The organism is Nonomuraea rosea, assembly GCF_039539705.1.
Classification (GTDB): Bacteria; Actinomycetota; Actinomycetes; order Streptosporangiales; family Streptosporangiaceae; genus Nonomuraea; species Nonomuraea rosea.
In genome coordinates, this window is sequence record NZ_BAABDQ010000022.1 from 57,672 (window position 1) to 115,342 (window position 57,671).

The 57,671-nt window shown below is 73.1% G+C and carries 46 protein-coding genes (2 of these 46 cut by a window edge); 27 read left to right on the plus strand and 19 right to left on the minus strand.

All coding sequences use genetic code 11. The annotated features are described in order from the left end of the window. The 4 genes in view from ABEA43_RS39150 to ABEA43_RS39165 are tightly spaced (at most 16 nt apart) and all read right to left on the minus strand, a layout consistent with a single transcriptional unit that may run on beyond the window. A protein-coding gene (locus ABEA43_RS39150; protein WP_345570077.1) for a condensation domain-containing protein crosses the window boundary here: on the minus strand, window positions 1-180 show its beginning. It extends 3,027 nt beyond the left edge of the window; the window shows 180 of its 3,207 coding nt (coding positions 1-180); its start codon is at window positions 178-180; the stop codon falls past the left edge of the window. Window positions 181-196: 16 nt separating this feature from the next. Beyond that, window positions 197-799 carry an LOG family protein gene (locus ABEA43_RS39155; RefSeq protein ID WP_345570079.1) on the minus strand — a complete coding sequence of 201 codons (603 nt, stop codon included), beginning with the start codon at window positions 797-799 and terminating at the stop codon, window positions 197-199. After that, window positions 796-2,148, minus strand: a complete 1,353-nt coding sequence (ccrA, locus tag ABEA43_RS39160; protein ID WP_425570446.1) for a crotonyl-CoA carboxylase/reductase — start codon at window positions 2,146-2,148, stop codon at window positions 796-798. The genes ABEA43_RS39155 and ccrA overlap by 4 nt, the downstream gene beginning before the upstream one ends. Further along, window positions 2,148-3,644 carry an amino acid adenylation domain-containing protein gene (locus ABEA43_RS39165; RefSeq protein ID WP_345570083.1) on the minus strand — a complete coding sequence of 499 codons (1,497 nt, stop codon included), beginning with the start codon at window positions 3,642-3,644 and terminating at the stop codon, window positions 2,148-2,150. Before ABEA43_RS39165 ends, ccrA begins: the two co-directional genes overlap by 1 nt. Before the next feature lie 143 nt (window positions 3,645-3,787). Here ABEA43_RS39165 and ABEA43_RS39170 point away from each other — a divergent pair, with 143 nt between their 5' ends. Genes ABEA43_RS39170 through ABEA43_RS39205 form a run of 8 tightly spaced genes read left to right on the plus strand, consistent with a single transcriptional unit; the run spans window position 3,788 to window position 21,811 of the window. After that, on the plus strand, window positions 3,788-7,969 hold the full coding sequence (locus tag ABEA43_RS39170; protein ID WP_345570085.1) for an SDR family NAD(P)-dependent oxidoreductase: 4,182 nt from the start codon (window positions 3,788-3,790) through the stop codon (window positions 7,967-7,969). Beyond that, window positions 7,966-9,657 carry a fatty acyl-AMP ligase gene (locus ABEA43_RS39175; RefSeq protein ID WP_345570086.1) on the plus strand — a complete coding sequence of 564 codons (1,692 nt, stop codon included), beginning with the start codon at window positions 7,966-7,968 and terminating at the stop codon, window positions 9,655-9,657. Before ABEA43_RS39170 ends, ABEA43_RS39175 begins: the two co-directional genes overlap by 4 nt. Next, a complete protein-coding gene (locus ABEA43_RS39180; RefSeq protein WP_345570088.1) occupies window positions 9,654-12,698 on the plus strand; it encodes a type I polyketide synthase in 3,045 nt (1,014 codons plus the stop codon). Before ABEA43_RS39175 ends, ABEA43_RS39180 begins: the two co-directional genes overlap by 4 nt. Further along, window positions 12,695-14,095, plus strand: a complete 1,401-nt coding sequence (locus ABEA43_RS39185; protein ID WP_345570090.1) for an amino acid adenylation domain-containing protein — start codon at window positions 12,695-12,697, stop codon at window positions 14,093-14,095. Before ABEA43_RS39180 ends, ABEA43_RS39185 begins: the two co-directional genes overlap by 4 nt. 8 nt (window positions 14,096-14,103) lie before the next feature. Continuing rightward, window positions 14,104-17,229: an amino acid adenylation domain-containing protein gene (locus tag ABEA43_RS39190; protein WP_345570092.1), complete on the plus strand. Its 3,126-nt coding sequence runs from the start codon at window positions 14,104-14,106 to the stop codon at window positions 17,227-17,229. 13 nt (window positions 17,230-17,242) lie between these two features. After that, window positions 17,243-17,671 carry an aspartate 1-decarboxylase gene (gene panD, locus ABEA43_RS39195; protein ID WP_345570094.1) on the plus strand — a complete coding sequence of 143 codons (429 nt, stop codon included), beginning with the start codon at window positions 17,243-17,245 and terminating at the stop codon, window positions 17,669-17,671. Then, window positions 17,668-17,919, plus strand: coding sequence for a phosphopantetheine-binding protein (locus tag ABEA43_RS39200; protein WP_345570096.1), 252 nt, complete (start codon window positions 17,668-17,670; stop codon window positions 17,917-17,919). Before panD ends, ABEA43_RS39200 begins: the two co-directional genes overlap by 4 nt. Then, the gene (locus tag ABEA43_RS39205) at window positions 17,900-21,811 is read left to right on the plus strand and encodes a non-ribosomal peptide synthetase (RefSeq protein ID WP_345570098.1); all 3,912 of its coding nucleotides are present in this window, start codon (window positions 17,900-17,902) and stop codon (window positions 21,809-21,811) included. The genes ABEA43_RS39200 and ABEA43_RS39205 overlap by 20 nt, the downstream gene beginning before the upstream one ends. 180 nt (window positions 21,812-21,991) lie before the next feature. Here ABEA43_RS39205 and ABEA43_RS39210 read toward each other — a convergent pair whose 3' ends face one another. Further along, window positions 21,992-22,639: a LuxR C-terminal-related transcriptional regulator gene (locus tag ABEA43_RS39210; RefSeq protein WP_345570099.1), complete on the minus strand. Its 648-nt coding sequence runs from the start codon at window positions 22,637-22,639 to the stop codon at window positions 21,992-21,994. Beyond that, window positions 22,636-23,349: a helix-turn-helix domain-containing protein gene (locus ABEA43_RS39215; RefSeq protein WP_345570101.1), complete on the minus strand. Its 714-nt coding sequence runs from the start codon at window positions 23,347-23,349 to the stop codon at window positions 22,636-22,638. Before ABEA43_RS39215 ends, ABEA43_RS39210 begins: the two co-directional genes overlap by 4 nt. Window positions 23,350-23,496: 147 nt before the next feature. On the opposite strand from ABEA43_RS39215, the gene ABEA43_RS39220 reads away from it, so the two are divergent. Genes ABEA43_RS39220 through cpt form a run of 9 tightly spaced genes read left to right on the plus strand, consistent with a single transcriptional unit; the run spans window position 23,497 to window position 32,395 of the window. Next, on the plus strand, window positions 23,497-25,101 hold the full coding sequence (locus tag ABEA43_RS39220; protein WP_345570102.1) for an argininosuccinate lyase: 1,605 nt from the start codon (window positions 23,497-23,499) through the stop codon (window positions 25,099-25,101). Next, on the plus strand, window positions 25,098-26,009 hold the full coding sequence (locus tag ABEA43_RS39225) for a GHMP family kinase ATP-binding protein (RefSeq protein WP_345570104.1): 912 nt from the start codon (window positions 25,098-25,100) through the stop codon (window positions 26,007-26,009). Before ABEA43_RS39220 ends, ABEA43_RS39225 begins: the two co-directional genes overlap by 4 nt. Before the next feature lie 50 nt (window positions 26,010-26,059). Further along, window positions 26,060-27,103 (plus strand): PLP-dependent cysteine synthase family protein, encoded by a 1,044-nt coding sequence (locus ABEA43_RS39230; RefSeq protein ID WP_345570106.1) that lies wholly within the window; start codon window positions 26,060-26,062, stop codon window positions 27,101-27,103. Continuing rightward, window positions 27,100-28,359: an ATP-grasp domain-containing protein gene (locus tag ABEA43_RS39235; protein WP_345570109.1), complete on the plus strand. Its 1,260-nt coding sequence runs from the start codon at window positions 27,100-27,102 to the stop codon at window positions 28,357-28,359. The genes ABEA43_RS39230 and ABEA43_RS39235 overlap by 4 nt, the downstream gene beginning before the upstream one ends. Beyond that, complete coding sequence (locus tag ABEA43_RS39240; RefSeq protein WP_345570111.1) at window positions 28,356-29,582, plus strand: GntG family PLP-dependent aldolase; 1,227 nt, start codon at window positions 28,356-28,358, stop codon at window positions 29,580-29,582. Before ABEA43_RS39235 ends, ABEA43_RS39240 begins: the two co-directional genes overlap by 4 nt. Beyond that, window positions 29,579-30,826 (plus strand): MFS transporter, encoded by a 1,248-nt coding sequence (locus tag ABEA43_RS39245; RefSeq protein WP_345570113.1) that lies wholly within the window; start codon window positions 29,579-29,581, stop codon window positions 30,824-30,826. The genes ABEA43_RS39240 and ABEA43_RS39245 overlap by 4 nt, the downstream gene beginning before the upstream one ends. 59 nt (window positions 30,827-30,885) lie before the next feature. Beyond that, complete coding sequence (locus ABEA43_RS39250) at window positions 30,886-31,008, plus strand: hypothetical protein (protein WP_345570114.1); 123 nt, start codon at window positions 30,886-30,888, stop codon at window positions 31,006-31,008. Then, on the plus strand, window positions 31,005-31,808 hold the full coding sequence (locus ABEA43_RS39255) for a phosphotransferase family protein (protein ID WP_345570115.1): 804 nt from the start codon (window positions 31,005-31,007) through the stop codon (window positions 31,806-31,808). The genes ABEA43_RS39250 and ABEA43_RS39255 overlap by 4 nt, the downstream gene beginning before the upstream one ends. Window positions 31,809-31,861: 53 nt before the next feature. Then, entirely contained in the window at window positions 31,862-32,395 is a 534-nt protein-coding gene (cpt, locus tag ABEA43_RS39260; RefSeq protein WP_345570117.1) for a chloramphenicol phosphotransferase CPT, read from the plus strand. 17 nt (window positions 32,396-32,412) lie between these two features. Here the strand turns inward: cpt and ABEA43_RS39265 are convergent, their stop codons facing one another. Further along, window positions 32,413-33,162, minus strand: a complete 750-nt coding sequence (locus tag ABEA43_RS39265) for an SDR family NAD(P)-dependent oxidoreductase (RefSeq protein ID WP_345570119.1) — start codon at window positions 33,160-33,162, stop codon at window positions 32,413-32,415. 90 nt (window positions 33,163-33,252) lie between these two features. Here ABEA43_RS39265 and ABEA43_RS39270 point away from each other — a divergent pair, with 90 nt between their 5' ends. After that, window positions 33,253-33,996 carry a TetR/AcrR family transcriptional regulator C-terminal domain-containing protein gene (locus ABEA43_RS39270; protein WP_345570120.1) on the plus strand — a complete coding sequence of 248 codons (744 nt, stop codon included), beginning with the start codon at window positions 33,253-33,255 and terminating at the stop codon, window positions 33,994-33,996. A 43-nt stretch (window positions 33,997-34,039) separates the two neighbouring features. On the opposite strand, the gene ABEA43_RS39275 is transcribed toward ABEA43_RS39270, so the two are convergent. The 3 genes from ABEA43_RS39275 to ABEA43_RS39285 all read right to left on the minus strand — a co-directional run bounded on the left by ABEA43_RS39275 (window position 34,040) and on the right by ABEA43_RS39285 (window position 38,167). After that, on the minus strand, window positions 34,040-35,050 hold the full coding sequence (locus tag ABEA43_RS39275) for a cytochrome d ubiquinol oxidase subunit II (RefSeq protein ID WP_345570122.1): 1,011 nt from the start codon (window positions 35,048-35,050) through the stop codon (window positions 34,040-34,042). Window positions 35,051-35,052: 2 nt separating this feature from the next. Continuing rightward, window positions 35,053-36,417, minus strand: coding sequence for a cytochrome ubiquinol oxidase subunit I (locus tag ABEA43_RS39280; protein WP_345570124.1), 1,365 nt, complete (start codon window positions 36,415-36,417; stop codon window positions 35,053-35,055). A gap of 139 nt (window positions 36,418-36,556) precedes the next feature. Further along, window positions 36,557-38,167, minus strand: coding sequence for a hypothetical protein (locus ABEA43_RS39285; protein WP_345570126.1), 1,611 nt, complete (start codon window positions 38,165-38,167; stop codon window positions 36,557-36,559). A 223-nt stretch (window positions 38,168-38,390) separates the two neighbouring features. On the opposite strand from ABEA43_RS39285, the gene ABEA43_RS39290 reads away from it, so the two are divergent. Together ABEA43_RS39290 and ABEA43_RS39295 are read left to right on the plus strand one after the other, a co-directional pair. Continuing rightward, on the plus strand, window positions 38,391-38,618 hold the full coding sequence (locus tag ABEA43_RS39290) for a three-helix bundle dimerization domain-containing protein (protein WP_345570128.1): 228 nt from the start codon (window positions 38,391-38,393) through the stop codon (window positions 38,616-38,618). Window positions 38,619-38,680: 62 nt separating this feature from the next. Continuing rightward, window positions 38,681-39,706, plus strand: a complete 1,026-nt coding sequence (locus tag ABEA43_RS39295; protein WP_345570130.1) for a hypothetical protein — start codon at window positions 38,681-38,683, stop codon at window positions 39,704-39,706. Window positions 39,707-39,765: 59 nt separating this feature from the next. Here the strand turns inward: ABEA43_RS39295 and ABEA43_RS39300 are convergent, their stop codons facing one another. After that, window positions 39,766-40,386: an L-threonylcarbamoyladenylate synthase gene (locus ABEA43_RS39300; protein ID WP_345570131.1), complete on the minus strand. Its 621-nt coding sequence runs from the start codon at window positions 40,384-40,386 to the stop codon at window positions 39,766-39,768. Window positions 40,387-40,513: 127 nt separating this feature from the next. Between ABEA43_RS39300 and ABEA43_RS39305 the strand changes: the two genes are divergently transcribed. After that, entirely contained in the window at window positions 40,514-41,173 is a 660-nt protein-coding gene (locus ABEA43_RS39305) for an SDR family NAD(P)-dependent oxidoreductase (protein WP_345570132.1), read from the plus strand. Between the two features lie 194 nt (window positions 41,174-41,367). Continuing rightward, window positions 41,368-42,507, plus strand: a complete 1,140-nt coding sequence (locus ABEA43_RS39310) for a DUF8189 domain-containing protein (protein WP_345570133.1) — start codon at window positions 41,368-41,370, stop codon at window positions 42,505-42,507. A 21-nt stretch (window positions 42,508-42,528) separates the two neighbouring features. On the opposite strand, the gene ABEA43_RS39315 is transcribed toward ABEA43_RS39310, so the two are convergent. After that, window positions 42,529-43,296: an SDR family oxidoreductase gene (locus ABEA43_RS39315; RefSeq protein ID WP_345570134.1), complete on the minus strand. Its 768-nt coding sequence runs from the start codon at window positions 43,294-43,296 to the stop codon at window positions 42,529-42,531. Between the two features lie 122 nt (window positions 43,297-43,418). Further along, window positions 43,419-46,190, minus strand: coding sequence for a helix-turn-helix transcriptional regulator (locus tag ABEA43_RS39320; protein WP_345570136.1), 2,772 nt, complete (start codon window positions 46,188-46,190; stop codon window positions 43,419-43,421). Window positions 46,191-46,312: 122 nt separating this feature from the next. Here ABEA43_RS39320 and ABEA43_RS39325 point away from each other — a divergent pair, with 122 nt between their 5' ends. Further along, the gene (locus tag ABEA43_RS39325) at window positions 46,313-47,947 is read left to right on the plus strand and encodes a tannase/feruloyl esterase family alpha/beta hydrolase (protein ID WP_345570138.1); all 1,635 of its coding nucleotides are present in this window, start codon (window positions 46,313-46,315) and stop codon (window positions 47,945-47,947) included. A 99-nt stretch (window positions 47,948-48,046) separates the two neighbouring features. Further along, entirely contained in the window at window positions 48,047-48,793 is a 747-nt protein-coding gene (locus tag ABEA43_RS39330; RefSeq protein ID WP_345570139.1) for an SDR family NAD(P)-dependent oxidoreductase, read from the plus strand. Here ABEA43_RS39330 and ABEA43_RS39335 read toward each other — a convergent pair. Continuing rightward, a complete protein-coding gene (locus tag ABEA43_RS39335; protein ID WP_345570300.1) occupies window positions 48,765-49,466 on the minus strand; it encodes a sigma-70 family RNA polymerase sigma factor in 702 nt (233 codons plus the stop codon). The two genes, ABEA43_RS39330 and ABEA43_RS39335, sit on opposite strands and share 29 nt — an antisense overlap. 255 nt (window positions 49,467-49,721) lie before the next feature. Here ABEA43_RS39335 and ABEA43_RS39340 point away from each other — a divergent pair, with 255 nt between their 5' ends. From ABEA43_RS39340 to ABEA43_RS39350, 3 genes are read left to right on the plus strand one after another with little or no spacing between them, the layout of a single operon-like run. Next, window positions 49,722-50,684, plus strand: a complete 963-nt coding sequence (locus ABEA43_RS39340) for an alpha/beta hydrolase (RefSeq protein WP_345570140.1) — start codon at window positions 49,722-49,724, stop codon at window positions 50,682-50,684. Next, window positions 50,681-51,400, plus strand: coding sequence for an alpha/beta fold hydrolase (locus tag ABEA43_RS39345; protein ID WP_345570141.1), 720 nt, complete (start codon window positions 50,681-50,683; stop codon window positions 51,398-51,400). Before ABEA43_RS39340 ends, ABEA43_RS39345 begins: the two co-directional genes overlap by 4 nt. Window positions 51,401-51,448: 48 nt before the next feature. After that, window positions 51,449-52,504: a ferritin-like domain-containing protein gene (locus ABEA43_RS39350; RefSeq protein ID WP_345570143.1), complete on the plus strand. Its 1,056-nt coding sequence runs from the start codon at window positions 51,449-51,451 to the stop codon at window positions 52,502-52,504. Window positions 52,505-52,512: 8 nt separating this feature from the next. On the opposite strand, the gene ABEA43_RS39355 is transcribed toward ABEA43_RS39350, so the two are convergent. From ABEA43_RS39355 to ABEA43_RS39375, 5 genes are all read right to left on the minus strand, one after another. Further along, window positions 52,513-55,275, minus strand: a complete 2,763-nt coding sequence (locus tag ABEA43_RS39355) for an AAA family ATPase (RefSeq protein WP_345570145.1) — start codon at window positions 55,273-55,275, stop codon at window positions 52,513-52,515. 143 nt (window positions 55,276-55,418) lie between these two features. Further along, the gene (locus tag ABEA43_RS39360) at window positions 55,419-55,859 is read right to left on the minus strand and encodes a cupin domain-containing protein (RefSeq protein WP_345570147.1); all 441 of its coding nucleotides are present in this window, start codon (window positions 55,857-55,859) and stop codon (window positions 55,419-55,421) included. Between the two features lie 103 nt (window positions 55,860-55,962). Continuing rightward, on the minus strand, window positions 55,963-56,088 hold the full coding sequence (locus tag ABEA43_RS39365) for a hypothetical protein (protein ID WP_345570148.1): 126 nt from the start codon (window positions 56,086-56,088) through the stop codon (window positions 55,963-55,965). A 143-nt stretch (window positions 56,089-56,231) separates the two neighbouring features. Beyond that, window positions 56,232-57,467, minus strand: a complete 1,236-nt coding sequence (locus tag ABEA43_RS39370) for an MFS transporter (protein ID WP_345570150.1) — start codon at window positions 57,465-57,467, stop codon at window positions 56,232-56,234. A 47-nt stretch (window positions 57,468-57,514) separates the two neighbouring features. Beyond that, a protein-coding gene (locus ABEA43_RS39375; RefSeq protein ID WP_345570301.1) for an aldo/keto reductase crosses the window boundary here: on the minus strand, window positions 57,515-57,671 show its end. Its footprint extends 770 nt past the window's final position; 157 of the gene's 927 nt are visible here — the last part of the coding sequence; the start codon falls outside the window, past its right edge; the stop codon is at window positions 57,515-57,517.

Here is a 57,671-nt window from a genome sequence, read left to right on the forward strand (position 1 = left end):
GCCGTGGACCGTCCACGCGAACGGCATGTTGTAGGCGACGCCCGCCTCCGGCCTGACCTGGTCCATGAACCAGAGTGACCGCTGCCCGTACGAGAGGGGAAAGGGCGCTGCGCCCGCCCGCATCAGGTCGGCGAGCAGCGCCCGCTTGTCCGCCGCCGACCTCGGCGCTCTTGTGTCCATGACCGTGCTCCCGGGGTCAGGCCACCGGGACGACCAGGCGCTCGACGAGCTCCATGGCCTCCTCGGGGGAGTCTGCGGTGTGGAAGGCGGGAGCGGCGCCGGAGATCAGGTTGAGGCCGCGCAGCGTGTCCACGAGGTCGATGAAGGCGTCCCAGACGCCCTCGGGGTTGATGATGATCATCGGCTTGGCGTGCACGCCCAGGTACGTCGCCGAGATCACCTCCAGGATCTCGTCCAGCGTGCCGAACCCGCCCGGCAGCGCCAGGAAGGCGTCCGCGCTGCGCAGCATGTGCTCCTTGCGCTTGTAGAGCGTGTCGGTGACGTGCATCTCCTGCGCGGGAGCGGCGACGGCGCGCTCACGTTCGTAGATGAAGTGCGGGATCACGCCGCGGATGGCCGCGCCCTGCTCGGCGGCGGCCCAGGCGACCTCGCCCATGAGCCCCGAGCCGCCCCCGCCGTAGAGCAGGCGGTAGCCGCGCCGGCCGATGAGGCTGCCGGTCCGCCTGGCGGTCTCCACGATGGCCGGGGAGTTGCACTGCCCGGCGCCGCAGAAGACGCAGATCTCCAGGGGGTGGTTCCCGCGCAGCGGCACCCCGGCTTCCATGGTCGTGGAGCTCATGTCAGGTCTCCTAGCCGCGGACGGTACGGGCTGACGGACGGCATCAGCCGCTGCCTGAGCTCGGCGTCGCGTACTCCGAGGCCCTCTTCAGGAGCCAGGCAGAGCACGCCGACCTTGCCCTGGTGCGCGTTGCGCCGGACGTCGTGGACGGCGTCCGCCGTCTGGTCGAGGTGATAGGTGCGCGACAACGTGGGCTGGATCCGGCCCTTGGCGACCAGCCGGTTGGCCTGCCACGCCTCGTGATAGTTGGCGAAATGCGTGCCGATGATGCGCTTGAGGTGCATCCACAGGTACCTGTTGTCGAAGGAGTGCAGGAACCCGGTGGTGGAGGCGCAGGTCACGATCGTGCCGCCGCGGCGGGCGACGTACACGCTGGCGCCGAACGTCTCCCTGCCCGGGTGCTCGAACACGATGTCCGGGTCGTCGCCGCCGGTCAGGTCGCGGATGCACTGGCCGAGGCGGCGCCACTCGCCGACGTTCGGCGTGTGCTCGTCGTGCCAGAAGGAGAAGCCCTCGGCGACCCGGTCGATCACCAGCTCGGCGCCCGCGCGCCTGGCCAGCTCCGCCTTCTCCGGGGAGGAGACGACGCAGACGGGGGTGGCGCCGCCGCGCAGGGCGTACTGGGTGGCGTACGAGCCGAGCCCGCCGGAGGCGCCCCAGATGAGCACGGTGTCGCCCTGCTTCATGTTCGCGCCGTTGCGTGAGACGAGCTGGCGGTAGGCGGTGGAGTTCACCAGGCCGGAGCAGGCCGCTTCCTCCCAGGTGAGGTGGGCGGGCATCGGCATGAGCTGGTTCGCCTTGACCAGGGCGAGCTCGGCCAGGCCGCCGAAGTTGGTCTCATAGCCCCAGATGCGCTGGTCGGGGTCGAGCATGGTGTCGTCGTGGCCCTCCGGGCGCTCCAGCTCCACCGACAGGCAGTGCGCGACGACCCGGTCGCCCGGCCGCCACGCGCTGACCCCGGCGCCGACGCGCAGCACCACGCCCGACAGGTCGGAGCCGAGCACGTGGTACGGCAGGTCGTGCCGGCGCGCCAGCTCGCTGCGCCTGCCGTACCTGCGCAGGAAGGAGAACGTCGGCACCGGCTCGAAGATGGCCGACCAGACGGTGTTGTAGTTGACCGAGGAGGCCATGACGGCCACCAGCGCCTCGCCCGGCCCCACCTGGGGGGTGGCCACCTCGTCCAGGTGCAGCGACTTGCGCGGATCCTTGTCGTCGCCGGGCAGACCTTCGAACATGTCGCTCTCGTCGGCGTGGACGGTGACGGCCGCGTACGACTCCGGCACGGCCAGCGCCGCGAACGCGGCGGGATCGCTCTCGCCGCCGAGCACGGCGTCGCGGATCGAGGTGATCATCGGGTTCCCTCCAGGGCGAGTCTGTCGAGCTTGCCGTTCGGGTTGAGCGGCAGCTCGGCGACGGTGCGGAAGCGCGCGGGGATCATGTGCGCGGGCAGGCTGCGGCCGCACAGCGCGCGCAGCTCGCGCGCCGCCGGCGGATCACCGACCAGGTACGCGGCCAGCAGCGGCTCGCCGCCCGGCGGGGTGTGGACGGCCACGGCCGCGTCGGTCACGCCGGGCACGCCGCGCAGCACGGACTCGATCTCGCCCAGCTCGATGCGGAACCCGCGGATCTTGACCTGCGAGTCGATCCTGCCCAGGTACGCGAACGACCCGTCGGCCAGCTGCCTGACCAGGTCGCCCGTCCGGTACCAGCGGCGTTCGCCGTCCCCCAGGTCCAAGACGGGGAAGCGTTCTGCGTTCAGCTCGGGACGGCCGACGTACCCGGCGGCCAGGGCCGTGCCGCCGACCCACAGCTCGCCCTCCGCGCCGGTCGCGGCGACCCGGCCGTCCCCGGCCACGACCGCCGTCCTGACGTGGCGCAGCGCGCGCCCGATGTTGGTCGGGGAGGAGGTGTCGAGCACCGTGCGCCGGTCGACCACCGTGCAGGTGGCGAACACCGTCGTCTCGGTGGGGCCGTAGATGTTGACGATCTCCTCGTGGCCGCCGGCGACGTCCATCCAGCGGCGGATGGTGTCACGGTCGATGGCCTCGCCGCCGAAGACGAGATAGCGCAGCGCCAGCGGCGCCGGCTGCTGTTCCATCGCCCACGCGAGGTACTTGAACATGCTCGGCACCTGGCAGAGCACGGTGACCTGCGTGCCGGCAAGGGTCTGGAGCAGCCGCCGCGGGTCGCGGGCGACGTCGGGCGGGATGACGACGAGGCGCCCGCCGTACAGGAGGGGGCCCCAGATCTCCCAGACGGAGAAGTCGAAGCAGTGGCTGTGGAACCAGCTCCACACGTCGCCCGAGCTGAAGGAGAAACGCTCGCGCGCCGAGCGGAACAGCTCCAGCACCGCCCCTTCCGGGGTGGCCACGCCCTTCGGCCGGCCGGTGGAGCCCGAGGTGTAGATGATGTGGGTCGGGATCTCGGGGGAGCGCGCGACCGGGGGCACGAGCGGCGCGCCCGCCCCGGTCACCTCGACCCGGGGAAGATCGTCGAACGGCCAGGAGGCGCCGGGATCGGCGCAGACGGCGCGCAGCTCGCTGTCGCCCGCCATGAAACGCACCCGCTCGGCCGGATAGTCGGGATCGAGCGGCACGTACGTACAGCCGTGGCCGACCACCGCGACGATGGCGGCGACGACCTTCCAGGAGCGCCGCATGAAGATCCCCACCCGCTCGCCGGGTGCCAGCCCCAGCGCGGAGAAGGAGGCGCGGATCCCGGAGACGCAGGCGGCCAGGTCCGCGTAGGTCACGGAGTCGGGCCCGTCGGTGACGGCGACCGCGTGCGGCCGCCGCCGGACCTGCTCGTGAAAGGCGGAGCTGAGAGAGCCGAATTCTTCGTCCACAGTCGAGGACGATCCCGGGTACGGCCGCCCGCCGGTATTCGTCCCCCGGCTAGGATCGCCGCCGCGACCCCGCCTTCCGGCCAGGTGCCTGTCACCCCTTGAGACGGGCGACGTGGCGGCGGCCGGTGACGACGCTTTGCGGTATGAATCGTGTCGTTTTCCTCTTCCCGGGCCAGGGCTCCCAGTGGCCGGGCATGGGACGGGCCCTGCTGGACCGCGAGCCGGCCTTCGCCGCCGCCGTCCGCGACTGCGAGCAGGCCCTGTCGCCGCATCTCGGCTGGTCGGTGACCGAGGCGCTGGCGGGGGACGCCGGCGCCGATCGGATCGACGTGATCCAGCCCGCGCTGTTCGCCCTGCACGTGGGGCTGGCCAGGCTGTGGGAGTCGCGGGGCGTCGTGCCGTCGGCCGTGGCCGGGCACAGCCTGGGCGAGGTCGCCGCCGCGCACGTCGCCGGCGCGCTGACGCTCGCGGAGGCCGCGGCGGTCGTGTCCGCCCGGAGCGCGCTCTACCGGCGGCTCAGCGGGTCGGGCGCGATGGCGGTCGTGGGCCTGCCGTGGGGCGAGGCCGCCGCGGTCGCCGCCGAGCAGGGCGGCCGGGTGTGCGTCGCCGCGGCCAACGCGCCGTCCACCACGGTGGTGTCGGGCGACCACGACGCGGTGCACGCGCTGGTGGCGCAGCTGCGCTGGGAGGACGTCTTCTGCCGGTTGATCGACGCCGACGTGGCCGGGCACAGCCACCACGTCGAGCCGTTGCTGCCCGAGCTGCGGGCGGCGCTGGAGGGGCTGCGTCCTGGCGAGCCGCGGGTCCCGCTGTGGTCCACGGTGACCGGGCGGGAGCACGCGGCCTTCGACGCCGCGTACTGGTGCCGCAACCTGCGCGAGCCGGTGCTGTTCTGGCCGGTCGTGCGGGAGCTGCTGGCCGCGGGACACGACACCTTCGTGGAGCTGAGCCCGCATCCGACGCTGCTGTCCGGGCTGCGTGACACACCCGCGCGGCTGCTGCCGTCCCTGCACAAGGAGGATCCCGGCACCTTCGCCGCGTCCCTCGCCGAGCTGCGGGCCGCCCGGCTCTCGGGCGACGGCGTGCTGGGGGATCACCGGGTCGAGGGCACGGCCGTCTTTCCGGCGGCGGGGCAGCTCGCGGCGGCGCTGGCGTACGGCGACGGGCTGGCGGACGTGGTCTTCGAGGCCCCGCTGGTGCTGGACGAGGTCAAGCTCCTGCGCGCCGACGTCCGGGAGGACCTGATCACGCTCGCGGCCGGCGGCGAGCGGATCACGACCGCCCGCCGCGCCGACCCCGTACCGTCCGCCGCCGCCGGGCTGGCGGCGCTGCGGGCCCGGTGCACCGAGCCCGTGGACGTGACGGCGCTCTACGAGGGGTTCGCGGCCCGGGGCATGGAGTACGGGCCCGCCTTCCGCGGCATCGAGGAGGCGTACGCGGGGGAGTCCGAGTGCCTGGCGCGGTTGCGGCCGGCGGCCGGGCCGCCCGCGGAGCCGTATCGGATGGATGTGACCGTGCTCGACGCCTGCCTGCAGGCCGTCGCGCCCGCGCTGGCCAGCCGTTCCACCGGGGACGGCCAGGAGGACCTGCTGCTGCCGCAGGGCGTCGGCCGGGTCTCCGTGCTGGGGAACCTCGGCGCGGCCCGGTGGGCGCATGCGCGGGCGGACGGCGAGCTCATGGACGGCGAGCTCATGGACATCGACGTCCTGGACGACGGCGGCCGGGTGCTGCTGGCCCTCCAGCACGTACGGCTGCGCCGCATCGCCAGGGCCGCCCCCTCCGACGCCTGGATGTACGTGCCCCGCTGGACCCCCGTCCAGCCGGGCGCCGGCACGCCCTTCGACGGCGTCGTGCACCACGTGGACCGGGACCACGAGGCGGAAGAGGCGATCGAGGCGCTGCTGCTCCTGGCCAAGGACCTCATCTCCCGCGAGGACCCGCCCCGGCTGTGGGTGGTGACCACGCACGCCCAGCCGGTCGAGGCCGGCGACCCCGTGGAGCCGGCCCAGGCCGCCGTATGGGGACTCGCCCGCACGATCAGGCACGAACACCCCGAGCTGCGGTGCACCCTCGTCGACCTGGACGCGGCCGGCCTCCCGGACCTGTGGGAGCTGCCCGACGAGAACGAGGCCGCCTACCGCGACGGCCGGCCGTACGCGCTGCGCCTGGCCCGCCGCCCCGCCCGCCCGGCGGGACCGTACCGGATCGAGCAGCCGGCCCAGGGCGACCTGGGCGCCCTGCGCCTGCGCGAGCCCGGCGGCCCGATCGCGCACGCACCGGGACCCGGCGAGGTGCGGATCCGGGTGCGCGCCACCGGCCTGAACTTCAACGACGTGCTGCGCGGCCTCGGCATGCTGGACCAGCAGGACGGGCCGCTGGTGTTCGGCCTGGAGTGCGCGGGCGAGATCGACGCCGCGGGCGCGGACGTGACCGGGCTGCCCGAGGGCACTCGCGTGGTCGCGCTGGCCGCCGGGATCGGCACGATGGCGTCGTACGTCACCGTGGACGCCCGCCTGGTCGCCCCCGTCCCGGACACCCTCGACCTCACCACGGCGGCCACGCTCCCCGCGGCCTACGTCACCGTCCTGTACGGCCTCGGCCGCCTGGCCCGGCTGGAACGCGGCGAGCGCGTGCTGATCCACGCCGCCGCCGGCGGGGTGGGACAGGCCGCGATGGAGCTGTGCCGGCGCGCGGGAGCCGAGGTCCTGGCCACCGCCGGGTCCGAGCGCAAACGCGCCTGGCTCAGAGCGCAGGGCGTCACCCACGTGTTCGACTCGCGCAGCACGGACTTCGCCGGACAGGTGCTCGACGTCACGGGCGGCGCCGGCGTGGACGTCGTCGTCAACTGCCTGACCGGGGAGTCGGTGGACGAGGGGCTGCGGATCCTGGCGCCGTTCGGGCGGTTCGTGGAGCTCGGCAAGCGCGACATCGCGGACAACCGGCCGCTGCCGCTGGCTCCGTTCGCCAAGAGCCTGTCGTTCCACGCGGTGGAGGCCTTCTCCCTGGGCCGGCTGCGCCCGGACCTGGCCGGCGAGCTGCTGCGCGAGGCGGTGGCCGGCGTGGCGAGCGGCACGCTGCGCCCGCTCCCCGTCACCGCGTACCCCGCGGCGGAGGCGGCGGCCGCGTTCCGCCACATGGCCTCGGCCCGGCACCTCGGCAAGATCGTGCTCACCTTCGACGAGGACCGGCTGCGCCCCGACGGCGTCCACGTCGTGACCGGCGGCCTCAGCGGGCTCGGCCTGGCCGCGGCGGAGCGCCTGGTGGATCGCGGCGCCCGCCACCTGGCCCTGCTCTCCCGGCGCGCCCCGGACGAGACGGCCCGCGACGCCGTCGCCCGCATGCGCGCGGCCGGCGCCCAGGTGTCCGTGCTGGCCGTGGACGTCGCGGACGAGGCCGCGCTGGCCGCCGCGCTCGCCGCCCTGCGCGCCCAGGGGCCGCCCATCAGGGGAATCGTGCACGCGGCCGGCCTGTTGCGCGACGGAACGCTCGCCACCACCGACCTCGCCGCCGTGCGCGAGGTGCTGCGCCCCAAGATCGCGGGCACCTGGAACCTGCACCGCCTCACCGAAGGCGACCCCGTCGAGCTGTTCGTGCTCTTCTCCTCCGCCGCCGGGCTGCTCGGCTCCGGCGGCCAGGCCGGATACGCCGCGGCCAACGCCTTCCTGGACGGGTTCGCCCACTGGCGGCGCGCCCAGGGACTGCCCGCCACCAGCGTCGACTGGGGCCCGTGGTCGGAGATCGGCCTGGCCGCCACCCCCGACAGGGCCGGCCGGCTCGCGGAACGCGGCATGGGCGGCATCGACACCGCCGCCGGCCTGCGGGTGCTCGACGGCGTGCTGGCCGAGCGGCCCGCGCAGGTCGCGGTGATCCCGCTCAGCCTGCCGGACTGGTTCGCGCACAACCCCGGGCAGGAGCGCTGGTCGGTCTTCGCGGAGCTGCGCGGCGACCGGAACGGCACGGGACCGCTGCGGATCTCCACCCCGGACGAGCTGGAAGGCGTGCTCACCGGCTGGGTGGCGGGCGTGCTGCGCACGTCGGCCGCCGCGATCGACCCCGGGCTGCCGCTCACGCGCCTCGGCCTGGACTCGCTCATGGCCGTGGAGCTGCGCAACCTCGTCGAATCCCGGCTGGGCGTCCGCCTGTCCACCACGGCCTTCCTGGACGGTCCCACGATCGGCGAGCTGGCCGGGCGGATCCTGCCGCACCTGGGCGCGGCGCCCGCAGCGGAGAGCGGCCCCGGCGACCCGCTGGACGCGCTGTCCGACGCCCAGGTGGACGCCCTCCTGGACGAGCTTCTCAACGACCACATCGGAGGTGTGGCATGACGCCCACGTCGATCCTGTCCACGCTGCTCGACACCGCCGCCGACTACGGCGAGCGGCCCGCGCTGACCGTGCTCGGCCGCGAGGGGTCAGGACAGTGGACCTTCGCCGAGCTGGCCACCAAGGTCGCGCAGGTGGCCGCCCGGCTGACCGAGCTGGACGCCTGCGGCCGGCGGGTGCTGCTCGCCTGCCCCACGTCCATGGAGTACGTGCCGGTCTTCTACGGCTGCATGCTCGCCGGAGCCATCCCCGTGCCGGTGTACATGCCGTCGATCGCCCACTTCAGGTCGGCCTGGTCGAAGATCGCCTCGATCGCCGAGGACTCCGGCGCGGCCTACGCCGTCACCCCCATGCCGCCTCCCGAGGGCGACCTGCTCGGCGGCCTGCCCGGGTTCCGTGGCTGGCTGCGCTTCGACGACCTGCTGACCGGGCCCGCGATCTGGGACTGGGCGCTGCCCGGCGCGGACGACCTGGCCTTCCTCCAGTACACCTCCGGCTCCACCGGGCACCCCAAGGGCGTCATGGTGACGCACGGCGGCCTGGTGCACAACGCCACCGCCGTCGGCAAGGCCATCGGCGCCGGGCGGGAGACGACCACGGTGTCGTGGCTGCCGCTCTACCACGACATGGGCATCATCGGCTCGCTCGTCTCCCCGCTGTTCTGGGGGGCGCACGTGGTCAAGATGTCGCCGCAGGCGTTCGCGTCGCAGCCGTACACGTGGTTGCGGGCGATCAGCGACTTCGGCGGGCGGCTCGCGTACGCGCCCAACTTCGCGTACGAGCTGTGCGCGCGGAAGATCACCGACGAGCAGCTCGACTCGCTGGACCTGAGCACCTGGCGGGTGGCGGTCAACGGGGCCGAGCCCATCAGGGAGTCCACGATCAGCCGGTTCACCGAACGATTCGCCCGGGCCGGGTTCCGGCCCGAGCACATGCGGTTCGCGTACGGGATGGCGGAGGCGACCCTGGTCGTCACCACCCAGCGGTGGACCGACCCGCACCCGGTCGTCCACGTGGGCGAGCGCCCCTACATCCGCTGCGGCCGGCCGGTGGACGGCATGACCGTGGCGATCGCCGACCCGGAGACCGGCCAGGCCCGCGCGCCCGGGGAGGTCGGCGAGATCTGGGTGTCGGGCCCGTCCGTGGCCGCCGGCTACTGGCAGCGGCTGGACGCGACCGAGGAGACCTTCCACGCCCGCCTGCCCGGACGGCCGGAACACTTCCTGCGCACCGGCGACCTCGGCATCATGGCCGGGGGCGGCGTCGCGGTGGTCGGCCGGCACAAGGACCTGATCGTCGTCAACGGGGTGAACCACTACCCGCAGGACATCGAGTACACGATCGAGCAGCTCAGCCCCGCCGTGCGCGGCGGCTGCACCGCCGCGTTCTCCGCCGAGCCGACGGGCGACGTGCCGCAGAGCGAGGCGGCGGTGGTCGTCGCCGAGGTCAGGAACGGCACGGCCGACCTCGCCGACCTGGTCACCGAGATCAGGCTGGCCGTGGCCAGGGAGCACGACGTGCTGCTCGACGGCGTCTTCCTCGTCGAGCCGGGCAGCGTGCCGAAGACCACGAGCGGCAAGATCAGGCGGCGGGCGAGCCTGGCCATGCTGCTGGCCCACGAGTTCCCGCTGCTGGCCGGCTGGGTGTCGCCCGCGCTGCCCGGCCTCGCTCCCGCGGCGGCCGGCCGATGAACCTGCTGGACCTGCTGCTGGGGCTGGTGGCCGAGCGGATGGGCGTGGCCGAGGTCGATCCCGACCGGCTGTTCATCGACTACGGCATCGGCTCCTACGACGCGGTCGCGCTGGCGGGCGTGCTGGCCGAGCACACCGGGACGACGTTGCCGAACAGCGCCTTCTACGAGCACCCGACGGCGCGGGCACTGGCGGCGTACCTGGAGGGGGTGGTGGGCGGCCCGGCACTGGCGAGCACTTCCGGCGACACCGGCACCCATCTCGGCACCTCCGGCTCCTACCCCGGCGCCCACCCCGGCACATCCGGCGACACCGGGACCCGCCATGGTGCCTTCGACGGCGTCGGCGGGACCCGGAGCGGTTTCGGCCGGATGGGCGGAATGGGCGGGGACGGCGGCCTCGTCGCCGAGCCCGTGGCGATCGTCGGGATCGGCTGCCGCCTGCCGGGCGCCGACGGTCCCGGTGAGCTCTGGGAGCTGCTCACGTCCGGCGCGGACCTGGTCGGCCCCGTGCCCGCCGCCCGGGCGGAACGGGACGAGGGCTGGTCGGAGCCCGGTGTGGGCGTGGGCGGGTTCCTGCCGGAGGTGGAGGCGTTCGATCCGGCGTTCTTCGCCATCAACGCGCGGGAGGCGGCGGCCATGGACCCGCAGCAGCGCATGGTGCTGGAGGTCGCGCACGAGGCGCTGCAGGACGCGGGCCTGCGCGTGGCCGACGTGACGCGCACCTCCACCGGGGTCTTCGTCGGCATCAGCAGCAACGACTACCTGGTCGGCCGGTTCTCCGGCGGGCCGGCGCCCGACGCGTACACGCCGACGGGCACCGCGCACAGCGTGGCGGCCAACCGCATCTCCTACGTCTTCGACCTGCACGGGCCCTCGATGGCCATCGACACGGCGTGCTCGTCGTCGCTGGTCGCGATCCACCAGGCGGCGCTCGCCCTGCGAACGGGACAGTGCGACGTGGCGCTCGCCGGCGGCGTCAACGCGGTCCTGTCGCCCGACATCGGCCGGTGCTTCCGCACAGCGGGCGTCCTCGCGCCCGACGGCCGGTGCAAGTCCTTCGGGGCGGGCGCCGACGGCATGGGCCGGTCCGAGGGCACGGTCATGGTGGCGCTCAAGCGGCTGCCGGACGCGCTCGCGGCCGGTGACCGGGTCTACGCGCTCATCCGGGGCGGGGCGGTCAACAGCGACGGCCGGACCAACGGCCTCATGTCGCCGAGCGCTCCCGCCCAGGTCAGGCTCCTGCGGGCGGCCTGCCGGTCGGCCGGTGTGGCTCCCGGGCAGGTGGAGTACGTCGAGGCGCACGGGTCCGGTACCCGGCTCGGCGACCTGATGGAGCTGCGCGCCCTCTCGGAGGTGCTCGGGACGGCCCAGCGGCTGGAACCGCTGCGGGTCGGGTCGCTGAAGAGCAACCTCGGGCACCTGGAGGCGGCCGCTGGGGCGGCGGGGGTGGCCAAGGTGGCGCTCGCGATGTTCCACGGCGTGCTTCCCGGGGGCCTGCACGCCGATCACCCGGCTGAGGATTTCGGCTGGGACGCCGGCGGGCTCCGGGTCCTGACCCGGGCCGAGCGCTGGGGCGGGCGGCTGGCGGGGGTCAGCTCGTTCGGATTCGGCGGCACCAACGCCCACCTGATCCTCCAGACGCCCCCCTCCCACCCCGCCGCCCCGTCGCCCGGCGAGGCCGCACCGTCCTCCGCGGCCGCTGTCGTTTCCACGGCTGAGGTCGCCTGGGCTTCCGGCGGCGTCTCTGGGGCCGCATCTGCATCCGGTGCCACCGCCGAGGCCGCTTCCGGGGGTGTCGCGTCGCCGTCGCCCGCTCGCTGGGCCGTGCGGTCACGCCGCTACCTGCCGCTTTCCGCGCACACCCCGCAGGCGTTGCGCGAGCTGGCGGAGCGGTGGCGGGACCTGCTGGTCGAGCCGGGGCTCGACCTGGCCGCGGCCTGCCACACGGCGGGTGCACGCCGGGACCACCACGCCTACCGGCTCGCCGTATCCGGGACCGACGCCGCCGACCTGGCCGCCGAGCTCGAACGCGCGCTCACCGACCTGGTCGCCACCCCACCGTCCGGGCCCGTGACGGGCGGCCTCGCCCTGGTGTTCACCGGCGAGCCCACCCTGCTCGGGACTTCCGCTGAAGGGCTGCCGGGGGCGGAGCTGGCCGAGGTGTTGCGGCGTGCGGGGATCGTGCCCGAGATGGTGATCGGCGACGAGGTGGGTGAGCTGTCCGCCGCGTACTACAGCGGCGCGCTGTCCGCCGCGGACGCCCAGGACGTCGCAGCCGGGCGCGCCCGGCTGCTCGCCGGGCTGCCAATCCCGCACGCCCTGCGCGTACGGCTCGCGGCCCGGCTGGCGGAGGCCCTGTGCAGGCGGACGGGCCCCGGGCTGGCGGTGGCCGCCGTGGAGAGCCCCCAGACCTGCGTGATCGCCGGCCCGCCCGTGGCCCTGGCCCGGGTACGAGCGGCGCTGGCCGACGGCGGCGTGCCCTGCGCCGAGCTGGGCCCCGCCACCGCCGCCCACAGCGAGCCGGCCGCCCAGGCCGCACCCGAGCTGGAGGCCGCGCTGGCCGGGCTGACCCCGCAGGATGGCCTGGTCACGCTCGTGTCCACGCTCACCGGCGGGCCGGTGGACGGCAAGGCGCTGGACGCCGCCCACTGGGCGGGGCAGCTCGCCCGGCCGAGCCTGCTCGGCGACGCGCTCTCGTACGCGCTCGACCACGGCGTGCGGACCTTCGTCGAGATCGGCCCCGGCAGCCTCGGCCCCCACCTCCGAGCCCTGGAGAAGAGCACAGAGAAGAGCGCTGAGAAGGGCACTGAGAAGGGCACCGACAAGGCCGCCGGCAAAGCGGACACAGTCGCGAAGGGCGGACGCAAGGCCCGCATCGTCCGCTGCGCAGGACCGGATGACGTGCCGAGCGCCCTGATCCGCCTCTACGAACTGGGCCACGCCCCCCATTGGGCCGTGCTCAACCCCGTGGCGGGAGTGACGTCGATCCCGCTGCTGCCCTGGTCCCGCGAATGGTCCTCCGTGGAGGTGACCGCATGAGTCCCGGCACCGTGCTGCACGACGTGGCCGCCCAGGTCGCGCGCACCCCGGACGCGCCGGCCGTGCTCGACCCCGGCCAGTCCCTCACCTACGCCGAGCTGGCCGCCCGCGCGAACGCCGTAGCCGCTCACCTCCGAGCCCGCGGCGTCCGTCCGGGCGACCCGGTGGCGGTGGCGCTGCCCCGCTCCGCCGGCTACGTGGCGGCGATCCTCGGGGTCTGGCAGGCGGGCGCCGTCTACGTACCCCTCGACCGCACCCTGCCGCCCGAACGCCTGCGCTACCAGCAGCGGCAGGCCGGGACGACGCTCCTCCTGGACACCCTCCCCGCGCCGGGCGGAACCGCCCGGCTGGCGACGGGCGACGCGGACCAGGGACAGTGCGCCTACGTCATGTTCACCTCCGGCTCCACCGGCAGGCCGAAGGCCGTCCAGGTGAGCCACGCCTCGCTGCGCCACTGCGTGACGGCCGTGTCGGCGCTGCTCGCCCCGGGCCCGCACGACCGGTACGCCGCCAACCAGACCTTCGCCTTCGACATCTCCCTGCTGGAGATCCTCCTCCCGCTGACCTGCGGCGGAGTCACCCTGGTCACCTCGGAGACCCTCCAGACGGACGCGGCCAAGCTGACGGCCTGGCTGGAGCGGCACGGCGTGACCGTCGTCCACGCCACCCCGACGGCCTGGCGCTGGCTCCTGCCGCACCTGACGAAGGGCCGTACCGAGCTGCAGGTCGTGTGCGGGGGAGAGCCGCTGACCGCCAGGCTCGTCTCCGACCTGGCCGCCCGCGCCGGCCGGGTGTGGAACTTCTACGGCCCCACCGAGGTCACCGTCTGGTGCACCGCCGGCCAGGTCACCCCCGCCGACCAGGACCCGGTGCCGATCGGCAGCCCGCTGCCCGGCTACCGCGTCGAGCTGCTCGGCCCCGACGGCCGTACGGTTCCGCCCGGCGCGGAGGGCGAGATCCACGTCGGCGGCCCAGGCGTGGCCATCGGCTACGGCGGCGCCCCCGAGCTGACCGCCGAGCGCTTCATCGACCACCCCGAGCTGGGCCGCCTCTACCGGACCGGCGACATCGGCCGCCTGCGGCCGGACGGCCTGCTGCACTTCGCGGGCCGCCGCGACCGGCAGGTCCAGCTCAACGGCTACCGGATCGAGCTGGGCGAGATCGAGTGCGTCGCCCAGGAGCACCCGGAGGTCGAGCTGGCCGCCGCCCACGTGGCGGACGACACCCTGCTGCTGTTCGTCCAAGGCGCGGTGACCACACGTACGCTGCGCCGCCACCTCGCCGCCCACCTGCCCGTCTCCATGATCCCCTCCCGGATCGAGGTACGGCGGGAGCTGCCGCTCACCCCAACGAAGAAGATCGACCGCGTCGCCCTGCTGGCGTCGGCGAACGGATAGGAGAAGCCGTGCCAGGACTGCACGAACTAGTCGAGGCGCAGGTCGCGCGCACCCCCGACGCCGTCGCGGTCGTCGACGCGGGCGGCGGCCGGCTGACCTACCGCGAGCTCGACGAGCGGGCCAACCGGCTCGCCCGCCACCTGCGCGGGCTCGGCGTGGTCCCCGACACCCCCGTGGCCGTGTGCGTGCACCGCGGTCTCGGCCTCGTCGTCGCGCTGCAGGGCGTGGCCAAGGCGGGCGGCGCGTACCTGCCGATCGACCCCGGCACCCCCGCGGCCAGGGTCCGCCTGATGGTGGCCCAGAGCGGCGCCCCGGTGTGCGTGGGCGAGCAGGCGCTGGCCGGCCTGCTGCCGGACGACCTCGCCACCGCTGTCCTGCTCGACCGCGACAGTGCCGCCATCGGCGCGAACGACGCCACCCCGATCGAGTCGGGCGTGCGCGACGACCACCTGGTGTCGATCTACTACACCTCCGGCTCGACCGGCACGCCCAAGGGCGTGGCCAGCACGCACGGCGGCTGGGTGAACCGCATGCGCTGGATGCAGGACGAGCACCGCCTCGCACCGGGGGAGAGTGTCCTGCACAAGACCACGCTCAGCTTCGACGACGCGGCCGTGGAGGTGTTCTGGCCGTTGTCGGCGGGCGGCACCGTGGCGATCCTGCCGCCCGGCGAGCACAAGGACCCGGTCGCGCTGCTCGCCGCGGTGCGCGGCTTCGACGCCGCGGTGGCGCAGTTCGTGCCCAGCATGCTGAGCCTGTTCCTGGAGGCGCACCGCCGCGCCGGGCTGCCGCCGCTGCCGAGCCTGCGGCACGTGATCTCCAGCGGCGAGGCGCTGACCGCGCCCCTGGCGCTGGCCTTCCACGAACAACTCGGCGTGTACGGGTGCCGCCTGCACAACCAGTGGGGCGCCACCGAGGTCTCGATCGACTCCACGCTGCACACCTACGACCCCCACGACCCGTACGCCGGGCCCGTCGTGTCCATCGGCGCCCCCTTCACCGGCAACACCGTGCACGTGCTCGGCCAGGACGGCGAGCCCGTGCCCGACGGCGAGGAGGGCGAGCTGCACATCGGCGGGATCGGCCTGGCCCGCGGCTACCACCGGCAGCCCGCGCTGACCGCCGGCCGGTTCGTGCCCGACCCCTTCGGCCCGCCGGGCTCGCGGCTGTACCGCACCGGCGACATGGGGCGGCGGCGCCCCGACGGCGCCCTGGAGTTCCTGGGCCGCCGCGACCACCAGGTCAAGATCCGAGGCGTGCGGATCGAGCTGGGCGAGGTCGAGGCGGCCCTGGAAGCCCATCCCGGCGTACGCCAGTCGGTGGCCGTCGTCGAAGAGGGGCGGCTGATCGCCTACGTCGTGGGCGGCGACGCCGATCCGGCGCGGCTGCGGGCCCACCTCGCGGAGGAGCTGCCGTCGTACCTGATCCCCGCGCAGATCGTGCCGATCGGACGGGTGCCGCTCACCCCGAACGGCAAGGTGGACCGGGCGGCCCTGGCCGAGTCCGCGCAGCCGGCCGTGAGCGGCCCGCCCCCCGGGCGGCAGCCGGTCTCGGCCACCGAGCGGGCGCTGGCCGCGATCTGGGCCGACGTGCTCGACGTCGAGCACGTCGGCCTGGACGACAACTTCTTCGAGCTGGGCGGCAACTCGCTGCTGGCCACCCAGGTCATGTTCAGGATTCAGGACGACCTGCGCATCGAGTTCCCGCTCTACCTGCTGTTCTCCGCCGAGACGCTGGAGGAGCTGGCCGGCGAGGTCGAGCAGAGCCGCGCCGAGCAGACGCCCGCGCTGCCGCGTGTCTCCCGCGACCGGCCGCTGCCGCTGTCCTTCAGCCAGGAGCGGCTGTGGTTCCTGCACCGGCTCGCGCCCTGCTCCACCGCCTACAACGTGCCCACCGCGTGCCGGCTGAGCGGGCGGCTCGACGTCGCCGCGTTCAGCACGGCGTTCGACCGGCTCGTGGCGCGGCACGAGATCCTGCGCACCCGGTACGTCGAGAGCGCCGACGGCATCCCCGAGGTGCGCATCGACGACGAGGGCCCGCGTCTGGCGTTCGGCATCGCCGACGGGGCGGACCGGATCTCCCGCGAGGAGTCGGCCTCCCTGGCGTTGCGCGCCGACTGGGACACGCCGTTCGACCTGGCCAAGGAGGCGCCGCTGCGGGCGCGGCTGACCAGGCTGGACGACTACGAGCACGTCTTCTCCCTGGTCATCCACCACATCGCGTACGACGCCGGGTCCGAGCAGGTGTTCTGGCAGGAACTGGGCACGCTCTACGAGGCCGCGCTGTCCGGCCGGCCCGCCGTGCTCCCCGAGCCGCCCGCCCAGTACGCCGACTACGCCGCCTGGCAGCGGTCGGAGCCGGGCGACGAGAGCCAGCTCGCCTACTGGCGCGACCGGCTGGCCGGGCTGACCAGGCTCGTGCTGCCGACCGACCGGCCGCGCCCGCCCATGCAGACCTTCACCGGCGCCCGCACCTCGTTCCTGCTGGACGAGCCGCTCACCGAACGGCTGAGGCAGCTCAGCAGGGACGCCGGGACCACGTTGTTCGCGACCCTGCTGGCCGGCTTCCAGGCCATGCTGGCCCAGGCGAGCGGCCGGGACGACGTGGCCGTCGGCTCGCCCGTGCCCGGCAGGACCAGGCCGGAGACCGAGCACATGATCGGCTTCTTCGCCAACATGCTCGTGCTGCGCGCCGACTGCGGCGGCGACCCCTCCTTCGCCGACCTGCTCGGCCGGGTCAAGCAGGTCGTGCACGGGGCGTACGCACACCAGGACATCCCGTTCGAGCGCCTGGTACGGGCCCTGCGCCCGCCGCGCGACCGCGGCGGCATGCCCTTCTTCAACGTCATCTTCAACGGTGTCCCGATCAGCGCGCTGACCAGCGCGGAAGGCGTGCGGCTCACGCAGCTGACGGTGACCCCCATCGATCTGGCGGCCAGAACCACGGTCGCCGACCTCGTCTGCTCGGTCGCGGAGACCCCGGACTCGATCATCGGCGAGGTCGCCTACAACACCGACCTCTTCGACGGCACCACCGTCGAAGGGTTGGTGGATGTCTGGATACACCTGCTGAGAGCGGCGACGCGTGATCCGCTGCAGCCGCTCTCAGCGGTGTCCCCGGCCCCTCTCACCTGAGCGAAGGACCGCAATGTTGCGCACCATGTTCAAGTCGAAGATCCACCGCGCCACAGTCACCCACGCCGACCTGCACTACGTCGGCTCGCTGACGGTCGACGAGGAGCTGATGGAGGCCGCCGACCTGCTCGAAGGCGAGATGGTCGCGGTCGTCGACATCACCAACGGCGCCCGCTTGGAGACGTACGTCATCGCCGGCCAGCGGGGCAGCGGGGTGATCGGCGTCAACGGCGCCGCCGCGCACCTGGTGTCGCCCGGCGACCTGGTCATCCTGATCTCCTACGGCCAGTACGCCCCCGGCGAGCTGACCGCCCACCGGCCGCGCGTCGTGCACGTCAACGGCCTGAACAAGATTGTCGAGGTCGACGCCGACCTGGCCAGGCCGGTGCCCGGCTCGACCGCCCAGGTCGAGCCGGCGGGCGTGGCGAGGAGAGCGCGATGAGCACCGTCCGTGACGTGCTGACCGAGGACTGGAAAGTGCTCCTCGCGCTCGACGACGTCGGTCCTGACGACGACTTCTTCGAGCTGGGCGGCCACTCCCTGGTCGCGATCAGGATCGTGGCCAGGATCAGAGCCCGCTACGGCGTCGATCTGCCGGTGGCCGACGTGTTCACCTACCCGACCGTGGCCGAGCTGGCCGAGGTGGTCACCGGCATGCTGGAGGTGGACGGTGACCGTCACAGCGCCTGAGTCGCGCCTGTCGTTCGCGCAGGAGCGCATGTGGCTGCACCACCAGGTCGATCCGGCCGCGGTGGAGTACAACGTGTGCCTGGCGCTGCGGCTGCGCGGCCCCCTCGACGCCGCCGCGCTGGCCGGCGCCCTGACCGGCGTCGTGGCCCGGCACGAAGTGCTGCGCACCGTCTACTCCGCCGGCGACGGCCACCCGGTCGCGACCGTGCTCGCACCCGGGCCCGTCGAGCTGCCCGTACGGCCGGTGGCCGGCGAGGAGGAGGCCAGGACGCTGGCCGCCGGGGCCGCGCGGGAGCCGTTCGACCTGGCCCGCGGCCCCGTGCTGCGGGCGACGCTGGCCCGGCTCGCGGCCGGTGACCACGTGCTGCTGCTCACCGTGCACCACATCGCCGTCGACGAATGGTCGGTGGGGCTGCTGCTGTCCGAGCTGGACGTGCTCTACCGCGCCGCGCTCGACGGCACGCCGGACCCGCTGCCGCCGCTGCCCGCCAGCCACGCCGACGTGGTCGCCGCCGAACGACAGGCCGACCTGTCCGCCGCGCTCGGCCACTGGCGGCGCACGCTCGCCGGGATGCCGCCGCTCGACCTGCCCACCGACCGCCCGCCCGGCGCGGAGCCCGGCTCGGCGGGCGCGATCATCCGCTTCACCGTCCCGCCCCGCGTGACCTCGGCGCTGGCCGCCGTGGCCCGGCGGGCGCGGGTCACGCCGTACATGGCCGGGCTGGCGGCCTTCACCGCGTTCCTGGCCCGCTACTGCGGCCAGGACGACATCGCGGTCGGCAGCACCGTCGCCAACCGCGGCGTGCCCGGCGCCGAGCATGTGATCGGCGCGTTCTTCAACACCGTCGTCATGCGCGGCGACGTGTCCGGCGACCCCACCTTCGCCGAGCTGCTGGCCCGCACCCGCGCCCGCTGCCTGGACGCGCTCACCCACCAGCACCTGCCCTACTCCATGCTGGGCCCGGCGATGGGCGGCGGCCGTACCCCGTTGTTCCGGGTGCTGTACGAGCTGCACGCCGGCGTCCCCGCGCGCACCCGGCTGGGCGAGCTGGCCGTGGAGCCGTTCGCGTTCCCCGACACCGCCGCCAAGTACGACCTGGCCCTGTCGCTGATGCCCGCGAATGACCATTTGGCCGGTCACCTGACCTACCGCAGCGACCTGTACGAGCCCGGCACCGCCCAGCGGCTCGCGGACGCGTTCCTGCACCTGCTCGGCGAGCTGGCCGAGGCGCCCGACCGGCCGATCGGCTCCCTGGAGCTGCTCCCGCCCGGCCAGCGCGCCGCCGTCCTGGACGCCTCCCGCGGCCCCGCCCCCCTCGGACCGCTGAACCTGCGCGCCCACGACCTCTTCGCCCGCCAGGCCCGGCTGACCCCGCAGGCAACCGCGGTCACCTTCGGCGACGTCCGGCTCAGCTACCGCGAGCTCGACGAGCGGTCCGACCGGATCGCGCACTGGCTGCGCGCACGCGGCGCCGGGCCCGAGCGCGTTGTCGGCGTCTGCCTGGAGCGCTCTGACTGGCTCGTCGCCGCGTTCCTCGGCGTGTGGAAGGCCGGGGCCGCGTACCTGCCGCTCGACCCCGCGCTGCCCGCCGAACGGCTGGAGCACATGGTGGCCGACTCCGGGGCCATGCTGGTCCTGCGCGACGCCGCCGAGCTGGCCGCCGCCGTCGCCGCGGCGCCCGCGGCCGGGCCGCCGGCCGGCTCCTCGCCGGACGATCTCGCGTACGTCATCTACACCTCCGGGTCCACCGGGCGGCCCAAGGGCGTGCTCGTCCCGCACCGGGGGCTGGTGAACTTCCTGCACTGGTGCGTGGCCGCCTACGCCGCGGGCGGGGTGGGCGGGGCGCCGCTGTTCTCCTCCGTGGCCTACGACATGGTGGTGCCGAACCTGTTCACGCCGCTGGTCGTCGGGCAATCGGTGCACGTCCTGCCGTCCGGCACGGAGCTGGACGAGCTGGGGGAGGGGCTGTCGGCGCGGCCGTACGGGTTCGTCAAGCTCACCCCCGGCCACCTGGAGGTGCTGGCCGGGCAGCTCGACGCCGGGCAGGCGGCCGGGCTGGCCGGGGTGCTGGTCGTGGGGGCCGACGCGTTCCCCAGCCGCGCGCTGGCCTTCTGGCAGGCCCTGGACCCGCCGCCGGTGCTGCTCAACGAGTACGGCCCCACCGAGGCCAGCGTCGCCAACTGCGTGCACACCGTGACAGGACCGGTCAGCGGCGAGCTCGTCCCCATCGGCAGGCCGATCCCCGGCACCACGATGTACGTGCTCGACCCCGCCATGCGCCCCGTGCCCATGGGCGTGTCGGGCGAGCTGTACATCGGCGGCGCCTGCGTCGTGCGCGGCTACCACGGACGGCCTGGGCTGACCGCCGAGCGGTTCGTCCCCGACCCGTACGGCGAGCCCGGCGCGCGCCTCTACCGCACCGGCGACCTGGGCCGGCTGAGCGCCGACGGCGAGTTCGAGTTCCTCGGCCGGCTGGACGACCAGGTCAAGATCAGGGGGTTCCGGGTCGAGCTCGGGGAGATCGCGGCCACCCTGGACGAGGTGCCGGGCGTGGAAGGGGCGGTCGTCGTGGCCGCACCCGCCCCCGGCGGCGGGCAGCGGCTCGTCGCGTACGTCGTCGGCACCGCCACGCCCGCCGTCATGCGCGCGGCGCTTGCCCGGCGGCTGCCCGAGCACATGCTGCCCGCCCAGTACGTGCTGCTGCCCGAGATCCCGCTCAACAGGAACGGGAAGGTGGACCGCGCGGCGCTGCCCGAGCCGCCCGCGCCGTCCCCCGGCGCGCCGCGCCGGGCCCGCATGGGCATCGAACGGCAGATCGCCGACCTGGTCGCGGGCATACTCGGCACCGGGCTCGACGACGTGGACGCCGACCAGGACCTGTTCGGGCGCGGCATCGACTCGCTGGGCGCGGTCCGCCTGATGGCGAAGGTCGAAGAGCACCTGGGCGTACGGGTCAAGCTCCGGCGCTTCCTGGCCGACACCACGCTCAGCGGCCTCACCCGCCTGGTCACGGCCGCGCTGCCGGACCCGGCGGACGTCACCCGCCTGGTCAGCGCCGCGCTGCCGGACCCGGCGGACGTGCTGGACCGCATGGCCGGCCACGAGGCCGCGGACGCGCCGGTGATCATCCCGCTCGGCGGCGCGCGCCCGCTGCCCGGGGCGGCCCCGATCTACTGCCTGCACCCGCTCGGCGGTTCCGCGCACTGCTACGCGAGCCTGGCCGCGCTCCTGACGGCGCGCCGGCCGGTGTACGGGCTCCAGGCGCTCGAATCCGGCGTGTTCACCGGGTCGCTCCCCGACCTGGCCGACCGCTACGCGCGCGAGATCGCCGCCTTCGACCCCGCGCCCGGCCACCCGGTCACGCTGGCCGGCTGGTCGGCCGGTGGCGTGCTCGCCTTCGAGACCGCCAGACGCCTGCGCGACCTCGGGCGCCCGGTGGGCCGGGTGGTGCTGATCGACTCCGTGCTCCCCGACGCCCTCATGCTCGAACTGCTCGACGACCTCCTTGAGCTGGAGGAGCTGATCGAGCGCGTGACCGTGCTCGACGGCGACGCGGCCAGGCGGCTGCTGCTCGCCTCGGACATCGGCATCTTCGACGGGCTCGGCATGACCCCCGATCAGGTGGCCGCGTACTACCAGGCGTACGGGCCGGGGCTGCTGCGGCTCTGGCGCGACGGGCTGCGCGGCCTGAGCGACTACCGGCCCCAGCCCTACGACGGGCCGGTCACGCTGCTGGCCGGGGACCGCAATCCGGCGTGGGTGCGGACCGCGCAGCTCGCGGGCTGGCGCAGGGTCGCCGCGGACCTGGACGTGCACGTGGTCCACGGCGAGCATCACGACCTGCTGCGCCCGCCGTGCGCCGACCAGATCGTCCCGTTCCTGGCGAGATGACGGTGCCGTTGGGCGAACCGGGTGACGAGGCACGTCACCCGGTTCGCCCAAGCGTGCGGACCTCAGCCGGACGGATTCAGCCGGACGGCCCTCAGCCGGGCGGACACAGGTGAACGGCCCCCCGGGAGGGCGGGCCGCAGGTGGGCGGCCCTCAACCGGGCGGGCTGGATGACGCCGGGGTCAGACCACGCCGGCCTTGTGGGCGTACACGGCCGCCTGGAGGCGGTCCCGCACCTGGAGCTTGCTGAGCACGTTCGAGATGTGGAACTTGACCGTGGCCTCGCTGACGAAGAGCTTGGCCGCGATCTCGGTGTTGTTCAGCCCGTCGGCGACCAGCACGAGCACCTCGCGCTCCCGATCGGTCAGCACCTCGACCGCCTTGGCGGCGTGCTGCCACAGCCCCCGGCTGCGGAAGCGGCGCAGGAACATGCTGGCCGCCCGCGGCGCGAGGAACGCCTCGCCCATCGCGACCGCCCTGATCGCCCACACCAGCTCGTCCTGATCGCTGGAGCGCAGCAGGAACCCGCTGGCCCCCGCCTGGACCGCCTCGAACATGGCGTCGGGCCGCTCGGTCAGGAAGATGCTGCGCACCTGCCCCGCCAGCGAGTCGACGCTGAGCCGTTCGGTGACCTGGATCCCGTTCAGCCCGGACAGCGCCTCGTCCACGATGGCCACGTCCGGGCGCAGCCCGCGCGCCTTCGACACCGCGTCGAACCCGTCGTCGGCCTCGCCGACGACCCTGATGCCGGCATCCGCGTTGAGCACGGCCTTCAACGCCGTCCTGAGCAGCCGCTCCGGGTTGCACAGCAGGACCCGGATGTCCGTCATCTGGGGAACTCCAGGCGGACGCGGCGGGTCGCGGCGAGGCCGGGCAGCGACTCGCCGCCGGCCACGATGACGCCGGTGAAGCCGAGCGTCAGCAGCGGGCGCACGCGGTCGGCCGACGTGACGGCGTCCGTCACCAGCAGGCAGCGCAGGCCGCGGAGCATCCGGTCGAGATGCTCCTGACGTACGGCGGCGCGCAGCTCGTCCCGGTCGCGCCGGTCGTCGCGCAGGTCCACGTAGAGGGTCACCACCCCCAGCCGGGCCCGCAGCATGTGGGCGCACTGAACGGCGAACGTGGTCTTGCCGACCCCGGGCGCGCCCGTCACCACGACCACGGCCGGATCGCCGCCGCCGGAGGCCGCGGACACGGTGTCCTCGACCTCGCGCAGCAACGGCACCCGGCCCAGCACGATCGTGTCGCTCACCGCGGGCGGCTCCCACGCGCGCGGCGACGCGTACGGGGCGACCGGCGCACGCGGCGGGCTGGTCTCGAAGGTCAGCCGGTCCTGCCCGGTCAGCTCCAAAGCCAGGGCCAGGCGGCGGATCGACGTGCGGTGCGGGAAGCGGGTACGTCCCCGTTCGAGGTCGCGCAGCGCGCGCACGCTCATGCGGGCGCGTTCGGCGAGCTCCTCCTGGGTGAGGCGCGCCCGGTCCCGGTGGGTGCGCAGGAGCTGAGCGAATCTCTGGCTGTCGGACAACAAGGCGGCCGTCACTTGGTCCTCCCGTCACGATCAAGATGGGGCAACCGTACGCAGGCGGTGTTATCGGCGGCCCTCGCCGCGGCATTGCCCGGGTTACCGGGGCGATATCGCCGGTCATTCTTCCTGGTCCGGGGCTTCCCGCCCTGGCACGTTGGGCTCATGCTTCCGACAGGACGGATAGAGCGGGCCCCCGCCGCGCTGATCGACGAGGCGGTGCTGGCCAGGCGGTTCGACTGGGAGATGCGCTGCCTGCTGCGGCACTACACCTGGATCGAGCTGGCCCATCTCGGCGAGTACGCCCGCATGGATCTGATCGACGCCCCCACGGCCGCGCGCATCCGCCGGATCGTGCTGGACCTGACTCCGGACGACGTGGCCGCCGAGCGTACGGCGGCCATGTCCGACCCGCTGTTCGCGCTGGAACGCAGCGTGCACGCCCGCCTGCCCGCGAACGCCGCGCCCGCCTGGCACGTGGACCGCAGCCGCAACGACGTGCAGGCGTGCGCGCAGCTCATGCTCGGACGCGAGCGGCTGCTCGCCACCGCGGAGTCGGTACGCACACTGGCCAGGACCACCGCGGGGGTCGCCGCCGAGCACACCCGGTCCCTCATGCCCGGCTACACCCAGCACCAGACCGCCCACCCGATCACGTTCGGCTTCTACCTGGCCGCGCTCGCCGAGGCGGTCACCGGGGCGGCGGAATCCCTGCACGCCCTGATCGGCGCCGTGAACCTGAGCCCGCTCGGCGCGGGCGCCATGGCCGGCCTGGAGCTGCCCTGGGACCGGGACCGGCTGGCGCTCGCCCTCGGCTTCGCCGCCCCGCAGCCGCACGCGCTCACCTCGGTCGCCTCCCGCGCCTGGGTCCTGCGCTCGGCCGCCGAGCTGGCCGTCCTCGGCACCACGCTGAGCCGCTTCCTCACCGACCTCATCTGGTGGAGCGGGGCGAGCTGCCGCTTCATCGACCTGCCCGACGAGCTGGCGGGCATCTCCTCGGCCATGCCGCACAAGCGCAACTTCCCCGTGCTCGAACGCGCCAGGGGCCTGACCGGCCACCTCACCGGACTCGCGGTCGATCTCATGATCGGGCAGCGCAACACCGGCTACACCAACCTGGTGGAGGTCTCCAAGGAGAGCACCCGCTTCCTGGAGGACCTCTTCACGACCTGCGACACCATGCTCGGCCTCGTCGACCTGGTGATCTCCGGCGTCCGGTTCCGCGCCGGGCGGGCGTCCCGCGTGGCGCGCGCCGAGCTGTCCACCGCCTCCACCGTCGCGAACCGGCTGACCCTCGACCACGCGATCCCCGCCCGTACGGCGCAGGTCATCGTGGGCACGTGGATCGCCGCGGCCACGCGGCGGCTCGGGGACGACACGGAGCTGACACCCGACCGGCTCACCGCGCAGGACCTCGCCGCGGCCTGCGCCCGCGCCGGATACGAGCTGGACGTGGACGCCGACCGGCTGCGCGCCGACCTGGACGCCGACCTGGACGCGGGGGCGAGCCTCGACCGCCGCGTCACCAGCGGCTCCACCCGCCCCGACCGGGTGGACGCGCTCCTGGCCGGGGTCGCCGCCCGCCTGCGATCCGCCGACGCCACCGCCGCCGCCCAGTCGGAACGGCTCCGCACAGCCTGGCTCCGCACCACCGGCACGGAGGACGACGGCCCTGCGGCCACCCGCACGGATCCTGACGGCCCTGCGGCCACCCGCACCGATCCCGGCGGCCCCTCGGCCACCCGCTCGAAGAAGGGCGGCCACTCATGACCATCCACCTGCTGGCGGGCACGGGCGCGCGGCCGGGACGGGCCGGAGGCGTGGGCAGGGGACGCGCGCCCGGCACGTTCGGCGAGCTGCTCCAGGGCATCCTGCGGCCGAGCACCGACTTCCTCGTCACCTTCCCCGTGGACCTCTACGTGGAGGCCGCCTTCGAGCCCGACCCCCAGCTCGACCAGGTCATCGTCTCGCCCCCGCACAAGGCCAAGTCCCAGCGGCTGGCCACCGCCATCCTGGCGCACTACGGAGCGCACACCGGCGGCTGGCTCATGATCAACAGCGCGCTGCCGGAAGGCAAGGGCATGGCCAGCTCCACCGCCGACCTGGTGGCCACCGCACGGGCGATGGACGCCGCCTTCCGGCTGCACCTGCCCAACCGGCTGCTGCAGCGCATGATGGCCGAGATCGAGCCGTCCGACGGGGTCATGCACCCCGGCATCACCGCGTTCTTCCACCGCGAGGTGCGCCTGCACCGTCGCATGGGGGCGCTCCCGCAGCTCACCATCGCCGGCATCGACGACGGGGAGAGCGTCGACACGATCGCCTTCAACCGGTCACGCAAGCCCATCCCCCCGCACTGGGCCGACCGCTACGGGCAGCTCCTGGACGAGCTGACGGCCGCCGTGCGGGACGGCGACCTGGCCGCGGTCGGCCGGGTCTCGGCGGCCAGCGCCCGGTTGTTCCAGACGTTCAACCCCAAGCCGCACCTCGCCGAGGTGGAGGAGATCTGCCGCGCCGTCGGCGGCCTGGGCACCGTCGTCGGGCACAGCGGCACCTGCCTGGGCATCCTCCTGGCCCGCGACCACCCGCGCCACGGCGCGAACCTCGCCCGCGCGCTCAAGGAGCTGGCAGGCCTGGGCCGGCCGCTCATCGTCTGCAGGAGCACGAGCAAACCTTGACCACTTCTCCCACGCCTGAAGGCGGGGGTCTCCACGTTCAAGGAGATTCGATGACACTGAGAACGGACGCCATCGACGCCATCGGCCGCACCCCGCTGCTCCGCCTGCGCCCCGCGGGCGACGCCTTCCAAGATGCGAACGTCTACGCCAAGCTGGAGCTGGCCAACCCCTACGGCATGAAGGACCGGGTCGCCAAGCAGTCGATCCTGGCCGCCAAGGCCGACGGCACGCTCCGCGACGGCGGGCTCATCGTGGAGAGCTCCTCCGGGACGCTCGCCATGGGGGTGGCGCTGGTCGGCGGCTACCTGGGACACCGGGTGCACATCGTCACAGACCCGCGGATGGACGCGATCACCGCGGCCAAGCTGGACGCGCTCGGCGCGACACTGGACGTGGTGCCCGCCATGACCGCGAACGGCTGGCAGAGCGCCCGCCTCGAACGGCTGCGCACGGTGATGGCCGAGAACCCCGGCGCGTTCTGGCCCCGGCAGTACGACAACCCGCAGAACCCGGCCGCGTACGAGGCCCTGGCCCGCGAGGTGGAGTCCGAGCTGCCCCGCGTGGACGTGCTCGTCGGCGCGGTCGGCAGCGGCGGCTCGCTCTGCGGCACGGCCCGCGTGCTGCGGCGCGGCAACCCGTACCTGCGCGTGGTCGCCGTGGACGCGGCCGGCAGCGCCATCTTCGGCCAGCCGGACGTGCCCAAGAGGCTGCAGAGCGGGCTGGGCAACAGCCTGGTCCCGGCCAACGTCGACTTCTCGGTCATCGACGAGGTCCACTGGCTGTCGGACCGGGAGGCGTTCGCCGCCACGCTGGAGCTGGCCGCGCGGGAGAAGGTGTTCGCGGGCAACAGCTCGGGCTCGGCCTACCTGGTGGCCCGCTGGCTCAGCGGCCGGCTGGGACCGGACGCCACCGTGGTCGTGATCTTCCCCGACCGGGGCGACCGGTACGCGCACACGATCTACAACCCCGAGTACCGGGCCGCGCACGGCATGACGAACCTGCGCCCGCCCGCGGGCCCGCACCGGATCGGCCTCACGGACACGGCCGTCACCTGGTCCTACGCCACGCTCGGCCGCGAACGGGAGTATGCATGAACCTGGTCTTCGTCGAATCGAACACCACCGGCTCCGGCATGCGCGCCTTCGCCAAGGCCTCCGCGCTCGGCCTGACCCCGGTGCTGGCCACGGCCGACCCGTCCCGCTACGACGGGCTGGCCGCGACCGGGGCGAGGATCGTCACCTGCGACACCAACGACGAACACGGCCTGGCCGCCAAGCTGGCCGCCCAGGTCGGGGACCTCGCGGGCGTCACCACCACCAGCGAGTTCTACGTCACCACCGCCGCCAGAGCCGCCGCCGAGCTCGGACTGCCGGGCAACCCGCCGGACGCGGTCGCCGCGTGCCGGAACAAGGGCGCGATGCGGCGCCTGCTGGCCGCCGCCCACCTGCCCTCGCCGGTGTTCCGGCTGGTCGGGGCGGGCCGCGACCTGAGGACGCAGGTGCTGTTCGCGCTGTCGTGCATCGCGCTGCCGTGCGTGGTCAAGCCGGTGGACGACACCGGCTCGCTCGGCGTGGTGCTCTGCTCGACGGCACGGGAGGCGGTGACCGCGGCGGAGGCCGTGGTGTCCACGACCACGAACGTGCGCGGCCAGCCGGCCGCGCGGGCCGCGCTGGTGGAGGGCTATCTGAACGGTCCCGAGTTCAGCCTGGAGATGCTGAGCACGGGGGAGCGGCACGAGTGCGTGGGCATCGTGGCCAAGCGGCTCACCAGCCCGCCCAACTTCGTCGAACGCGGCCACGTGTTCCCCGCGGTGCTGGCCAGGGACGAGAGCGCCGTGCTCCTGGACACCGCCCGCCGCGCCCTCGACGTCGTCGGGATCACGCACGGCGTCACGCACATCGAGATGAAGCTCATCGACGGCCGCGGCTACGTCGTGGAGATCAACGCGCGCCCGGCCGGCGGCATGATCCCGGAGGTCATCGCCCGGTCCTGCGGCTTCGACCTGCTCGACGCGCACCTGCGGGCCGCCGCCGGCCTGCCTCTCAGGCCGTGCCCCCTGTCGTTCTCGCCCGCCGGGATCGCGTTCCTGCTCGCCCCCGAAGGGCTCGGGGAGCGGGAGGCGGTGCTCCGCCACGTGGGCGGCGTGGCGGAGGCGCTGGCCGTGCCCGGCGTCGACGCGGTCACCATCACCGCCGCGCCGGGCGCCCGCGTACGCCCGCCGCGCAGCAGCTACGACCGGCTGGGCTACGCCATCGCGCACGCCGCCACCCACATCGAGCTGGACCTGGCGCTGGAGCGCGCGCTCGGCAGCCTCCAGCTCCTCCTCGACCCGACGATCGGAATCCCATGACGACCCTGAAGGATCACCGCGAACCCGTCGCCGCCGGCCACGGCGACGGCGGCTACGTGGAGCTGCGCAGCGACACCTTCACCCTTCCGACGCCGCCGATGCTGGCAGCCGCCGTCGCGGCGCCGCTCGGCGACGACGTGTACGGGGAGGACCCCACCGTCGCCCGGCTGGAGGAGCTGGCGGCGGGCCTGCTGGGCAAGGCCGCCGCCTGCCTCATGCCGAGCGGCACGATGGCCAACCTGACGGCCCTGCTCGCGCAGTGCCCGCGGGGCGCGAAGGCGATCGTCGGCCGCGAGTCCGACATTTACGTGTACGAGGCGGGGGGCGCGTCGATGTGCGGCGGCATCGTGTACGAGCCGCTGCCCAACCTGCCGGACGGGACGATCGATCTGGCGGACCTGGAGGAGGCGCTGGCGGTCGACCGTACCGATCCGCAGTTCGCCCTGCCCGCGCTGGTCAGCCTGGAGACCCCGCAGAACCGGTGCGGCGGCCTGCCGCTGCCGCTCGGCCACCTGGCCGAGGTCGCCGAGCTGACCAGGAGGCACGGCGCCGCGCTGCACCTGGACGGCGCCCGGTTGTTCAACGCCGCCACGGCGCTCGGCGTCACTCCCGCCGAGATCGCCCGCCACGCGGACACGGTGCAGATCTGCCTGTCCAAGGGACTGTGCGCGCCCATCGGATCGGTGCTCGCCGGCGACCGCGCGACGATCGCGGCGGCGCGCCGGATGCGCAAGCTGCTCGGGGGCGGCATGCGGCAGGCGGGCGTCATCGCCGCCTGCGGCATCGTGGCGCTCACCGAGATGACCGGCCGGCTCGCCGAGGACCACGAGAACGCGGCCCGCCTGGCCCGCGGCCTGGCCGGCCTGCCCGGGGTGCTGCTCGATCCCGGGCCGCCGCGTACCAACATGGTGTTCTTCCGGGTCGGCGACGAGCGCTACACGACCCGGTCGTTCATCGAGGCAGCCCGCCATCTGGGCGTGCGGGTGGAGGAGCTCGGCCACGGCCGCATCCGCGCCGTCACGCACGCGGGGGTGCCGGCCGAGGCGGTGGACCGCGCCGTCGGGGCCTTCGCCGAACTGCTCCGCCCCGACGCCCCCTTGCGGGAGGCGGGGCGGGCGCTTCCGGCTGTCCCGACGGCGGTCCGGGGGGACATGTCGGCGAAGTCGGGGGACACGACGGCGGTCCCGGGGGACACGTCGGCGAAGCCGGGGGAGAGGCCGTGAAGGGGCCCTCGCTCGGGCGGCGCTTCCACTTCCTGTGGGCGTCGGCCGGCCTGTCGAACCTCGCCGACGGCGTCCTGCTGGTGGGCGTCCCGCTGCTCGCCGTCTCCCTCACCCGCTCCCCGCTCCTGGTCTCGCTGGTGAGCGCCGCGGCGACGCTGCCGTGGCTGCTGCTGGCGCTGCCCGCGGGCGCGCTCGCCGACCGCCACGACCGGCGCGCGATCATGGTCTGGGCCGCGTGGGCGCGTACGGTGACGCTGGCGGGGGCCGCGATCGCCGCCTGGCTGGGTGTGCTGAGCCTGCCCCTGCTGATCGCGGCCGTGCTGCTGGCCGGAGCGGGAGAGGTGTTCGCCGACACCTCGGCGCAGTCGGTGCTGCCGATGACCGTCGGCCGCGACCGGCTCGCGGCGGCCAACGGGAGGCTGACGGCCGCGCAGACCCTCGGCAACCACTTCCTCGGCGCCCCGCTGGCCGGCGTGCTGGCCGGGCTCGCCGCGTCGCTGGTCTTCGGCACGGTCGCGGTGCTGTACGCGGTGTCGGCGCTGCTGCTGCTCGGCATGCGCGGACGCTTCAAGGTCGAGCAGGCCACCCGCGGCGGCCTGGGCGGCGACATCCGCGACGGGCTGCGCCACCTGGGCCGGGACACCGCGCTGCGCGGCCTGGCCGCGTTCACGGGCGTCAGCAACCTGGCGAACGGGGCCTATTTCGCGGTGTTCGTGCTCTGGGTGGTGGGCGCGCAGTCCCGGGTCGGCCTCACACCTGGGACCTACGGCCTGCTGGCCACCACACTCGCCGTCGGAGCCGTGCTCGGCTCGGTGCTCGCCGCCCCGCTGGCCGCCCTCGCGGGCGAGACCCGCGTGCTGGGCACGGTCACCCTGGCCAACGCCGCCCTGTTGCTCGTGCCGATGCTGGCCCCCGTACCGTGGGCGGTCTTCGTGGCCGCGGCCGGGCTCGGCGCGGCGAACTCGATCACCAACGTCATCGCCGTCTCGCTGCGGCAGCGGCTCATCCCCGAGGACCTGCTGGGCCGCGTGAACGCCGCCTGCCGCCTGATCGGCACCGGCGCGATGCCGGTGGGCGCGGCCCTGGCCGGCACGCTCGGGGCGACGGCGGGGATCGAGGCGGTGTTCTGGGCCGCGGCCGTCCTCTGCGCCGTCGCCGCGATCATCGTCTTCCACCAGGTCAGGACGGCGGCTCAGCCGCCCGAGCCGCATCCGGCGAACGCCGCTCCAGGACCTCGTCCCTGAGCAGCGACCCGGCCCAGGCGTCGACCCGCTGCCCGCGGTGCACGAGTGGAGGGCATGCGGTGAGTAGGGTGCTGCCCATGGTCGATGGGGTGCGACTTGAGCCGGACATGCAGCGGATCGAGGTGCCGCCGGTCGATCCGGCGGGCGCGGTCGGCGAGATGACCGGGGTGCCGGCGCCGTGACGCTGCCCCGCGTGCCCCGGCTCGACGTCCATCGGCACCTGAGCGAGCTGCCCGTACCCCTCGCCTACGATGGCCCCTGCCCGGGCGGTCAGGTCGGGGCGGCGTACGTGCGCTGGCCGGACGGTCACCGCTCGGTGCTCACCCGAGGTCCCGACGTCCGCGAGCTGCTGTCGGCGGCGCGCGCGGCGGGGGTCCCCGCCCCGGCGTACGAGCTGGTCCATCCGCCGGTGGTGGTCCAGGAGCTGCTCCCGGGGGCCGTCGCGCACGCGCCGACGGCGGCGACCGTGCGTTCGATGGCCGAGGTCAACCGCCGGTGCCGCGGCCTGCTCGCGGGGCGGACCGACCTGCCGGGACTCGCGTTGCACCTGCGCGCGGACGGGCCCGGCTTCTGCCTGCACGGCCCGCTGCGCGACTACGACGGGCGGACACGGCGGCTGCTCGGCGAGGTGGAGGAGATCGGCCGGGCCGTCCCGGACACCCTGGAGGGCGACGACCTGGTCCACACCGACTTCCACCCGGAGAACGTGCTGGTCGACGAGTCGGGCGCGGTCACCGGCGTGATCGACTGGGACGGCGCCACCCGGGGGCACGGCGACTTCGACCTGTTCACGCTCCGGTTCGACCTCGCCCGCAGGGCCCCGCACCTCGTCACGGAGGTCCCGGAGGCGGAGTCGGACGCGGTGGCGCTGGTCTGCTGGGCGCACATGAGCCTGCGCATGGTGGACTGGGCCATCCGTCACTTCGCCGCCTCCGAGGTCACCGGCTGGCTGGAGACCGCCCGCCGGCTCAGGCCCCGCTGACGGCCACGGAAATACGCTTGGGATCTTGTCAGGGCCGCCTCTATGGTGAGGCGGTGAAGACTCAGGTGATCGTGCTCAACGGCGGATCCAGCTCGGGCAAGTCCGGGATCGCCCGCTGCCTGCAGGCGATCCTGCCGGATCCCTGGCTCGCCGTCGGGATCGACACGATGATCCAGGCGATGCCCACGTCCCTGCAGATCTCGGAGGCGGGGATCACGATCTCTCCCGACGGCGAGGTGAGCGTCGGGCCGGACTTCCGGACGCTGGACGCGGCCTGGGTGGAGGGGGTCGCCGCGATGGCCCGCGCGGGCGCCCGGGTCATCGTCGATGAGGTCTTTCTCGGCGGAGCGGGGTCCCAGCAGCGGTGGCAGAAGGCGCTGGCCGGGCTGGACGTGCTGTGGGTGGGCGTCAGGTGCGAGAGCGCCGTCGCCGCGGGCCGTGAGATCGCCCGCGGGGACCGGGTCCCGGGCATGGCCGTGCTGCAGGCCGAGGTGGCCCATCAGGGCGTGGTCTACGACCTGGAGGTGGACACCACGCGCACCGAGTCCCTGGAGTGCGCGCGGATCATCGCGGCCCACGCCGGGTGAATGGACCGGTCGCCCGGTCAGACGGTCGTGCCGCCCGAGACGTCCAGGCGGTGCCCGGTGATGTAACGGGCGTCGTCCGAGGCCAGGAAGGCCACCGTGCCGGCGATGTCCTCCGGGACGCCCAGCCGGCCCAGCGGTGACAGCGACGACAGCCAGTCCCTGGCCTCGCCGACCAGCCGCCCCTGGTGCATGTCGGTGTCGATGACGCCGGGCGCCACGATGTTGACGGTGATGCCGCGCGCCCCCACCTGCTTGGCGAGCGCCGTGGTGAGCACGTCGAGCGCCGCCTTGGACATCGCGTACTCGATGGCCCCGGGGAAGGAGATGCCCCGGGTCAGCATGGTGCCGATCGTGATGATCCGGCCACCGTCCCGCAGCCGGGGCAGGGCGAGCTGGGTGACGAAGAACGGCGCCGTCGTGTTGACCGCGAACAGCCGCTCGAAGCCCTCCCTGGTCACGCCGTCGATCCCGGCCTGATCGCCCAGGATCCCCGCGTTGCCGACCAGGATGTCCAGGCCGTCGGCCCGCTCGTCGAACGCCGCCCACAGCGTCTCGGCGTCGCCCGGCACGCCCAGCTCGGCCCGGAGGGCGAAGGCCTGTCCGCCGGCCGCCTCGATGGCCGCGACCGTCTCCTTCGCCGCCGTCTCGTTGCCGCCGTAGTGGACGCCGACCCGGGCGCCCTCGCGGGCGAGCCGGGTGGCGATGGCCCGGCCGATCCCTCGGCTCGCACCGGTCACCAGTGCCGTCTTGCCGCTCAACGTGGTCATGCCGATCACCCATTCCTATTTCGCGTACTTCGTACTCGAAATGGACTCTAATCATTCAGGTACGATGTACGCAAACGAAGGGGGAGGCGCTTGCCGGACGACGAGCTGACCAGCATCTGGCTGCGCCCGGAACGCCTGGAGCGATCAGGACCGGGGCGGCGGCCCGGCTACAGCCGGGAGCAGGTCACCCGCGCGGCGGTGCGGATCGCCGACGCCGAGGGGGCCGAGGCCGCGACGATGCGCCGGATCGCGCACGACCTGGGCACCGGGGCCATGTCGCTCTACCGGTACGTGCCGAGGCGCGACGACCTGTTCGATCTCATGATCGATCTGGTGATGAGCGAGGTCGAGCTGCCCGGCCGGCCTTCGGGCGACTGGCGCGCCGACCTCTCGCTGGTCGCCTGCCGGTCGCGCGCCGCCGGTCTGCGTCATCCCTGGCTGACCGGGCTGCTCACCGGCCGCCCGACCCTGGGGCCGCAGCTCCTGCGCGTGCACGAGTTCGCGCTGGGCGCGTTCGACGGGCTCGGCCTCGGCATCGACGAGATCGCCGGCTTCGTCGGCATGCTGGACGATTATGTCCACAGCGCGGTCCGCCGCGAGATCGGCTGGCTGGAGCACGCCCGTTCCACCGGTCTGAGCCCGGAGGAGTGGAAGCGCGACTACATCGGGCCGTACGTGCGGCAGGTCGTCGAGTCGGGCGCCTATCCGCACTTCAACCGCACCCTGCTGGAGTCCGGGACCGCGCACCTGCCGCCGGAGGAGCGCTTCCGCCATGGCCTGGACCGCGTGCTGGACGGGATCGGGTTGCAGGTCGCCGCAGCCGTCATCCGCTGATCCGGCAGCTCGCGAGGGCCGATGGGTCACGAGTGCCGGCGGGTCACGAGGCCGTTCCGCCGGGCCTTTCGCGCTGGAAGGTCGCATACAGCCACCACAGCGACGGCAGCAGCAGGACCGCGCCCACGGCCAGCGAGCCCAGGGTCGCCGCCAGAACCGTGTCGGTGGCCGCCGCGTCGGCGAGCGGGACGCCGGGCAGCAGGGACGGATACTGCCCGACCCCCCACCCCCACAGCAGGCCCGTCACGGCGAGCGCGGCGGTGAGCCGTACGGCGAGGTAGGCGCGCCGCCACAGCAGCACGAGCGAGGCCAGCCCCGCCACGATGGACAGCGCCAGCAGCGGCAGCGCCCGGCCCGAGGTGAGCTCGGCGAACAGGCCGGGCGCGTCGGCGCGCAGGACGAGCAGGCCCGCCGCCGACAGCACCCCGACCACGGCGCCGCACCACAGGGCGCGCCGCCTGAAGGCCTCCGCCAGGTCCGGCTTGCCGGTGCGCTCCGCGTCCCGGGTCAGGTAGACGGCGGCCAGGTAGGCGGCGACGCCGACGGCCAGCACCCCCGCCGTCACGGACGTCGGGTTGACCCAGCTCCGCACCAGGTCGCCCGTGGCGATGCCGGGCGGCACCCGGCCGGAGGCCAGCGCGCCGGCCACCGTGCCCAGGAAGAACGGGGTCACGACGGAGGAGAAGGCGAACGTGCCGCCGAACAGCCGCCGCTGCCACAGCTTGCCCGAGACCTTGCGGAAGGCGAACGCGGCGCCCCTCCCGATGATCCCGAGCGCCGCCAGCGTGAGCGGGATGTAGAGGGTGGAGGCGATCGCCGCGAACACCGAGGGCACACCGGTCCACGTCACCACGATCACGAAGATCAGCCAGACGTGGTTGGCCTCCCAGACCGGGCCGATCGAGTGCTCCACCAGCTCCCGCTGCCGCCACCCCGACGTGGCGCCGCCGGCGAGCAGGTCCCAGATCCCGCCGCCGAAGTCCGCGCCGCCGAACAGCACGTACGCGGTCAGCCCGGCCCACAGCACCACGAGCATGATCTCCGGCAACGGCATGCTCACACCACCTTGTAGCCGGTGACGTCGCGTTCCTGCGGCGCGACCGGCACCGGCACGTCGCGGGCCAGGCGGCGCAGCACGTAGACGGTGGCCACCGTGAGCGCCGCGTACACCGCTGCCACCAGCACGAACCCGTACACGAGGCCGGGCGCCGGATTGACCGCCTGCGCGGTGCGCTGCACGCCGTACACGATCCACGGCTGCCGCCCGACCTCCGTGACCACCCAGCCCGACTCCAGCGCGAGCACCGAGGCCACGCCCGAGACGGCCGCCGCGCGCAGGAACCACGGCGAGCCCGGCAGGTCCCGCCTGCGTTTCCAGGCCAGGGCCAGCCAGGCGGCCAGCACCAGCAGGGCGAACCCCAGGCCCACCATGATCTGGAACGCCCAGTGCACGACGTTGACCGGCGGCCGGTCGGCGGGCGGTGTCGCGTTCAGCCCGGTGATCTCGGCGTCCGGGTTCCAGTGGGCCAGGAGTGACAGGCCGTTGGGGATCTCCAGCGCGTACCGCATCTCGCCGTCGATCGCGACGCCGCCGACGTGCAGCGGGACCCCGCGTGCGGTCTCGAACACCCCTTCCATGGCGGCGAGCTTGACCGGCTGGTTCTCGGCGACGAAGTGGGCGGCCCAGTCGCCCACGCCGATCTGGACCGGGGTGATGATCGCCGCCACGGTCAGCGGGAGCAGCAGGCCGAGCCGGTGGTAGCGGTCACGCCGGCCGCGCAGCATGGCGACGGCGTACACGCTCGCCATGCTGAACCCGGCGACCATGAACGCGGCCAGGATCATGTGCACGGTCTGGGACGGCGTGGCCGGGTTGAACATGGCGGCCCACGGATCGACCGAGACGATCCGGCCATGCTCGGTGTCGAAGCCCGCGGGCTGCTGCATCCAGGCGTTCGCGGCGACCACGAAGAACGCGCTGGCCACCCCCGCCAGCACGATCGGGATCCCGGTCAGCAGGTGCGCGACGGGCGGTAGCCGGTCCCAGGCGTACAGGTAGACGCCCAGGAAGATGGCCTCGATGAAGAACGCGATGCCCTCCAGCGAGAACGGCAGGCCGATGACCTCGCCGTAGACGCCCATCATCCCCGGCCACAGCAGCCCCATCTCGAACGACAGGATCGTCCCGGACACCGCGCCGACCGCGAACAGCACGCCCAGCGCCCTGGCCCAGCGGCGGGCCAGGAGCCGGTAGTGGAGGTCGCCCGTGCGGTGCCCGCGCCACTCGGCGAGCAGCGTGATGGCCGGCATGCCCACCCCCAGGCAGGCGAGCACGATGTGCCAGCCGAGCGACAGCGCCATCTGCATCCGCGCCGCGCCCAGGTCGGCGCCGCTGACGCCGTCCACGAGGTGACCGATCATCGCGACCCTTCCGGCTTCTACGGCGTGAGCACCTTGTTCTCGAACAGCTCGAACGCCCGGCGCGCGGCGGCTCCCGTGCTCGTACCCGCATTGACCTGGGAAAACACCATGCGTGCGCTAGGGGCTGAGCGCGGGTGGTTCAGATGTTCTCCTCCGGGGTGACGGTGGTGGTGGTCGTCGTGACCTTGCCGGGGTCCGTGCAGGCGTCCTTGAGAACGCCGATCGCCGCGACGGCGTGCGCGGGGTCCAGCCGGCTGGCGTATCCGTCCAGGCTGAGCGGGTCGTCCGGCGAGAAGCCCCCGTGGACCGCTGCCGCCGCCACCTTGTCGTACAGCGGTGGGACGTTCCCGTTGAAGTAGGCTTCGGCCAGCTCATGCCAGGTGATGCCCGCGTTGTCGATCAGCGCCTGGATTCCCTCGTGCTGCGTTTCGTAGTGGATGTCGTCTCTGACGATCTGCTTGGACTCCACGAGCTGGTCCAGGAGCACATGCGTGAAGTACTCCGTGGTGCCCTCGTTGAACCAGAAGCCGAGGATGTTACGCATCGCCGGATGGGAAAGCTTGTGGACCGACTCGTGGTACTCCACCCCGATGCCGAGCTGGTCGTCGCGGATGAAGATGTCGTTTCCCAGGCGCAGCCCCGGGTTGCCGGCCTGGTCGGCGAAGAGAACCGGATCCTCTTCCTTCGCGATGTCGATGTCCGCCTGCCCGGCCGGCGCCCTCTTCAGGACGCCGGCGGCGCCCATCTGATCCCCGGTGACGTAGTGGATCTGGTCGTCGGTGATCCACGGCGTGGTGGGCACGTACGGCGTGAATTGGGGGCTCGCGGTGAAGACGGCGCTGATCTGCTCCGCCTTCACCCGCTGGTCGAGTTTCCGCTCCTTGGCCTCCTCGACGTGGGATTCCTCGATTCCCCAAGCCTCGTCGGGAGAGACGAGGACCACGGCACCGCCGACATCGATGACCGCGCTGAACGGTGCGCCCTGGTCCGTCCAGGTCTTCCCGGTGATGACCCCGATGATCGGGTACTCGCCCGCGGCGACCTTGAAGTGATACTCCGACGCGACCAGGTTGAGGTCCACCGCCAGCTTGAGCACCCCTAGGGAGTCCGTGCCGACGGTGAGCGTCTTCATCTCCTCCAGTTCGCGCCGCTTTCGCGCCCAGAACGTGGCCGCGAGCTCCCGATCGTGCTGCCGGGCGAGTCCGTCGATGGCCTTCACCGTGTCGTCGTAGGCGCCCGCGACGAAGTCGGTGCGGGCGGCGTAGGCCTGACGGTTCGCGATGTCGTTCCTGCCGAGAACCATGGGCCGCCCGTTGGCGTCGTTGATCCATTTCGTGTCGTCGAACGCCCAGGAATAGTAGGAATTCCAGTCGACCGTCCCCTGCTCGGCGCCGACCACGCCGTCATTTTCGACCTTGTACAGTTTGATGTTGTCGGGGTTGCGCCGGACTGCGGTGGCATAGGTCAGGGCGACCTTCGGTTTCTTCGGCTCCGGCGGCGTCTCGGTCTTATGTCTCTCGAGGAGGGCGCGCTTGTTGAGGCTTTCCTCCGTGCCGCCGAAGCCCTTCTCGGGGAGCGGGTTCTGGAGGGTCAGCGGCACTTCCTTCGTGGCGCGCGCGTTGGGGTCGGCCAGCGACGCGGCTATTGCCGCTGACAGCTCTGCGTCCTCCGCGCTCTGATCGTCCGGGGCCTGGGAGGTGGTCGCGGACGTCGTGCTGTGCCTTTTCGACTTGGACTTGCCCAAACTCATCTCGGCTCCCTTGCGTTCGGGCCCCGGCTGCGATGAGGGTAACGGACTTATTTGTGAATTCCAGTCGCACTTTATTCGCGGGACCGGCTCGACGTGAGCTGGCGCAGCGTATCAAATCCTGATGCGACGGGGGTTCGGTGATCAGGGCGGACCCTGGCGGTGCGCGGTCTTTCGCTTTAACGTTGGACGAAGTGCTCGACACCTGATGCAAGCGAGGGTGACGATGACCGCTACCGTCGACCAGGCCAAGCGAGAAGAGCAGGCGATGCGGGAGGTCGCGGCTCGTCTCACGAAAACGTTCGCGCCGGATCACTCGCCGGAACGGGTCACTCAGATCATCGAAACCGTGCTGCACCGCTTCGACGGGAGGCCGATCCGCGACTTCGTCCCCGTGCTCGTGGAGCGATACGCCCGGCAGGAGCTCGCGGTCCGGGAACGCGTCGCGGCGTAGGGACGCCCGCTCGGGCCGGGAAGGGGCCACCGCAGCCCGGTGATCGTCGCTACTCTGCGATCATGTCCTTATATCGATCATCCGGCGTGATAGCGCTCGCGGCGGCCGCCGCACTCGGCGCGAGCACCACCACCTCGGTCGCGCAGGCGCACGAAGTGCCTGCGGCAGCCGCGGCGGATCGAGTCTTACGGGTCTACACCAACAACATCGAGAACCTGGTGCACAACAACACCGACGGTTCGTGCACCCGGATCTCGGGCTCCGACCACCTCGCCTCGATGCTGGTCGACGACAACGGCGCGACGGGCACCTCCGGCGTACGGGCTCCCGACCTCCTCATCGTGCAGCAGGTGCGTGGCACCGGACAGGCCACGGCCTACGCCGACCAGCTCTCGGCCAAGTTCGGATATCCGGCCGGCACGTACAAGGCGATCGTGGCCTGGGACGACCCCGAGGAGTGGGGCGGCTCGCACAACTGCGACCAGCAGGCGCTCGGCGACCTGAAGAAGCGGCAGACCAACGGGATCGTCTACAACACCAGAACGCTGAGCCTCGCCGCGGGCGACATCTCGAAATACTGGAGCGCGGGCTGGCTGAAGCCCGGGACACCGTACACCGGCGGGGCCGGGTGCACGCTGTACAAGCCGCCGAGCAACGACGCCGGCGCCGCCTACACCCACAAATGGAAGCGTACGAGCGCCATAGCGGCGAGGTTCACGATCAGGGCATCGGGGACCACGGTCTTCGCCGCGACCATGCACCTCCCGGAACAGAACGGAGCGAACGCCTGCGCGGGCGCCGGTGACACGGGCATCGCCAAGTCCGGCATCAGTCTCGGCGCGGACGCCACGAGCCTGATGAACGCGTCGACGATCCGCGTGCTCGGCATCGACGCGAATCGCGCGAACATCGCCTCCACGACGCTCGGAGGCTTCGGCATGACCGGCTATGGCGCGAAGGCGACCATGGGCTCCAGGAAGATCGACTACCTGTTCGTCAAGGGCGCCGTTCAGCCGTCGAGCATCGGTCACACGGTGAGCAGCACGAGGTCGAACCATCTGGCGCTGTACGGATTCATCGCGTTCTGAAAGACCTCGTCCACTCCCCGCCCGCCCGTGCGGACGGCTGCCCCACGGGCACGGGCTCCCTACTCGAAGGGGGACGGGTCTCCCGTGCCGCGACGAAGGATCTCGGGCTCGTCCTGCGACAGGTCGACGACGGTGGTCGGGGTGGCGCCGCATTCGCCGGAGTCGATGACGGCGTCCACCACGTGGTCGAGCCGTTCCTTGATCTCCCAGCCCTGCGTCGAGGGCTCGGTCTCGTCGGGCAGCAGCAGGGTGGTCGACAGCAGCGGCTCGCCGAGCTCGGCCAGCAGCGCCTGGGTAACGACGTGATCGGGGATCCGGACGCCGACCGTCTTCTTCCGGGGATGCAGCAACCGCCGCGGCACCTCCTTGGTCGCGGGCAGGATGAACGTGTAGCCACCCGGAGTCGCCGCCTTGACCAGCCGGAACACCGCATTGCTCACATGAACGAACTGGCCGAACTGCGCGAAGTCCCTGCAGACCAGCGTGAAGTGATGGTCGCTGCCGAGGCTGCGGATCTCCCTGATCCGGTCGATGGCCTCCTTGTTGCCCAGCCGGCAGCCCAGCGCGTAGCCCGAGTCCGTCGGGTACGCGATCAGCCCGTCCGACCGGAGGGAATCGACGACCTGGCCGATCAGGCGAGGCTGGGGATTGTCCGGATGCACATCGAAGTATTTGGCCACACCTCGGATCTTAGAAGCGAATACGCCCTCGCATGACACCCGTCCGGCGCGCTGCACGGCACAGCGGTGGACGGCCGTGACGGCGACGGGAGATCATCGGTTGCCGCCACGTCGAGAGAGGGCTGTCATGGGACATGTGCTGGTGACCGGGGCCACCGGAGGGATCGGGGTGGCGCTGGCCGGCGCACTCGTCGCGGCCGGGCATCGGGTGACCGCCGTGGGGCGCGACGTCGCGCGGCTGGACGTACCGGGGATCGAGGCGGACCTGGCCGAACCCGGGACGCTGGCCGCCGCCCTGGGCACGCTGGAGGACGTACAGGCGCTGGTGCATTGCGCGGGGATCTCTCCCGTCGCGGCCGTCGCCGACGCCGGCCCCGAGACCTGGCGGCGGACCATGGCGGTGAACGTGGCCTCCGCCGCCGAGCTGGTACGACTGACGCTGCCGGCGTTGCGGCGCTCCAGAGGCCACGTCATCTTCGTCAACGCCGCGCCCGGGATGACCGGCGTGCCCCGCTGGTCGGCGTTCGTCGCCAGCAAGGCGGCGCTGCGGGAGCTGGCCGAGTCCCTGCGCGAGGAGGAGGCCGGCCATGGGATACGGGTCACCACGATCTATCCGGCGGCGACGGCGACCGACCTGCTGGGCGAGGTCAGGAGCGCCTTCGGGCGCCCGTACGATCCCGATTCGTGCATCCGGCCGGAATCGCTGGCGGAGATGATCGTCTGGGTGCTGAACGCGCCCGCTGACGCCTACGCCTGCGAGCTGTCCGTACTGCCCACGCCCCGCTGAGCACCCGCCGGCCTCCGAACGGCCAGCGAGAGGACGAGGAGAGCCAGCCCGGCCGCGGGGGCCGGCGCGAGCGCGGCCGAGGCGCCCCACGCGTCGGCGGCGCGCCCGGCTGACGTAAGGGGCTCGTAAGATCCGCACGGGGGCGTTACGGCGAATCGGTGGTCACTTCCTCGCTTCGACGAAGGGACCACCCGATGAGGCATCCACGCCGATCCTTTGCCACGGCCGCCGTACTGGCCGCCGCGGCGGGCCTGCTGGCCTTCGGCTCACCCGCTGTGGCGGCGGTTCCGCCGCCGCCCGCGTACGCCGCCGACCTGCCCAACCTGAGCACCCCGCAGGTCGCCTACGACAGAACCGCCACCCAGTCGTCGAGAGGGGTGACCGCGCGTGGCGCCGACGGCTCGCTGTTGTACAGCACCCGCTCGGGCAACGCGTTCGGCCCCCTGCAGTCCCTGGGCGGGGTCATCGTCGGCGACCCGTCCACCGTGGTCACCTCCCGCGGCACCGAGATCTACGTACGCGGCACCGACGACCAGGTCTACACCAACACGGTCGCCCCGTCCGGCGCGGTCACCGGCTACTCCCAGGTGCCCGGCCTGACGGTCACCGGCGAGGTCGAGTCGATCGTCCCGATCGACGAGCCGGCGGGCAGCGTACGGCTCTTCGCCCGCGGCACCGACGGCGCGGTGTGGACCAACGTCCGCCGCAACGGCGCGTGGGCCGGCTGGAGCAGCCTCGGCGGATTCGCCACCAGCGACGTCACCGCCAGCCGCCTGATCAGCAGCATCGGCGGCAACGTCCGGATCTTCATCCGGGGCGCCGACCACCGCGTCTACGAAGGCAGGGTGGGCCCGGCCACCGTCACCGCCTTCCGGCCGATCGGCGAGATGCGCGTGACCAGCAACGTCGCGGTACGCGAGGACGTCGCGATCAACGGCCTGGAGATCTTCGCCCGGGGCGAGGACAACCGGGTGTGGACGATGAACCTGTTCGTCACCGGCTCCACCTGGCAGCCGCTCAACGGTCTCACCGCGGCCAGCGACATCGCCGTCAGCACCGACTTCCTCTACGTCAGAGGACCCGACAACGCCGTCTACGCCAGCCGGCGCAGCGGCGCCGACGGCAGCTTCGGCGCCTACGAACGTGTCGACGGCGAGGCGAGCGGCAACCCGGCGGCCTTCGCCCTCGCGCCCAACGGCGGCCCGCTCACCCAGTTCCTGCTGGTCCGCCAGCCCAGCGGAGCCCTGGCGCTCAACCTCCGGCCGTTCAACGGCGGCGTGCCGGCCAGCCCGTTCGGCGGCTACACCCCCATCGCCGGCCCCGCCGTCGACTGAGGTGTCCCGACGGGGGCGCGGCTACCACGTCTGGTCGCCGGCACGGACGAGCATCTCGTTGACGGCGACCCGCCGCTCCCGCGTGACGATGTAGCTGATCGCGTCGGCGACGTCCTCAGGACGCAACGCTTCGATCCCGTCGATCTGCCGGCGGGCCGCGTCCCGGGTGGTGTCGCTGACGTGATTCACCAGCTCGGTGTCCACGGCGCCTGGCTCCACCACGCTGACCCGGACGCGTTCGCTGAGCAGCTCCTGACGGAGCGATTCCGCGAACGCGTTCAGGCCGGACTTGGTGAGGGCGTACACGCTGCTTCCCGGCCGGGCGGCCCGCCCGGCCGTCGAGCTGACGTTCACCAGATCCGCGACCTGACGCGGGGAGGTGGACGCCGCGTAGATCAGGTGCGGGACGGCGGCGTGCGTGACGTGCAACAGCGCCGCCACGTTGAGCGCGATCATCCGATCCCACTCCTCGACGGTGGTGTGCAGCGCCGGGTTGAGCAGCATGATCCCGGCGTTGTTGACCAGGACGTCCAGGCGCCCGAACCGGTCCAGTGTCTCCTGCACCACGTCGTCGGCGCGTCCTGGCTCGGTGATGTCGGCCGCCACCGCGACCGCCTCTCCGCCCAGCTTCGCGATGTCGCTCGCGACCTGGTCCAGGCGGTCGCGGCGGCGGGCGACGAGGGCGACCGCCGCGCCCTCGCGGGCCAGGCGGCGCGCGGTCGCGGCGCCGATCCCGCTGCTGGCGCCGGTGACGAGCGCGACTGCTCCGTCCAGCGGCCGATCATGCATGACTGCCTCGATTCCCTCTGCGCCCGGGCGAATTGCCGGCACGACGAGATTCGCGCAGCCGGCCGCCGCGTCGCACCAGGGAGTCTCACTGGTGCGACCCGGGCTAGGGAGACCGGGCAGGATCAGCCGGGACCGGGGAAGGCCGCGGGCGCGGGCGGCAGGGCGTCGCCGAGCTCCCTTCTGGAGCTGATCCCGAGCTTGGCAAAGATCTTGCGCAGGTGCCACTCGACCGTACGCGGGCTCAGGAAGAGCCGGGCCCCGATCTCCGGGTTGGACAGGCCGTCCCGCACGAGCAGGGCGATCTGCGTCTCCTGCGCCGTCAGCTCCTCACTCGCCGAGGCCCCGTTCTTGCGCTTGCGGACGGTCTCGCCCGTGGCGAGCAGCTCGCGGCGGGCACGCTCGGCGAACGCCTCCATCCCGATCGACACGAACATCTCGTACGCGGTACGCAGGTGAGCCCGCGCCTCGGCCCGCTGCCGGTCCCGGCGCAGCCACTCGCCGAACAGCAAATGAGCGCGTGCCAATTCGGGGCGCAGGATCGTCCGGCCCAGCCGCTCGATCGCCTCGCGGTAGAGGTCGTCCGCGGCGTCGTCGGCGCTCAGCAGCGCGCGGCAGCGAGCCAGGATGCCCTGCGCCCAGTCCGTGTCGCACGGTTCCGCCGCGTCCGCCAGACCTTCGAGCGCCCCGCGGGCGGCCGTGTCGTCTCCGGTGCGCGCCGCCGCCTCGACGACCTCGGGCAGCGCCCATTGGGAGACGATCAGGTTGGCGCTCCGGGTGGTGGCCAGGGCCGCCGGCAGCGCGAGCCCGTACCGGGCGAGGCCGTTGTAGAGGACCGCGGCCGCCCAGTGGGCGGACGCGACGCCGTTCAGCTGACCACTGGCGCCGGCCTCCTCGATCGTCGCGGCGATCAGCGCCGCGGCCTCGTCCTCCTTGCCCTGCATCGCCGTCAGCAGGAGCCGGGTGTGCTGCGTCATGGGCACGCCCGTCGCATCGGCGACGGCGTCGGACTGGGCGACGAGCGCGGACGCGGCGGCGAATTCGCCGCTCAACGAGACCGGTATCCCGAGCGCGTGGAGATAGATGGGCAGCTCGGACAGGGCGCCGGCCGCGCGCACCGCCTCGACCGCCCTGGCGGGCGTCCCGGGCATGAACCGGTCCTCCCAGACGAGCGCGCTCACGCCGCAGGCCGCCCAGCCCCATTTCAGGAAGTCCTGCACGGGATAGTCCGTGAGCGCGGTCTTCGCCTTGCGCAGCGCGGGAAGCGCGGCGCTCCGGCCGTCGGTGATGAGCAGCGCGTAGCCTTCGAGCACGAGGTCGAGGGCACGTGGACCGCCTTCGGGGGCGGGGAGGTCCCGCATCGCCCGGGAGATGGCCAGCAGGCTGTCCCGGTTCGCGGCGCCGAAGGACGCCGAACCCCAGGCGACGAGGTACGTCTCCCGCGCCAGGTCCATGTCGAAGGGCTCCAGCCGTTGCGCGGCCGCCAGCAGCATCAGCGGCGCCTCGTTGTTGAAGCCGGCCGCGAACGTGATGTGACCGCGGGTCAGATCGGCTCGCACGCGCTGGAACTCGCTCTGGGCCTCTTGGTCGGCGAGGTCGGCGCAGCGGCGGGCGGCCTCGATGTCGCCCGCCCGGAGGCTGGCGTCCGCCGCCGCCAGGGCACGTTCGGCGCGCCGTGAGGTGTCGACGGTCAGCGCCACGGATCGCTGCAGGAACGCCGCGGCGGCGGCGACCCCGCCGCGGGCCTGTGCCCGGCCGGCCGACCGTTCCAGCTCGGCGGCGACGCTCTCATCGGGCGCGGCCGTCGCGGACGCGAGGTGCCAGGCGCGGCGGTCCGGGTCGGCCTGGACGTCGGTGACCTCGGCCAACGCGAGATGGACTGCCCGGCGGTCCTCCTCCTTCGCCGACCCGTACACGGCCGACCGCACGAGCGGGTGGCGGAAGATCACCCGTACGTCGAGCTCCAGCAGCCCGTCCGTCCCGCTGGCCAGGGCCGTCGCCGGTGTGACGCCGAGCCGTTCGGCGGCGCGCCAGATCAGCGAAGGATCGCCGACCGGCTCGGCGGCGGCGATCAGCAGCAGTAACCGGGTGTGCTCGGCCAGGCCCTCGATCCGGGCCAGGAAGCTCTGCTCGATCCGGCCCGGCAGCGTGTCGGCGTCCAGGAGGCCGAATCCGCCCGCCGTCCGGGTCACGGCGAGCTCACGGCGCAGCTCCAGCAGGGCGAGCGGGTTGCCCCTGGTCTCGGCCACGAACCGATCGCGGATCTGCTGATCGATCCGGACGTGCGTCACCGAGGCCAGCAGCGCGTGCGCGTCCGCGGCGTTCAGCCCGGTGACCTCCAGCTCCGGCAGTCCGAGCAGGTCCTGAGACCGCTGGCGGGAGCCGAGGACGAGGGCGACCGACTCCGCCAGCAGCCGCCGGGCGACGAAGCCGAGGACCTGCGCCGAGGCCCGGTCCATCCACTGCGCGTCGTCGACCACGCAGAGCAGGGGAGTCCCCTCCGACGCGTCCGACAGCAGGCTCAGCACCGCCAGCCCGACCAGGAAGCGTTCGGGCGGCGTGCCCCCGCGCATCCCGAACACCGTCTTGAGCGCGTCGCGCTGCGGCTCGGGAAGGTTCTCCAGCCGGTCCAGCAGCGGCGCGCACAACTGGTGCAGGGTGGCGAAGGCCAGCTCCATCTCGGACTCGACGCCGACCGCGCGCAGCACCCGCATGCCGGTGGCCGAGCTGCCCGCGTAGTCCAGCAGCGCCGACTTTCCGACTCCCGGCGCGCCGTGCACCACGAGCACGCGGCTCTCGCCCACGCGGACGGCCGCGATCAGCTGATCGAGGAGATCACACTCCGGCCCCCGGCCGAGCAGCCCGGCGTTCTCACTGCCCCGCTTACGTTGAGCCACAATCCCCCGTTTCATCCCTATTGCACGACTCTGAATACACCAGAGACACACCCCAGGCCAAGCTCCCCCTTGATCCCCGGCGCCGGTGCCGAGGCAGTCCTGCTTATGATCACACTGGACCCATGAAGCGACATATCACCATTTCCGCGCTGACCGTGTCATGCCTCGGCATGTTGCCAGGCCCCTCGCCGGCCGCCGCGGACTCCGGGCGTACGACCATGATCGACGCTGCGACCAGGTGCGCGTCGCTCGCGGGGTTGCGCGTGGACGCCGCGGACATCGGCCTGCCCACCCGCGGCGGCGAGGTCGGCTCAGCGACGCTCAGCGGCGCCGACCCGGCCGCAGGCCGCCCCGAGTTCTGCCTGGCCCGGGGCCGGGTGCGCAGCTTCGACACCACGGCACCGGACATCAACTTCCAGGTCAACCTGCCCACCTCGTGGAACAGGAAGTCGGTGCAGTTCGGCGGCAGCGGCTTCAACGGAACCGTGGTGACCGGGCTCGACGTGGCCCCCGGGCTCGTCAACAGCGACCCGGCACAGGGGCAGCCGCCGATCAACCGGGGCTACGCCACGTTCGGCAGCGACGGAGGCACCGCCGTGGGCGCGAGCCCCACCGGGTCCTTCGCCTTGAACAAGGAGGCGCTCGCGAATTGGTCGGGGCAGAGCGTCAAACGCACCCGTGACGCCGTCATCGGCATCGTGCGGCATTACTACGGCGAACAACCTGGCAAGCAGTATTACGTGGGAGCCTCCAAGGGAGGACACGAGGGACTCGTCGCCGCCCAGCGATACGGTGCCGATTACCACGGGATCATCGCCTATTATCCGGCCATCGAGAATCAGGCGATGGTGCTCAGCTGGTACCACATGTGGCGACAGGCCTACAGCCGTCCCGGCGGCTATCTCGACCCCGCCGCGCAGCAACTGGTCGCCGACACCGTCTACGGCACCTGCGACGAGCTCGACGGCGCCGTCGACGGACTGATCTCCAACGTCCGGGGCTGCGACGACGCCTTCTCCGTCGAGTCGCTCCGCTGCCCCGGCGGAACCGGCGGCTCGGACTGTCTGACCGAGACCCAGATCCAAACTCTGCGGACAGCGGCCACCCGCCACACATTCGCTTTCCCCTTGGCGAACGGCGTCACCGGAATAGGCCCCTATCCCGTCTTGCGTGGCGCCGATCTCGCCCCTCTGATGCTCGACAGTGCGGGAAGTGGCGAAGCGACCGGCTACCACTCGCTCTTCGGCCCGGTGATCCGCTACTTCATCGAGCAGGACGCCGGCGGATCCCTGGAGAATTTCGATTATCGGCAGTACGAGAAGCGCGTCAAGGAACTGTCCGGGCTGATCAACGCGACCAACCCCGACATCGACCGGTTCGCGCGGCACGGCGGCAAGCTCATCATCGTCCAGGGCACCACCGACATGGCGGTCCCGCAAACGTTGACCGACGCCTACTACGACCGGATGGCCGAACGCTACGGCCCATCGATCCGCCGCTTCGTGCGCTATTACGTCCAGCCCGGCTACGGCCACGGCTCCGGCCGCTTCGACCCGGCCTGGGACTCGCTCACCGCCCTGGACGAGTGGGCGAGCCGCAACAACCCTCCGGCCGCCCCGGTGGTGACCGACGCCAACCCCGGCACCGAGAACCGCACCCGCCCCCTGTGCGAATACCCGCTGTGGCCGAAGTACAAGGGCCACGGTGACGTCAGCCAGGCCAAGAGCTTCGTGTGTGCCGGCCGAGGGCGGCGCTGAAAGGGACTTTCGCGGCAGCGGTCACAAGCCTGGAGCCTGTCCGGTCTTAGCTGGCGACCGGGCGGCAACGAGGCGGCCCGGCGGACAAGGGGGATCGCGATGAAGCAGATGAGCCGCACTTTGGCGGGCAAGGTCGCCCTCGTCACCGGAGCGTCGTCGGGCATCGGCGAGGCCACCGCGCTGGCCCTCTCGGCGGAGGGGGCCGGCGTCGCGGCCGGGGCCCGGCGCGCCGACCGGCTGGCGACCCTGGCGGGCAAGATGCCCGGCGAGGTGCTGACCCTCGACCTGGACGTGATCGACCAGGAGTCGGTACGGGCCGCGGTCGCGAAGACCGTCGAGCGCTTCGGCGCCCTGGACATCCTGGTGAACAACGCCGGGGTGATGCTCGCCGGCCCGATCGCGGGTGCGGACACCACGGAATGGACGCGCATGATCGACACGAACCTGCTCGGGTCGATGTACACGGTCCACGCGACGCTGCCGCACCTGCTGGAGCGCAAGGGCACCGTCGTACAGGTCTCCTCGACCTCGGGCCGGATCGCGTCGGCCGGCAACGGCGCCTACGCCGCGACCAAGTTCGGCATCACCGCCTTCACCGAGGCGCTGCGGCAGGAGGTCACCGCCCAGGGCGTGCGGGTCGTGGTCGTCGAGCCCGGCTTCGTCGCCACCGAGCTGGCCGACCACGTCACCGACCCCACGATGCGGGCGGCCGCCCGGAGCATGGCCGCCGCCATGCGCACCCTGCAGCCCGGGGACATCGCCGACGCCGTCGTGTACGCGGTCACCCAGCCGCCGCACGTCGCGGTCAACGAGATCCTCATCCGTCCCACCGACCAGACCCGGTAGCCGGGCGGCCCCGCGCCGGAGCGACGTCGGCGGCGAGCAGTTCTTCGAGTTCGGCCAGGTCCCCGGTCTGCGCGGCGGCGAGGAACGTGCGTACGAGGCGCTGGTGCGTGGCTGCGCTCACCTGGTGACGTCGCTCGGTGGCGAGGTGTTCGCGGGCGCGCCGTACGAGTTGCCGCGCGTGATCTTCGCTCAGGTGGAGGAGCTCGGAGATCCGGCGGTAGGGGTAGTCGAAGGCTACGCGCAGGAGATAGACCGCCCGTTCCGCGGGGGTCAGCCTCTCCAGCAGCAGCCGGATCGCGGTGCCGGCGGCCTCGCCGCGTTCGGCGGCCGTGTCGGGGCCGGCCGCGTGGTCCGTCGTCTCGGGAAGCCAGGGGCCGGCGGAGGTCTCGCGGCGCCAGCGGGCGGATTGGGCGACGTTGATGGCGAGGCGCGTGGTGGTCAGCGCGAGGAACGCGGGCGGGCTGATGACGACCGAGCGGTCGGCGCGGGCCCATCGCAGCCACGTCTCCTGCACCACGTCCTCGGCCTCGCCCACGTCTTGCAGGATGCGCAGACCGATCGCGAAGAGCCGGGGTGCGGCACTGACGAAAGCCGAGGTGGCTCCGTCCCATCCGCTGCTCGACCGGTCATCGGCCTGCGCGGCGTGGTCGCTGTGCGACTCCAACAGGTTCATGGTCACGATCGGCTCCGTTCGCCCCCAGCATCCGGCGATGCCACTGCGATCACGGTCGCTTCCCGGGCCGCTCCGTCGCGCCCTGGGGAGAGCCTGGTCGGCACCCTGGTCCACGCCACTGGGGTACTGGGGCCCGCGCACCCACCGGTGTTCCCGCTGTCACGGATCCGAGGGCCACCCGGTCTAAGGGGGAGACGCGCCACCGACCGTGGCCGCCCCTTCAATCACGCACACGATGGAAACGGAGAATTCCGCATGAACGACAACGTCCTGGAGCCGGCGGCACAGGAGCTCGCCGAGGCGACCTCCAAGCCACCCTTCCTGTACGAGCTGGGCACCGACGGCGCCCGCAAGGTGCTGGACGACCTCCAGGCCGCCCCGATCGCCAAGCCGGACGTGGCCGAGAAGTGGATCACCGTGCCCGCCGGGGCCGGTGACGTGCGGGTGCGGATCGTCAAGCCCGCCGGCGCTACGGGGCCGCTCCCGGCCGTCCTGTACGTCCATGGCGGCGGCTGGGTGCTGGGCAACGCCGGCACCCATGACCGGCTGATCCGTGAGCTGGCCGTCGGCGCTGGGGCGGCGGTGGTGTTCGTGGAGTACGACCGTTCGCCCGAGGCCCGCTACCCGGTGGCGATCGAGCAGGCCTACGCCACCGCGCAGTGGATCACCCGGCACGGCGCCGAAGAGGGGCTGGACGCCTCCCGGCTGGCGGTGGCGGGCGACTCGGTCGGCGGGAACATGACCGCCGCGCTGACCATCCTGGCCAAGCGGCGCGGCGACGTGACCTTCCTGCACCAGTCGCTGTACTACCCGGTCACCGACGCGGCCCAGGACACCGCCAGCTACCGCGAGTTCGCCGACGGCCCGTACCTGACCGCCAAGGCGATGGCCTGGTTCTGGGACGCGTACACCACCGACCCGGCCCAGCGCGCCGAGATCACCGCCTCCCCGCTGCGCGCCACCCTCGACGACCTGGCCGGGCTGCCGCCGGCGTTCGTCGTCGTCGACGAGAACGACGTCCTGCGCGACGAGGGCGAGGCCTACGCCCGCAAGCTGACGCAGGCCGGCGTCCCCACCACCAGCGTCCGCTACAACGGCACGCTGCACGACTTCATGATGCTCAACCCGCTGCGCGGCACCCGCGCCGCGCGCGCCGCCACCGCGCAGGCCGTCGAGGTCCTCAAAACCGCCCTGAACACCGGAAAGGCACACGCATGAGCGAGCAGCCCGTCATCGTCCTGGTCCACGGCGCCTTCGCCGAAGCGGCCAGCTGGAACCGCGTCATCCAGCGCCTGCACGCCGACCGGCTGTCCGCCGTCGCGGTGGCCAACCCGCTGCGCGGCGTCGAGGGCGACGCCGCGTACGTGCGCGACGTGATCGCCGGTATCGGCCGCCCGGTCGTCCTGGCCGGCCATTCCTACGGCGGCATGGTGATCAGCCAGGCCGCGGCCGGCAACCCGGCCGTGCGCGCCCTGGTCTACGTCGCCGCCTTCGCCCCGGAGCCCGGCGAGAACGCGTTCCTGCTGTCCTCCAAGTTCGCGGGCAGCAGCCTCGGCGCCGCGCTGGAGGCCTACCCGGTCGCCTCCGGCGGCAACGAGTTCCGGATCGCCGCGGACAAGTTCCACGACCAGTTCTGCGCCGATCTCGACGCGGGCGAGGCCGCGCTGATGGCGGCGACCCAGCGGCCGGTGACCGAGCGGGCGCTGACCGACCCCCTGACGGCGGACGAGCCCGCCTGGCGCGCCATCCCGTCCTGGTTCGTCCACGGCGAGCGGGACCTCAACATCCCGGCCGAGGCGCTGCGCTTCATGGCCGGACGCGCCGGCTCCCGCGGCACCCACGAGGTCGCCGGCGCCTCGCACGCGGTCGCCGCCTCGCAGCCCGGCGCCGTGGCCGCCGTCATCCGCGACGCCGCCCGCCACGCGGAGGAGTGACGCCCATGCCCGCGAACCACCCCTTCTGACCACGGAGGCAAGACCCTGATGAAGAACCCGGAAGCTGCCGTCGTTCCCGGGCCGGCACGGATCGACACCCTCGGCAGCCTGCGTGAGCACCTGCAGTGGGCCGTCGAGCTGGAGCACGCGACGTTGCCCCCGTACCTGTGCGCCCTGTACTCCCTGGACCCGGAGCGCAATCCGGAGGCGACGGAGGTGGTGGGCAGCGTCTTCGCCGAGGAGATGCTGCACCTGGCGCTGGCCGCGAACCTGCTCAACGCCGTCGGCGGCCGGCCGCGCCTCGACATGCCGGAGATGCTGCCGCCGCATCCCCGGCGGCTGCCGCACAGCGAGGTGGAGCTGTCGCTGCTCCCGTTCGGCCAGGAGGCCCTGGAGATGTTCCTGCGCCTGGAACGGCCCGCACCGCCCGGCGCCCCGGCGGAAGCCGACGGCTACGAGACGATCGGGCAGTTCTACGCCGCGATCGAACAAGGGCTGCGCGATCTGTGCGAGCGTCTCGGCGAGCGGGAGGTCTTCTGCGGCGATCCCGCCCGCCAGGTGGGCGGCAGCCATTTCCGGCACACCGCGGGGTCGTTGTTCGCGGTGCAGGATCTGGAGTCGGCGCTGGGGGCGCTGGAGGAGATCGTCGAACAAGGCGAGGGCACGGCCAGGGGCGAGGTCTGGGACGGGGACCAGGACGTCTTCCACCCCGATCGGGACGAGGTCGCCCACTACTACCGATTCCAGGAGCTCGACCTCGGCCGGCGCTTCCGGCGCGGTGACACCCCGCGATCGGGGCCCACCGGCGAGCCGATCTCGGTGAACCTGGCCGCCGTGCGCCCGATGCGGCCCAACCCGCGGCTGTCCGATCATGCCCCGGGCAGCGCCGTCCGTACCGCGCAGGAAGAGTTCAACAGCACCTACTGCACCCTGCTGAACCAGCTGGAGCAGGCCTTCGACGGCGACCCGAAACTGCTCGGGGTCGCCGTCGGCACCATGTACGCGCTCAAGGCCCAGGCCGGCGCCCTGATGCTCATGCCCGACGAGGAAGGGGGCACGGCCGGCCCCACCTTCGACTACGTGCCACCGGAGCAACGCTCATGAGCCACCGGTCAGGGCCCGGCCGGCGGCCCCGGGTCGAGCTCGGCGAGCGCGGTCTTCAGCTCGGCGCGCCCCCTGATGCCGAGCTTCATGAAGACCTTGCGCAGGTGGTACTCGGCGGTGCGCGCGCTGATGAACAGCCGCGCGCCGATGTCCCGGTTCGTGAGCCCTTCGCGCGCGAGGCGGGCCACATTGAGCTCGTGGTCGGTGAGCCGCGCCGCGGACCCGTGCGCGCGTGCGCGCAACGTCTCGCCGCTCGCGCTCAGCTCGCGGGCCGCGCGCTCGGCGAAGCCGTTCAGGCCGATGCCCGACAACACCTCGTACGCGGCCCGGAACTGCTCGCGCGCGTCGGCGTTCCGCCCCTGGCGGACCAGCTCCTCCCCGTACAGCAGGCGGCAGCGCCCCACCATGATCGGGATCCGCTCGCGCTCGAAACGCTCGATCGCCTCCCGGTACAGGGCCTGGGCCTCGTCGCCTGCGCGCAGTTGCGCCTCCGCCATCACCAGGACGGCCAGCGCCCAGTTGGTCCCCACCGGCCGGGTGACGTTCGCCAGCCGCTCGAACGCCTCCTCGGCGAGCGCGCGCTCGCCGGTGTGCGTGGCCGCCTCCACGAGCTCGAGCAGCGTGCGCATCGCGTGGCTCAGCTCGTGCGTGTACGGCAGCTCACGGCGGCCGCTGGCCACCGCCTCGGCGAAGCGCCCCAGGCCGTTGTAGAGGATGGCCTCCCCGAAGTTGATCGCGCTCAGCCCGTACCCCTCGCCCCGCGCGAGCGCGTCGGGCCGGATCTCCTCCGCCAGGCGCTCCGCCTCGCCGGCCTGCCCTCGGTACGCCGCGAGGAAGAGCCGCCCGTACTGCGGCAGCGGGTGGCCCGTGACGTCCTTGATGGCGTCGATCTCGTCGCAGGAGGCCTCGGCCGCGCCCAGGTCGCCGTCGACCGTCTGCGCCACCATCAGCAGGCTCAGGGCGATCGGCAGCACCGTCACGACGCCTTCGGCGCGGGCGAGCTCGACCTGCCGATCGGCGAGCGCGCGGAGCGCGCGGGCGTCCCACAGGTCCTGCGCGGCGCGGGAGGCGAACCACATCCAGTGCAGCTCAAGGGAGTCAGGGGCCTGGTCGAGGAACGCGCGCTGCGCCCGGCGCAGGGTGCCGAGCGCGGCCTCCTGCCCCTTGGCGGCGAGCAGCGCCTGGCCGCGCAGGATCAGGTCCCGCGCACGGTCGGACTCCTCGCCGGCGGTCGCCTCCAGGATCGCGTTCGAGACGGCGGCCACCTGCTCGGCGTCACCGAGCCGGCCGCCGTAGATCGCGGCCGACAGCGCCTCGATGTAGGTGTCGCGGGCGAGCACCGGGTCGAGCCCTTCGAGGCCCTGCGCGGCGGCGAGGAGGTGCTGCGCCCCGCTGCTGTCGCGCCGTAGCGCGTATCCGGCGCGGGCGCGCAGCCGGGCGACGAGCGCCTCCTGCAACGCGGTGAGCGGGTGGTCGCCGGCGGTGTCGAGCAGGCGCAGGGCCGCGGCGGGCGCGCCCGCTTCGTGCTTGGCCTCGGCGGCCGCGATCAGCCGCTGCCCGCGGCCGACCGGCGCGGGCGTCAGCTCGGCCGCGCGCTCCAGGAACGCGCCCGCGGCGGCCGCCCCGCCCCGGGTCCGCGCACGCACGGCGGAGCGTTCGAGGTCGGCGGCGACCTCTTCGTCCGGGCGCAGCGTCGCGCTGGCCCGATGCCACGCCCGGCGATCCGGGTCGTGGTCGACGCTGGTGACGTCGGCCAGCGCGGCGTGGACGCGCCGCCGGTCCTCCGGCGACGCCGCCCGGTAGACGGCCGAGCGCACGAGCGGGTGGCGGAAGCCGACGCGCGTGCCGACGACGAGCGCGCCGGCGTTCCTGGCGGCGTCGAAGTCCTCCATGCCCAGCCCCAGTGCCGCGCTCGCCCGCCACAGCAGCCCGGGATCCCCGGTCGGATCGGCAGCCGCCAGCAGCAACAGCAGGCGCGCCGACGCGGGCAGCGGTTCGAGCTGCGCGACCAGGCTCTGCTCGATGCGGCTCTCCAGCGGCATCGCGCCGGTGAGGGCGAATCCGCCGGCGATCTCGGCCGGGCTCAGCGCCCGGGGCAGCTCCCGCAGCGCCAGCGGGTTGCCGCGCGCCTCCGCGATCAGCTGGTCGCGCACCCGCCGGTCGAGGCCGCCGGGGGCCGCGAGGCGCAGGAGCTCGCGCGCGTCGTCGTGGCCCACCCCTTTGACGACCAGCTGCGGAAGCCCGCCGAACGCCTCGCCGACCGTGCGCATGGCGAGCACGATGACGATCCCCTCGGCGTCGAGACGCCGGGCGGCGAACGCGACGGCGCGCGCCGAGGCCTCGTCGAGCCACTGCGCGTCGTCCACGACGCAGAGCAGCGCCTGGTCGCCCGCGGCCTCGGTGAGCAGCCCGAGCAGCGCGAGCCCGACGAGGAACGGGCTGGGCGCGGAGGCTTCGCGCAGCCCGAACGCCGCCTCGATCGCCTCGCGCTGCGGGGCGGGCAGCCGCCCGGCCGAGCTCATCATGTGCCCGCACAACTGCTGCAGCCCGGCGTAGGCCAGCTCCATCTCGGACTCCGACGCGACGATGCGCTCGGCCTGGACGCCGGTCGCGGCGCGCGCCGCCATGTGGTCCAGGAGCGCGGTCTTGCCGACGCCGGCCTCGCCGGAGACGACCAGCGCGCCGCTGTGACCGGCGCGGGCACGGTCCACCAGCGCGTCCAGCTCGGCCGATTCACGACGTCGTCCCCGTAGCGGCGTGGTCTCTGGCACGGTGTCACCTTCGCTGTGGTTTACCGATACATGATGCCGTTGGCCGCAAGATCCTATCTGAGACGCCGGCGGTGTCCGGCAACGCCGAAGGCGGGAACCGGATCCGGTTCCCGCCTTCGGCAGTGCCTACGAGTGGACCCTGGTCATGACCGCGGCGCGCGGCGGTCCCGCCGAGCCTCCAGCTCCTCCGCGCCGACCGGGACCAGCATCGGCTGCCCAGGCGCGCAGAACATCGTCACCACGAACGCCGACTCCTCCTCGGCGAGGTGGTTGCCGTCCTGGTAGTGGATCACGTCCCCACCCGGCTCCCAGAACGCCTCACCGGCCCGGACGACCCGCACGGGCTCGCCTTCGAGCTCGAAGTTGATGGCCCCCTTGACCACGAACCCGTACGCGGGCCCGGAGTGCCGGTGCGGCGGCGCACCAGGGCTGTTCGGCGGCAACGTGACCAGGATCGTCATCGCCTCGGCCCCCTCCGGCGCGGGCGGCGCGCCCGGCACGGTCGCGACCACGTCGATCTTCGGCGGCGGCCCGCTCTTGTCAGGGTTGTCGAGGTGGTGGGCGTGCGCGTGATCGGTGCTCATCAGGCTTCCTTCGCGAAAACGGTGGCCGGCTCGGGTCCGGCCGTGCACCAGCTCAGACCGGACAGCGCTCCGATCTGTGACAACGACCGGAACCACGCGCCCGCTACCTGGCGGCGCGCAGGCCGAGGACGTCCACGGGGGTGGCCGGGCCACGAGCCCGCAGGGCCTGGTATTCGGCATGCCGGTCGACCGCGGTGGGATCGATGACGAACGGGGGAGGCTGGGACACGTGTCCTCTCCTGACGATCGCCGCAGCGCAGCGGAGGAAGGGGCTCCTGGCGGGCACGCGGGTTGCGGCCCTGAGCCCTGCACGTGGTTAGACCGGACAGCCTGGGCCATGCGTGACAGCCGGCCGGCGACCCCTTTCGGAGATCAGGATAGCCGCAGCTCAGCTCGCTGGTCCGGAGCCTGGCTCCGTGCTCGTCGCGCGCTGATCGTCATCACCGCGAGCGCGGCCAGGACGATGGCGGCGCCGACGTACAGGGGAGCGGCGTAGCCGAGGCCCGCGCTGATGGCCAGGCCGCCGAGCCAGGCCCCCAGGGCGTTGCCGACGTTCGAGGCCGACACGTTGGCGCTGGCGGCGAGCGGGACGCCGTTCGCGTAGTCGGTGACGCGGGTGATCATGCCGGGGACGCCGGCGAACCCGAACAGGCCCAGCAGGAAGACCAGGATCACCGCCGCGACGGGACTGCCGGCCAGCAGCCCGAACGCGATGAGGGTGGCGGCGAGCCCGGCCAGCGAGACGATCAGCGTGCGATCCCGGTCGCCGTCCGCGGCCCGCCCGCCGGCCAGGTTCCCGATCACCAGGCCGGAGCCGTACACGACGAGCAGCCAGGCGACGTCGGCGCTGGAGAAGCCGGTGACCCGGGTGAAGGTGTAGGCGATGTAGCTGAACGCGCCGAACATCCCGCCGTAACCGAGTGCGGTGGCCGCCAGCGTCAGCCAGACCTGCGCGGAGCGGAACGCGCGGAGCTGGACGCGCAGCCCGTTCAGGCCGGAGGCCGCCGAGGGATCCGCGCGGTCCACCGCGCCGGCCCAGGCCGGCACCAGCGCCGCTATGGCGATCATGGCGATCAGCCCGATCGCGGCGATCGCCCAGAACGTGACCCGCCAGCCCCAGCGCTCGCCGACCAGGGCGCCGAAGGGCACGCCGAGGACGTTCGCGAGGGTCAGTCCGGCGAACATCACCGCCACCGCCCGCGACGCCCGCTCCGCCGGGACCATGCGCCGTGCGACGAGCGAGCCGATGCCGAAGAACGAGCCGTGGCACAGGGCGGCGACGACGCGTCCGAGCAGCATCACCGCATAGCCGGGTGCGATGGCCGACAGGAGATTGCCGGCGACGAACAGCGCCACCAGCCCGATGAGCACCGACTTGCGGGACAGCCCGCTGGTGGCGGCGGTCACCACGATCGCGCCGACCGCGACGCTCAGCGCGTATCCGGAGATCAGCCAGCCCGCCGCGGCTTCGGACACGGCCAGGCTCTGGCTCACCTGCGGAAGCAGGCCCGCGATCACGAACTCGGTCAGGCCGATCCCGAAACTGCCGAGGGTCAGCGCGACGAGCCCGACGGGCATGCGCCGGCCGCCGTGCACCTGAATGCTCATCCGGACATCATCCACCGGGGCACGAACCGGCCGGCGGGCGGAGGTGGTCAGGCGGCGGCTCGCTCACCGACGGCCCGCCGGCGGAGCGCCGTGCGCCGGAGGGCCGGGACAAGGTAGGCGGACTGGTCGGGCGAGCCGACATCGGTGCCGGGCGGCACGATCTCGTCGATCCGGTCGAGGATCTCGTCGGTGAGGGTCACGTCC

What these genes read in the sequence shown, in the direction of transcription:
- panD (WP_345570094.1), top strand. Translation starts at nt 17,243, where the DNA reads ATGTTGCGCACCATGTTCAAGTCGAAGATCCACCGCGCCACAGTCACC.
- ABEA43_RS39295 (WP_345570130.1), top strand. Translation starts at nt 38,681, where the DNA reads ATGTCCTTATATCGATCATCCGGCGTGATAGCGCTCGCGGCGGCCGCC.
- ABEA43_RS39230 (WP_345570106.1), top strand. Translation starts at nt 26,060, where the DNA reads ATGACACTGAGAACGGACGCCATCGACGCCATCGGCCGCACCCCGCTG.
- ABEA43_RS39240 (WP_345570111.1), top strand. Translation starts at nt 28,356, where the DNA reads ATGACGACCCTGAAGGATCACCGCGAACCCGTCGCCGCCGGCCACGGC.
- ABEA43_RS39315 (WP_345570134.1), bottom strand. Translation starts at nt 43,296, where the DNA reads ATGCATGATCGGCCGCTGGACGGAGCAGTCGCGCTCGTCACCGGCGCC.
- ABEA43_RS39280 (WP_345570124.1), bottom strand. Translation starts at nt 36,417, where the DNA reads ATGATCGGTCACCTCGTGGACGGCGTCAGCGGCGCCGACCTGGGCGCG.
- ABEA43_RS39340 (WP_345570140.1), top strand. Translation starts at nt 49,722, where the DNA reads ATGAACGACAACGTCCTGGAGCCGGCGGCACAGGAGCTCGCCGAGGCG.
- ABEA43_RS39360 (WP_345570147.1), bottom strand. Translation starts at nt 55,859, where the DNA reads ATGAGCACCGATCACGCGCACGCCCACCACCTCGACAACCCTGACAAG.
- ABEA43_RS39175 (WP_345570086.1), top strand. Translation starts at nt 7,966, where the DNA reads ATGACGCCCACGTCGATCCTGTCCACGCTGCTCGACACCGCCGCCGAC.
- ABEA43_RS39225 (WP_345570104.1), top strand. Translation starts at nt 25,098, where the DNA reads ATGACCATCCACCTGCTGGCGGGCACGGGCGCGCGGCCGGGACGGGCC.
- ABEA43_RS39285 (WP_345570126.1), bottom strand. Translation starts at nt 38,167, where the DNA reads ATGAGTTTGGGCAAGTCCAAGTCGAAAAGGCACAGCACGACGTCCGCG.
- ABEA43_RS39185 (WP_345570090.1), top strand. Translation starts at nt 12,695, where the DNA reads ATGAGTCCCGGCACCGTGCTGCACGACGTGGCCGCCCAGGTCGCGCGC.
- ABEA43_RS39350 (WP_345570143.1), top strand. Translation starts at nt 51,449, where the DNA reads ATGAAGAACCCGGAAGCTGCCGTCGTTCCCGGGCCGGCACGGATCGAC.
- ABEA43_RS39325 (WP_345570138.1), top strand. Translation starts at nt 46,313, where the DNA reads ATGAAGCGACATATCACCATTTCCGCGCTGACCGTGTCATGCCTCGGC.
- ABEA43_RS39200 (WP_345570096.1), top strand. Translation starts at nt 17,668, where the DNA reads ATGAGCACCGTCCGTGACGTGCTGACCGAGGACTGGAAAGTGCTCCTC.
- ABEA43_RS39180 (WP_345570088.1), top strand. Translation starts at nt 9,654, where the DNA reads ATGAACCTGCTGGACCTGCTGCTGGGGCTGGTGGCCGAGCGGATGGGC.
- ABEA43_RS39310 (WP_345570133.1), top strand. Translation starts at nt 41,368, where the DNA reads ATGAGGCATCCACGCCGATCCTTTGCCACGGCCGCCGTACTGGCCGCC.
- ABEA43_RS39370 (WP_345570150.1), bottom strand. Translation starts at nt 57,467, where the DNA reads ATGAGCATTCAGGTGCACGGCGGCCGGCGCATGCCCGTCGGGCTCGTC.
- ABEA43_RS39345 (WP_345570141.1), top strand. Translation starts at nt 50,681, where the DNA reads ATGAGCGAGCAGCCCGTCATCGTCCTGGTCCACGGCGCCTTCGCCGAA.
- ABEA43_RS39330 (WP_345570139.1), top strand. Translation starts at nt 48,047, where the DNA reads ATGAAGCAGATGAGCCGCACTTTGGCGGGCAAGGTCGCCCTCGTCACC.
- ABEA43_RS39265 (WP_345570119.1), bottom strand. Translation starts at nt 33,162, where the DNA reads ATGACCACGTTGAGCGGCAAGACGGCACTGGTGACCGGTGCGAGCCGA.
- ABEA43_RS39170 (WP_345570085.1), top strand. Translation starts at nt 3,788, where the DNA reads ATGAATCGTGTCGTTTTCCTCTTCCCGGGCCAGGGCTCCCAGTGGCCG.
- ABEA43_RS39210 (WP_345570099.1), bottom strand. Translation starts at nt 22,639, where the DNA reads ATGACGGACATCCGGGTCCTGCTGTGCAACCCGGAGCGGCTGCTCAGG.
- ABEA43_RS39155 (WP_345570079.1), bottom strand. Translation starts at nt 799, where the DNA reads ATGAGCTCCACGACCATGGAAGCCGGGGTGCCGCTGCGCGGGAACCAC.
- ABEA43_RS39235 (WP_345570109.1), top strand. Translation starts at nt 27,100, where the DNA reads ATGAACCTGGTCTTCGTCGAATCGAACACCACCGGCTCCGGCATGCGC.
- ABEA43_RS39290 (WP_345570128.1), top strand. Translation starts at nt 38,391, where the DNA reads ATGACCGCTACCGTCGACCAGGCCAAGCGAGAAGAGCAGGCGATGCGG.
- ABEA43_RS39305 (WP_345570132.1), top strand. Translation starts at nt 40,514, where the DNA reads ATGGGACATGTGCTGGTGACCGGGGCCACCGGAGGGATCGGGGTGGCG.
- ABEA43_RS39220 (WP_345570102.1), top strand. Translation starts at nt 23,497, where the DNA reads ATGCTTCCGACAGGACGGATAGAGCGGGCCCCCGCCGCGCTGATCGAC.
- ABEA43_RS39275 (WP_345570122.1), bottom strand. Translation starts at nt 35,050, where the DNA reads ATGCCGTTGCCGGAGATCATGCTCGTGGTGCTGTGGGCCGGGCTGACC.
- ABEA43_RS39335 (WP_345570300.1), bottom strand. Translation starts at nt 49,466, where the DNA reads ATGAACCTGTTGGAGTCGCACAGCGACCACGCCGCGCAGGCCGATGAC.